We start from the raw sequence: 54319 nt of genomic DNA, 5'->3' as shown, positions 1-54319 counted from the left end.
CATGACCTGGGCGACGAGGGCGATGACCAGCAGCACTGCGATGGACCCGGTGACGACGACGAGCGTCAGCACGATCGGCCCGGTGTAGGAGCGGGGCGCTTCCTGCACGATCACGACCTTGTGCACGTCGGTGCCGGGCGGGAGCCGCCGGTAGACGTCAGCGGGGATGTGACCGGCGCGAAGCTGGTCCTCCGGGAGCTGCACGGTTCGGCCCTCCTCTCAGGGGTTGCAGCGGTGCGTACGGGCGGCCAGTTCAGCCGCGGAGCGGTCGCGGTGCTCGGTGGAGAAGCCGCACTCCGGGGCGGTGCAGGCGGCGGTGTGCCGGGTCTGGCCACGGCCGTTGTTGAACGTGCCGACCTGCACGGGTCCGATGCGGATGACGTCGTAGAAGCGGTTCGGGCGCATCAGGTCACCTCCTTTCAAGCGAGTTGGGCGACGATCGCGCCGGCGAGGTCTTCCGGGATGCCGAGGCGAGCGCGCAGGGTGGCGGTGTCGATGTCGGTCCCTGTGCGGGTGCGGTGCTCGGTGGCGACCTTGCGTGCGTGATCGACCAGAGCCGGGGGCACCACCGGCACCGAGGCCGGGGCCGGGGCTTCCGGCAGAGCCGGGACCGGATCGGCCGGGATGATCTCCGGTTCCTCGTCCGCCACGTCGGGGCGGTCGACGACCGGCGCGGGATCGGCAGCAGCCGCGGGCGCGGGCGCCGCTGTCGGTGTGGGTTCGGTGGGCTGGTGGACGAGGAGGGTGCCGCCGAGGAAGGCCAGCGCGGGCCAGCCAGCGACGAGGATGCGCAGCCAGGCAGGTACGTGGTCGAGGTCGAGGAGCCCGGCGGTCGCGACGTTCGCGCCGAGGGAGGCGACCAGGGCGATGACGAACCACGTCCAGGCCGAGCGGTCCCGGCGAGCGCCGCGCAGTCGACGCCAGGCCGCCACCAACAGCAGGTCGACGGAGACCGGGTAGGCCCACGCCTTCCAGCCGGACTGTCCGGCCGCCTCGGCCAGGTCGTGCAGGTGGGCGAAGGACAGGGCACCGGCGATCACGGCCTGAATGAGCACGGCATCGATGCGGATCGAGCGAAACACGTCCTCACCTCCCCTCAGTGGTCAGGACTGCGGGACGGACGGCGGTGTGGTGGGCATCGGCGGGACCGCCACGGGCGGGCGGAACGAGGCTAGGAACGGCAGGTCCGGGGTCAGGTGGGCGTACTCCCGGCAGACAGCCGCCGCTTGCGCCGGCGTGGTCTCCGGGGTGCGGATGCGTGACCAGCCACCGGAGGTGTCACCGGCCACCGCGACACCGGGACGGTCCACCCGGATCGAGGTCGCGGACACCACCGCCTCAGGCGCGATGTCACCCAGGCCCATCTCCGCCGTCTGCTTGTCGTTGACGCGGTGCACCACACGGCCGGTGAGCTGAGCCCGCAGCGCGGTCGCACCACGGCCGAGGTCGGAGCCGAAGCGCTGCCCGCACACCTCCAGGTAGATCCCGACCGCGCGGGCCATCTGCCCCAGCCGCACGAGCTGCATGACCGTCCGGTCCCGCGCCGCTTCCTCCTTCTTGGAGGTGACGAAGAACAGCTCCGCCACCTCGTCCACGAGGACGACCAGCGGCACCGGCCGCAGCTTCTCGGGCAGGTCCCACAGATCGGAGACCCCGTGCAGGGCGAGGAGATCGAACCGTTCGCTCATCTCCAGCACCAGCGCGTCTATCAGGCGGCCGGCCATGTCCGGATCGGTGGCCAGCGCCGACAGGCGCGGCAGGTACCGGCTGTGCTCGACACCGCGCTTGCAGTCGATCCCGACCAGGCCGACCGGGAGCTTTGCCAGGCCCATCACCAGGTTGCGCTGGTACATGGACTTGCCCGACGAGTTCGCCCCCAGGGTCAGGGCGTGCGGCATCTTGCGGTAGTCCCGCTCGAAGACCGTGCCGTCCTCCCGCAGCGCCACCGGAACCACCAGGTCACGCGGCCGGGCCTTACGCGGCAGACGCACCCGCCGCAGCACGTCATAGCCCGTCATCCGCAGCTCTACATAGCCCGGCTTGGTCTCCGCCACGGTCACCGACTGCACCCCGAAGGCGTGCCGCAGCCGCTCCGAGGACACCGCCACGTCGACCGGCTCCAGACCGGCCGGAAGCCGCAACGTCACCCGCAGGCCCGTCGAGGTCGGGCGGATGCGGCGGACCTTCGGCGCGACGGGCCGGACCTCACACCGGGCCAGGTTGCGGGTCATGAACGCCCGCAGCCCCGTCGGCTGCACCGTCAGCCCGCACACGTCCATCGTGGACCGGTAGGACCAGGCGAACCGGCCCCACGTCAGCGGCAGACCCACCGTCGACCAGTACACCCGCGGAGCCCGAGCCTTGGCGTAGCCGACACCGCCGGCCCCAGCCAACGCCCCCGTGGCCTCCAGCCACAACGTCCAGTCGCTCATGGTCAGGCCGCCGGGGTGATCGCGACCGCACGGAAGGAGATCCCGTGCCGCTTCTGGCCGTTGAACTCGTTCTCCCAGTCCCGCGCCCTGAGCCCGATGACCTTCACCGGCATGCCCGGCTGGAGACCCTCGGGGTAGCCCGTCTCGGGGATGGTCACCTGGTAGAGGTTCCCTTCCCCCTCGTCCGAGACCAGAAGGCCCACCGTCGACAGCGGAGCCCCGGTCTCCCGGTCCATCGCCCGCTCCCCGGTCTTGGCGTTCGCCAGCTTCGGCACCGGCGCGGTCGCTACGAACACCACAGCGGTTGAAGTGTCGATCTTGAAGGACGGCATCAGTTCTCCCAGCGTTGAAGACGAGGCAGCCCAAACCGGACTGCATGACGCTCGCTGTCCTAGGACTGCGAGCCGCTGATGGAGATAGTGCATCGCAGTCCTAGGACTGTCAACAGTCCTAGGACTATGTTTCACTAGACCTCGGTGAGAGGGGTTCGAGATGGCGTCCAAGTGGCGAGAGCTGGCGGACAAGCTGGCCGAGCAGATCAGAAGGGGTGAGTACGCCCCTGGCCAGCGTCTACCTCACATCCGAGAACTCGTCGACGCCGGTGAAGGCTCCAAGGCAACCGTGCACGCCGCCTACAAGGCGCTGGAGGCCGAGGGCCTGGTCACCTCCTCGCGAGGCCACGGCACTGTCGTGCGCCAGCAGGTTCCCCTCAAGCGTTTGGGCATTGCCCGCTACGACAAGGCCAAGTGGCGAGACGGCGACGAGGTCGCGTTCATCGCGGACCGCGTGGCATCGGGCCGCAGCTACCGCCGGAACGAGCAGACCCAGACCGTGAGCCGTGTCGTAGCGCCGCCGGAGGCCGCAGCCGCACACGGGCTGCCGGAAGGCGCGGAAGTCTACGCACGCGCCCGCCTGGTCAAGGAAGGCGACCGACCGACGCACACGCTGACCAGCTACTACCGGCCCGAGCACGTGGAAGGGACGCGACTGGTCGACCCCACTCCGGGCCCCGCCGGCCGAGGCGGCGGATTCCGCGTGCTGTACGACGCGGGATACGAGATCGACCACATGAAGGAGCAGCTGTTCGCTCGCGCCGCCACACCGGACGAGGTGAAGCAGCTTCAATTGCCGCCGGGCGAACCGGTGGTCGAGCTGCACCGGACGACGTACACGGCTGACGGCACCGTCGTGGAGTTCGCCATCGGGGTGCACGCGGCATCGCGCTTCGCGTGGGAGTACGACTTCAAGGTGCCCGACTCGGCGAGGGACGGAGAAGGACAGCAGTGATCTCGACGCAGGATTGGGCCGACGCCCGGCGCGTATGGGACTACCACCAGATGGGCCATGCACCCCAACCGTGCTCGGTGGCCATCGGACTGGGCAGTCACGACCTGGGGGTGGCTGACACCGCCGTGGACCTGTACAAGCGCGGCTTGGCCCCCCTGCTCGTGTTCACCGGAGCCACCAGCCCGACGACGCGGGAGCGCATGCCCCGCGGCGAAGCCGTCCACTACCGCGAGCGGGCATTGGCGCTGGGGGTCCCCAGCGAGGCCATCCTCGTGGAGCCGCACGCGCGGAACACCGGGGAGAACATCCGCTTCTCCCGGAAGGTGTTGGAGGAGAGTGGGGTGGAGGTCTCCTCGGTGCTGCTGATCAGCAAGCCGTACGAGGAGCGGCGCGCGTACGCCACGGCACGCAAGCTCTGGCCCGAGGTCGAAGTCATCAGCGCTTCCACACCCATGACCTTCGCCGAGTACGTCGACTCCATCGGCGACGCCCGCTTGGTGATCGACATGCTTGTCGGCGCCCTGCAACGGCTGATGATCTATCCGGATCAGGGATTCATGATCCGCCAGCCAGTACCCGGCGACGTGGCCGAGGCGTACGAGCGCCTGTGCCAAGCCGGGTACACGAGCCGACTCACGACCGCCGCGACATCTTCGACCTGACCAGCGAAACGAGAGCTGTTACAGGTTTCTCTACCTCATCAAGCCCCGGCTGCGCTCCGCTCCGCCGGGCGCGCTTCCCGGCTCCGCTCCGGGCGCCGCTCCTGCCTTCGGCCCGCTCCGCCCGCGCTGCGCCGACGCGCGCCCACTGGTGGGTTGGGCCGGAGGCCATGAGGCGAGCACCGCACAGAGCGGCCCGTGGTCACAGACGATGCCTCCGGCGGGGGATCGGCCGGCACCGGGATGGAGGGAGCGCCGTCGCCGACCGCGGGCCGGTAGTGGCATGAGCGTGGTGCTCCCATCCCGTCCACCATCGACCCAGGCAGAGCCGAGCAGACGCGGCCCAGGGCGTCCAGGTCGTTCGTACAGTGGCGCGCTCCACCTGGACGCCCTGAACCACGCCCGCTCCACGGTGTGTGGGTCGACGGCGGACGGGATGGGAGCTGGGGGAAGTGGTGGGTTGAGGTTCGGTGGTAGCCTGCTTGCGCGCCGGGCGACAGTTCCGCCCGAAGCCGACAAGCTAACCAGCTAAGCGTCTGGCCCAGTGGCCAGAAGCGCTGAGGGTGCAAGCACTTGCACCGGCTGGGACCCGAGGTAGTTGCCAGCAGTGGGTTTGCTGGCTCGGGCTGAAGCGCACAGCCCCGGACCGTCAGTTCCGGGAGTCTGTGCATGCTTCTCCCGGAAGAGGCCCAGGCTCTCGGAGGATCACCTCAGGAGCCCTTGTGGATCTTCTCCAGACCGTCGTCCAACTCGTCACCCTTGCCTCGGCGCTGCTCGAACTTGGGCGGAGGGTCGAAGCCTGGCGCCGTCGGCGCGGCGACAGAGAGGGCGAGGAGTAGGGAGCGTGCATTTGTCAAGGCCGCCAGTTAGGGCTGACACCAACGCCTGACACCAACAAGGGCGAACGGCGGCGGTCGGCCACGGATGGCAGCGAGCATCGGGTCAAGGTGCGCAGCGGGTTGATCGACCTCGCAGATGCTGCGTGATCGACCTGATAAGGATGAGGCCACAGGTTCAAATCCTGTTAGCCCCACAGCACGAGAACCCCCGGTCCACTCGGACCGGGGGTTTTGCCGTGCGTGTCCGGCACCGGCCGGTTTACGGTCGCCGGATGACTTCCGATCCCACGTCGCCCGCCGCCGACATCGGGGCGCTGCCCACGGCGGAGTTCGCCTTTCCCGGGCCGTTGCGCGACCGTCTGGTCGCGGCGATCCTCGACGGCTCCAAGACCGCCACGACGGGACTCGTCGCCGAGTACGAGCGCGAGGGGGAGCCCCTGCCAAAGGTCGGGGACCGTTCGGTGCTCGTCGACTCGGACGGCCGGCCGGTCGCGGTCCTCGAGGTGACCGGTGTGCGTGTCGTCCCGCTGGCGCAGGTGGATCCCGCTCACGCGGCGGACGAGGGGGAGGGATACGCCGGCGTGGCCGAGTGGCGCGCGGGTCACGAGCGGTTCTGGAGCAGCGCGGAGATGCGGGCGGCGCTGGACGACCCGGACTTCGCCGTGGACGACACGACGCCGGTCGTTCTGGAGCGCTTCCGCGTCGTCACCGGCCTGCGCGGCGCCGGCTGAGCCGCGTGGTCCGCCGAAACCCCTCGCGTCGCGTGGGGGCGGGCGGTACGGTCGCGGGCTTGTGGTTCCGATGGGAAGGTGGGGCTTCATGGCGAGTCGGATCAGTGAGCTGGTGCTGGAGTGCCGGGACCCGGAGCTGCTCGCGCGGTTCTGGTGCGAGGTGCTCGACTTCGTGGAGCTGGACCGTGACGGGGAGGACATCGAGATCGGCCCGCGGGAGGGGTTCGGCGGGGCGCAGCCGACGATCGTCCTGAGCAAGCAGGAGCGGCCGCAGCCGGACCGGACACGGCTGCACATCGACGTCAACGCCACCGACCGCGACCAGGAGGCCGAACTGGAGCGCCTGCTCAAGCTCGGGGCGCGGCCGGCCGACGTCGGGCAGACCGGCGAGGAGTCGTGGCATGTCCTTGCTGACCCCGAGGGCAACGTGTTCTGCCTGCTGAGGAGGCGTCTCGACCCGCTCTGAGGGCCTGTCGAGGGTCCTGAGGTGCACCAAGTACTACGTGAGCCTCGCAGCGGCTCACGCCGCCGTCTGCGGGCGCGCGGTTCGGGCATGACCCGGACCCCGGTCGGAGGACGACCGGGGTCTTCGTTCTCTCTGCTCGTGTCGTGCCGTTGTGCTGTACGCAAGTTCGCCAGGACTCCGGTGAAGCAGCGACGGCACGAGGAGGGTCGGGTCAGGAAGGCAGTGGGGCGCGGCGGCCTCAGCGCTGGAGCGGGATCCGGGCGGAGGCGGGTGCGGGCAGGGTGGTCGCCGTGTCCGGGGAGCAGTGCGCGGGGACCAGTTCTGACTCGGGGCGTTCGGAGGAACCGTCCTGTGCCGCTTCGGTGTCGGATTCCGAGGTCGTGTCCGAGAGGGGCCGGTGCCGGCAGCTGGGGGACTTGCCGTGCGCCTCGGCGTGGATGCGCTGCTTCATCGTGGGGGGCAGTGCCCTGATCAGTGACCAGGACCACAGGGGAGTCGTCGGCGCGGGCGCCTCCGTCTTCGCGGCGCTGTCGCTGTTGCGCGTCTTCTGGGTCTGGGGTACGGCCGCCGCGGCGGCCGTGGTGACGAGACCGAGCGCCGTGCACAGCGCGAGGAAGGCGGTGACAACGGTGTTCCACAGCTGCATGACCTTGTTCCTGGCCATGGCCCCTCACTTTCGGGTTGGGCGATTTGCGTACTTTCCTCATGATGTGTATGAGGGCCTCGAAGTGGTGGACCGACGCCCGTGCCGCGTGGATGTTCAGATGAACACCACTCGGATGGGCGCATGGAGGAAGAAAATCCCTGGTTACGGGAGGAAACGGAACGAAAACACCGTCCGTGGGGGTGTGATCACCCTCCGATCGGACCGTCCGCGCCGTGCCGATCCGGTTGCCGCCGACGGCAGTTGGAGGCGGCGACGTAGGTCACCGATCGGTATCGACCGGTGTGTATAGTCGGGCGCCAGAGGTCCCCTACGTCAAGGAAAGACGAGGTCGCGCGGTGAAGAAGCTTCTCCTGGTCGCACTGGCCGCCATCGGCGGGCTCCTCGTGTACCGCCAGATCCAGGCGGATCGCGCCGAGCAGGATCTGTGGACGGAGGCGACTGACTCCGTGCCCACGGGTTCGTGAGTACCGGTATACGACGCTGAACAGACCCCGGCCGCCTGTGCGGTCGGGGTTTTGTGTGGCCGGGACCTTGTGGCCGGGCCGCGTCCCCGGTGCAGGATGGGCGGCGGCACGGAGCGGGACCCGGTGGCGACGAGGGGGGGCGCGTGGGGGGACGGCACGGTACGGCGCTGCGGGCGACGGCACGCGGCCGGCGCGGCGTCGCGGGACGTCCGGTCCTGGCGGCCGCGCTCGGACTGGGGACCGTCCTCACCGCTCTCACCGCCCTTACGGCACAGCCCGCCCGGGCCGCCGGCCAGGACACCACGCACGACTACGCCTTCGCCGCCGACGCGCGCCGGATCGAGGGCGCCGGGAGCACCGCGGACGCCGGGCGGCTGGAGCCCGGCCGGACCTACCGCAGCACCCTCCCGCCCGACGGCAAGGTGTACTACCGCCTGGACCTGGACGACACCAGCACCGCCTACGTCTCCGCCACCGCCGTTCCGCCGACCGGATCCGGCGTCTCCGTCGCCGACGGCGTCAAGGTGACCCTGGAGGACTCCGACGGCCGCTCCTGCGACGTGGACACGGCGCCCTTCGGCGCACCGGCCAGTCCCCATCCGGTCGCCGCGTGGGCCATGCGGGAGATCTCCCCCAGACGAAGCCTCTGCGCCGAGGCCGGCACGTACTACGTGACCGTCGAGCGCGCCTCCCCCGACGCCCGCGGCGCCTCACCCGACCCCTGGGAGCTGGAGATCGGCACGGTGTCGGAGCCCGGGACGACGACACCGGACGGCACGGCGGCGCCCGAGGCCTGGGACTCGGCCACACCCGCCCCCGTTCAGGGAACCGCCCAACGCCGCGCGGGCGGTGCGGGGTTCGCCCAGGCTGCACCGCTCGGCGAGGGCGTGTGGCGGGACGACATACGGCCGGGCCAGACGCTGTTCTACGAGGTCCCCGTCGACTGGGGCCGCCGGCTCCACGTCACCGCCGAACTGGGCAGCTCCGGCACGGACGCGACCGGCTACGTCGCCTCCGCGCTCACCCTGGACCTCTACAACCCGGTGCGCGGCCTCGTCGAGGACCTGTCCGTCGGCTACGACGGCGGCCAGAAGTCCAAGGCGCTCAAGCCGTTGCCGCCGGTCGCGTACGAGAACCGGCACGCCTCCGGGCAGCAGGTCTCGGCGGTGCGGTTCGCCGGCTCCTACTACCTGGTCGCGCACCTCTCCCCGGAGGTCGCGGAGGACTTCGGTGACGGGCCGGTGCCGCTGACGCTGCGGGTGCGGCTGGGCGGGGCGGCGCAGGACCGGCCGGACTACGCGGGCGGGACGGTGCCGTCGGACGTCTTCACGGTCGACGGCGGTCCTGGCGGCCCGGCCACGGGCGGGGGCGGTACCGCGGGCGACGCGACCCTGTACCGGGTGCTCGCGGCGGGCGGTATCGGCACCGGGAGCGCCCTGGTGGTGGGGCTCGGGGTGTGGACGGCGGTGGCCCGGCGGCGGGGCGCGGCGCTTTCCGAGTGATCCGGTGTCGTCGTGACCCGGTGAGGCCGGTGAGCCGGTGACGCCGGTGGTGCCGATGACACCAGTGGTGCCGGCGGCGGCGGTGGTGCGGGCGGCGGCGGTGCCGGTCAGATGCGAGTGAGTGCCCAGAAACCCACGGCGTAGCACGCCAGCGCCAGCAGCAGCACGGGCACGGCGACCCGCGCCGGCGGACCGGGCCTGCGGGTGCCGCGTCGGCGGTGGGAGCGGGGGGCCGGCGCGTGCTGAGCGGTCACCGTGTCCGGAGGCGGAACCTGTGACGACCGGGCGGTGTATTCAGCAGTGGAGGGTTCGGGACGCACAGCCGGTGGCGGAAGGGGGGAGCGCAGCTGATGGGTCGCTTCGTGGGAGAAGGCCTCGGGCGCTTGCTGCTGGTGGCCGTACGGGGGGTGGGGCACGTACTGCGGGGAGTGTGGGGGATGCTCGGGGGAGCGCGGAGTGGGGATCGAAGAGGGCTGGGGCGGCGGCAGGGGGAAGCTGCCGGTGTCCGACAGGGCGGCGGACTGCGGCGTGGCGTCCGGCGGAGTGGCGGGGGAGTCGGTGGCGGTGCCGTGCCGTGGGTCGGGAGGGGGCGTGCTCCGGCCAGGGGGAGGCCCGGAGACCCCGCTGCCCCCGACGCTCTGCCCCGCCGTCCCGCCCCCGCTCCTGTCCTCACCCACCGGGTCTCCAGGCCCCGCAGGGAGTCCGGAGGCTCTCTTCTCCGGGCCGTCCTCGGCGAACCCGGGCGGGAGCGGGCCGAGTTGGTCGAAGATCTCGATCAGCTCGTCGTCGGGGCCGGGCTCCGGCAGCAGCTCCGCCGCCGCGGCGAGCGCCTTGCGCGCCCCCGTCGCCGTGCGGAAACGCGCCTCCGGATCGGGCTGGAGCAAGGTGGCCACCACCTGCCACAGCGGCTCGGGGATGCCCTGCGGCGCGCCCGGCGTCCCGTGGTCGGCGAAATACTGGATGAGGGCCTTGGCGTCCGGCTTCGCGCCCTCGAGCAGATACAGGGCGACCAGGCCCACGGCGAAGAGGTCGGCGGGGAAGTCCGGCTCGGCGCCCATCATCTGCTCCGGGGCCAGATACCCGGGGGTCCCGACGACCAGGTCGGTCTCGGTCAGCCGGGGTTCGCCCAGCCGCATGGCGATGCCGAAGTCCGACAGCCGCAGCTTCGGCCTGCCCCGGCCGGTGGCCTCCAGCAGTACGTTGGCGGGCTTGATGTCGCGGTGCACCACGTCCTCCGCGTGCACCGCCGCCAGCCCTGAGAGGAGCTGGTCGAGCAGGGTGCAGACGAACGCCGGCGGCAACGGACCGTAGTCGCCGACCAGGTGCACCAGGGAACCGCCGGCCACCAGGTCCATGGTGAACAGGACCTTGTCGTCGTCGGCGGCCCAGCTGGTGGGAGCGAGCACATGCGGGTGGTCGATCCGCAGCGCCTGCTCGCGCACGAAGCGCAGCAGTGAGTGGGCGTCGCTCTGGAGCAGTACTTTCGCCGCCACATAACGGCGACGGCGGTGGTCCCAGGCGCGCCAGACCGCGCCCACACCCCCGCGTCCGATCGGGTCGACCAGCTCGTACCGGCCGGCGAAGACCTCACCCATGGCTGTGCGTCGCTCCTCCCCCTGAGGTGTCCCCCTGTCTCTCCCCCACGACGAGCGCTACGACTCCCCCTGCGCCGCTGTCACCCCGGCCCCCGTGTCAGCTCCCTGTGCCGGGCCCCTGTGCCAGGCCGCTGCTCCGGACCCCCTGTGTCACCGGCGGCCGACCCCCTTCGGCCGCCGGGCGGTGCGTCAGCTCTGGTGTGCCTGGTAGTGCGTGACCGCGTCGGCCGTGCGGCCGGCACCGTAGACGCGGAGGAACTCCGCCAGCTCCGGGTGGGTAGGCGCGAGGGAGTCCGCGGCGTCGAGGATGTCGCCGGCGGCCGCCACCGAGCGCAGCAGGGACTGGATCTCACGGACCACGCGCTTGACCGTGGGAGCACCTGAACTGCTCGTGGTCTGCGTGGTGTTGCTGAGCACGGAACCCCCCTGGGACTTCTTGATCTCCTCCATGCGCTCCGTGGCCTCGGCCGCGCTGACGCTGCCGTCCGCGACCTGCCCCGCCAGGTCCTGGAGCAGCTGCACGCGCTGGACCACCGCCGGATTGCCGATCTTCGCCCGCTGGCCGCTCATCAGCTGCGACAGCATCGGTGCGGACAGTCCGAGCACCCCCGCCAGACGGGCCTGGTTGAGGCCCAGGTCGTCTATGAGCCTACGGAAGAGCGCCCCCAACGGCTCCCCGTACCAATTCCGCTGCAGTTCCCGCGCTCTGGCGGTGGCTTCCTGCTGTGCGGCGTCCATTGCGTCTCCCCATCGCTTCCCCTGAACCGTGGGTTCGCTAGAGCGAACCACGCCGAGCATCTTACGGAGAGTGGTTGGTCACGGGGACCCCCAATCTTTTTGCGGAATCACCGGGGGGACCCGGTACTCTGGTCCCGGACGCCTGCCGGGATCTGTTTGTCCCGGTGGACGCATTCCCTCCGGGGCCTTAGCTCAGTTGGTAGAGCGCTGTCTTTGCATGGCAGATGTCAGGGGTTCGACTCCCCTAGGCTCCACAGAAAAGACCCTCCACCTGCGGAAACGCGGTGTGAGGGGTCTTGTTTCACGTGAAACGACGCGGCGGGACAGAGGAGCAATTCCTCTGTCCCGCCGCGTCGTTGGCGCCGTTCCTCGTGGTGACTGTGCCGACCCTCAGTTTCTGCGGTCAGTCCTCGTCGCGCTTGGCGGCCTCTTCCTCGGCCTCCTTGGCCGCGACCTCGGGATCGAGGGTCCCCGCGTCGCTGCCGTCCACGGAGGTCAGGGTCGAGCCGGACACGTCCGTCGCGGCCGGCGGTTCCACCAGCCAGTCGGGGTTGGCCTGCTTGTCCCACCACTTCCAGGCGGCGTAGGCGCCTCCAGCCACGGCGCCCAGGATCAGCATGACCTTGGCCGCACGGCCGGCCGCGGCCCGCCGCTGCTGCTTGCGCACGAGCTTCTGGATCTGCCGGGCCGAGACCTGGCCCCGCAGGGCGGCGAGCACGGCCGCACTCCGCGCCGCGGCCTCCTCCCGTGCGGGTCCGGCGGCGGCCGCCGCCTGCTCGAGCACCGGCCGGGAGTACTCCGCGGCCTGGCGCGCGGCGAGGCGCGTACGGACGGCGGCCTGGTGGGCGGCCTTGTCGACCTTCGGCGGCACGTGGGTCCGGGCCTGTTCCAGGTACGGCTGCACACGGGCGTCGTACTGCACGCGAGCCTGTTCCGCGGCCACGCGCGCCTGCTCCGCGGCCTGCGACACCTTGGGCGCGAGCCGTACGCGGGCCTCCTTCGTGTAGTGCGCGGCCCTGACCTTGGCCGTGTCGGCGTAGGGCGCCACCACTTCCGCGGCGTGCAGCACGCTGTCCTTCGCCGAACCGGTCGCGGCGCGCACGCTGTCGATGCGGGTCACGAGTTCCTCCTCCTCGGTGGCGTACGGTATTTCGACTTTCCACCCTTTTCCGGATCATGCCTGCCAGGTCTGCGCGCGGCATGCGCGGACGGGCGAACGGGTGCCGTCCTGGGTGACCGACGGCGATATCGAGGGCAAGAGGGCGAATGCGGTGCAACGGGTCTGTGCCGCCGACGATGCCACGGATCGGGACGATGTGCCCCCGGCACGGACGGACTCGTGGGGGTTTTCCGCAAGGGGTACGGCTCAGGACACCCCTTGTGTACGGAGGCCGGGCGACTGAGCGGCCGGTCCGTGCGAGGATCAGGGAGTCACGGAAAGACAACGGAAGGCACATCGTGGCTACGCAGCTCTACGCCACCCTGAAGACCAATCACGGCGACATCCAGGTCCAGCTCTTCCCGGACCACGCGCCGCAGACGGTCAAGAACTTCGTCGAGCTCGCCAAGGGCGAGCGGCAGTGGACGCACCCCCAGACCGGGGAGAAGACCACGGACAAGCTCTACGACGGCACGGTCTTCCACCGGGTGATCAGCGGCTTCATGATCCAGGGCGGTGACCCGCTGGGCAACGGCACCGGCGGCCCCGGCTACCAGTTCGGGGACGAGTTCCACCCGGACCTGCGCTTCGACAAGCCCTACCTGCTGGCGATGGCCAACGCCGGTCCGGGCACCAACGGCTCGCAGTTCTTCATCACGGTCGCCCCGACGGCCTGGCTGAACCGCAAGCACACGATCTTCGGCGAGGTCAGCGACGCCGCCAGCCAGAAGGTCGTCGACACCATCGCCTCGATCCAGACCAACCCGCGCACCGACCGTCCGGTGAACGACGTGGTCATCGAGTCGGTCGAGATCCGCGAGGGCTGAGCCCTTCGCTCCCCGGGGCACGAAAGCCTCCAAGGGAACCAATCGCCCCGCTCATCCGTAAGGATGGGCGGGGCGGGGCTTTTCCAACGACCTAGGGGATCTCATGGACGACCAGGCCGCCGACGCCCGGCAGGACGCCCACCGCGTCCCGGGCTGTTATCGCCATCCGGACCGTGAGACCGGCGTCCGCTGCACCCGGTGCGAGCGGCCGATCTGTCCGGAGTGCATGGTCGAGGCGTCGGTCGGTTTCCAGTGCCCGGAGTGCGTCCGCGGCGGCGGGGGCTCGGGTCACGCGCCGTCCGCCTCCCGGCCCCGCACGCTGGCCGGCGGAAGCGTTGCCGCTGATCCCCGGTTGATCACCAAGATCCTCATCGGGATCAACGTCGCGGTCTTCCTCGCCGTGTGGGTCGAGAAGTCGCTGCTGGCCGATCTCTACCTGGTGGGCGCCTGGCCGCCGGCGCCGTTCGTGACCACCCAGGGTGTGGCGGACGGCGAGTGGTACCGCCTGGTGACCTCGATGTTCACGCACGAGGAGATCTGGCACATCGCCTTCAACATGCTCAGCCTGTGGCTGCTGGGCGGACCGCTGGAGCAGCATCTGGGCCGGGCGCGCTATCTCGCGCTGTATCTGATCTCCGGTCTCGCGGGCAGCGCCCTGACATATCTGCTGGCCGGGGGCGGCACGGCCTCGCTGGGCGCGTCGGGCGCGGTCTTCGGGCTGTTCGGGGCGACGGCCGTGCTGGTGCGCCGGCTCCGCTACGACATGCGGCCGATCATCGCCCTGCTGGTGATCAACCTCGTCATCACCTTCGGCTGGAGCGGAATCGCCTGGCAGGCCCACATCGGCGGGCTGGTCGCCGGTGTCGTCATCGGCTACGGGATGGTGCACGCCCCGCGTGAGCGGCGGGCGCTCGTGCAGTACGGCACGTGTGCCCTGGTGCTGGGCGCGGTTGTGCTGATCACGCTGGTGAGGACCGCGCAGCTCACCTGAGCCGGGGTTTGTCCACAGACGGTGCCGGATCTTGTGCACACCGTGCGAGATGCGCGCCGCTTTCGGTTACTGACCGCTGTTTCCGCAGCTCAGGGCGCATACGAACAAGCATTCGGTTGGTGGTGTTTCTGTCACACCGGCGTCAACCTCGAAGGGGGTTATCCACAGATCGGGTCTCCTATCCACATGTGGACAAGGGCTGTGGATAACTCAGGGGATAACCCTGCCCAGAGCTGCGGACCCCTCCGGGCAGGGCAGGGCTCAGCGGCCGGCCGGAGCCGTGCGCGGAGCCCGGTCCGGCGCTACTTCCACTGCGTGGAGACGCCGAACCCGGCGGCGATGAAGCCGAAGCCCACCACGATGTTCCAGTTGCCCAGCTTGTCGATGGGCAGCGAGCCGTCCGTGACGTAGAAGACGACGATCCAGGCCAGGCCGATGAGGAACAGCGCCAGCATCACCGGCGCGACCCAGGCGCGGTTGGTCAGCTTGATCGCCGCCGCCTGCTTGGCCGGAGGCGGCGTGTAGTCGGCCTTCTTGCGGATACGTGACTTCGGCACGAGGGTCTCTCCTGTCGATGCGCTGCGTGGCCGCGCAGGGTCTGGGTCGGGCTCGGGGCAGCGTACAAGGGGACTCTGAGTGCTCCCCCGGGCGTCCGTTAGCGTAGTGCTTCTACGGCGCCGAAGGAGATAAGGGTACGTTGAGCAATTCTGCCGACTCCCCGGGGACGGAATCCAGTCCCGCGGCCCGCCCACGCCGTCTGCGTCCGGTGCGGGTGCTCACCGTGGGCATCTTCGCCCTCGCGGGTCTCCTCTTCTTCGTCAGTTTCGACACGGCCAAGGGCACCAACATCCGCACGGACGCCTCCCTGCTGAAGCTGTCCGACCTGATCCACGAGCGCAGCCGCAAGAACGCCGAGCTGGACGAGTCCAACGGCGCGCTGCGCGAGGACGTCGAGGCCCTCGCCGAGCGGGACGACGGCAGCACCGAGGCCGAGGACGCCCGGCTCGCCGAGCTGGAGGAGCGCGCCGGAACGCAGAAGCTCAAGGGCGAGGCGATCACCGTCACCCTGAACGACGCCCCGCCGGACGCCACCGCCAAGCTCCCCGGCTATCCCGAGCCGCAGCCGGACTACCTGGTCATCCACCAGCAGGACCTCCAGGCCGTGGTGAACGCCATGTGGCAGGGCGGCGCCGAGGGCATCCAGGTGATGGACCAGCGGCTGATCTCCACCAGCGCGGTCCGCTGCGTGGGCAACACTCTGATCCTCCAGGGCCGCGTCTACTCCCCGCCGTACACGATCACCGCCGTCGGGGACCCGGAGAAGCTGAAGAAGGCGCTCGCCTCCTCACCGGCGATCCAGAACTACATGGTGTACGTCAACGTCTACGGCCTCGGCTGGAACGTCGAGGACGAGGGGACCACCACCCTGCCCGGCTACTCCGGCACGGTGGACCTGCACTACGCCGAACCCGTGGACTGACACCCGCCGTTCCCCCGCCCTGCCGGTTTCACGTGGAACATGCGCCGCTGATCGAGGCGATCGGCCTCGCGGCACGTACTGAAGGGTGCACACAGCAACCGGTCGGCTTGTCACACAGCCTGTGGAGGCCGGGAAACAGAGGGCGTTGCGCCGTTAGTCTGGTGGCGTACGGCGTGGGTCTGGTGCCGTGGTACGACGGAAGGGACGGCATGTACAGCTGGATCTGGCGGCATCTGCCGGGCAACGGATGGGTGAAGGCACTCATCTCACTCGTGCTGATCACCGCCGTGGTCTACGTCCTCTTCCAGTACGTCTTTCCGTGGGCCGAGCCGCTGCTGCCCTTCAACGATGTGACGGTGGACAACCAGTGAGCGCGCGCATTCTCGTCGTCGACAACTACGACAGCTTCGTCTTCAACCTGGTCCAGTACCTGTACCAGCTGGGCGCCGAGTGCGAGGTCCTGCGCAACGACGAGGTGTCCACGGCGCACGCCCAGGACGGATTCGACGGCGTGCTGCTGTCCCCGGGCCCCGGAACCCCCGAAGAGGCCGGCGTCTGCGTGGACATGGTGCGGCACTGCGCCGCCACCGGCGTGCCCGTCTTCGGCGTCTGCCTCGGCATGCAGTCGATGCAGGTGGCGTACGGCGGTGTGGTCGACCGCGCCCCCGAGCTGCTGCACGGCAAGACCTCCCCGGTGACGCACGAGGGCAAGGGCGTCTTCGCCGGGCTGCCCTCTCCGTTCACCGCCACCCGCTACCACTCGCTGGCCGCCGAGCCGGCCACGGTGCCGGCCGACCTGGAGGTCACGGCCCGCACCGAGGACGGCATCGTGATGGGGCTGAGGCACCGTGAACTCCCGGTGGAGGGAGTGCAGTTCCACCCCGAGTCGGTGCTGACCGAGCACGGCCACCGGATGCTGGCCAACTGGCTCGCGGAGTGCGGTGACCCGGACGCGGTGGCGAGATCCGCGGGGCTCGCCCCGGTGGTGGGCAGGTCCTCGGCGTGACGGCGCTGCGCCCCGAGCGCGAGTCCGGCGCCCACGGGTACGGCGCCGGCGACCAGGGAACCTCGTACGGCGGGCAGCCGTACGGGGTCCAGGGTGCGTACGGGGACGGCTGGTACGGCCAGGCGGCGCCGCCCGACCCCTACACGGGCGGCGCCGCCGACACCACCGCCTACGCCGGCGGCGCCGACGCCACCACGCAGCTGCCGCCGGTCGACGACGAGACCGTCGCGCTGCGCATCCCGGACCCGCCCCCGCGGACGTCCCGCGAGGAAGACCCGCCGACCGGAGGCAGAGCGGCCCGCAGGAAGGCCGCCAGGAAGCGCCACGGGCGCCGTGGAGGCTCTCACAAGGCTGCGGACGGGTCCACGACCGGAAGAGCGGCTGACAGCGCCTCTGAGGAGGCGTCACGGGCTCCGCTGTCCCGCGTCGAGGCGCGCCGCCAGGCGCGGGCGCGCAAGGCCAGTCCGGCGGTCGTGGCGAGCCGCGCCATCGGCGAGGTGTTCATCACCGCCGGCGTGCTGATGCTGCTGTTCGTCACCTATCAGCTGTGGTGGACGAACGTGCGCGCGCAGGCGCAGGCCGGCAAGGAGGCCAGCGACCTCCAGCAGGACTGGGCGAACGGTGAGCGCAAGCCCGGCGTGTTCGAGCCCGGGCAGGGCTTCGCGCTGCTGCACATACCCAAGCTGGACGTGGTGGTGCCGATCGCCGAGGGCATCAGCAGCAAGAAGGTCCTCGACCGGGGCATGGTCGGCCACTACGCGGAGGGCGCGCTGAAGACGGCGATGCCGGACGCCAAGACCGGCAACTTCGGTCTGGCGGGTCACCGCAACACGCACGGGGAGCCGTTCCGGTACATCAACCGGCTGGAGCCGGGCGATCCGATCGTCGTGGAGACGCAGGACGAGTACTTCGTCTACAAGACGGCGTCGATGCTGCCGGTGACGCCGCCGAGCAACGTCAGCGTCCTCGACCCGGTGCCCAAGGGTTCGGGCTTCACCGGACCGGGCCGCTACATCACGCTGACCACGTGCACACCTGAGTTCACCAGCAAATACCGCTTGATCGTCTGGGGCCAGATGGTCGAGGAACGGCCGCGCAGCAAGGGCAAGCCGGATGCGCTCGTCAGTTAAGGGCAGAGGAAACGTGGCAGCGACCGCCGACGACACCGCACAGCACACCCACGCGTCCCCGCCGCACCGGGGGCGCCGCCGTCTGGGGCCGGTGGCCATGGTGATCAGCTTCTTCGGGGAGATGCTCATCACCGCGGGCGTGCTGCTCGGCCTGTTCGTCGTCTACTCGCTGTGGTGGACGAACGTCGTCGCGGACCGCGCCGCGGACCGCCAGGCGGACAAGGTCCGCGACTCCTGGGCGCACGAGTCCGACGGCGGCGAACGCGACGCGCCCGCCGCCTACGACAGCAAGAACGGCATCGGCTTCCTGCACGTGCCCACGATGAGCGACGACGACATCCTCGTGGAGAAGGGCACGTCGATGAAGGTCCTCAACGACGGCGTGGCCGGCTACTACACGGACCCCGTGAAGGCGACGCTGCCGACGTCCGGCAAGAAGGGCAACTTCGCCCTCGCCGCGCACCGGGACGGCCACGGCGCCAAGTTCCACGGCATCCACCAGATCGAGAAGGGCGACCCGATCGTCTTCGAGACGAAGGACACGTGGTTCGTCTACAAGGTCTTCGGCATCCTCCCGGAGACCTCGAAGTTCAACGTCGGCGTCCTCGCCAAGGTCCCCGAGGAGTCCGGCCGCGAGAAGGCCGGCCACTACATCACGCTGACGACCTGCACGCCGATCTACACCAGCAAGTACCGCTACATCGTCTGGGGCGAACTGGTCCGCACGGAGAAGGTGGACGACGACCGCACCCCGCCGGAGGAGCTGCGCTGAGCGCCTCCCGCCACACGGGGAGCAGCAAGGAGCCCCGGCCCCCTCCGAAGAGGGAGCCGGGGCTCTTGTCGTACGCCGGACCCGGGGGTCAGCCGAAGATGCCGCCGTCTCCGCCGCCACCGCCGCCGATCGTGAACAGGGTCACTCCCGTGCCCTTGTCCACCGGGGTGTCCTGGGGCGGGTTGGCGCCGATCACCCGGGCGTTGGGGTCGTTGGGACCCTGCACACCGGCGACGGAGAGTCCCGCCTCCTGGAGCATGCGCTGGGCGTCCTCGAGCCGCTGGCCGTTGACCTTGGGCACGGCCACCTGCTCGGGAGCCTTCGCCTTGCCGATGAAGATCTGCACCGTGGTGTTCTTGGACACCTGGGTGTTCGGTCCGGGCGAGGTGCGGATGACCTTGTCGACCAGGTTCGGGTCGTCGGTCTCCTCCTGGACGCAGGTGCCGGTGAGGTTGTTGGCCGTCATCTGGGCCGTGGCCTCGTCACACGTCTTGCCCGTGACGTCCGGCACCGTGGCCTTCTCCTCGGCCTTGGCGACCGTGAGGGTGACGGTGGTGCCCTTCTCCACCTCTTCGCCCAGGTCCGGGTTCTGCTCGATGACCGTGCCCGGTTCCTCGCCGCTGATCTCTTCCTCGACCTCGACGACGAACCCGTACTTCTCGCCCTCGAGTTCGGCCTTGGCGTCCTCGATGCTGTCGCCGATCACGCTCGGCACCGCGACCTTCGGCGCACCGGTGGACACCACCAGGTTGATGGTGTCCCCCTTCTCCACCTTGGTCCCGGCCGCCGGATCCTGGTCGCAGATGTTGCCCTTGACCTGGTCCTCGCAGGGCTTCTCCGTGAAGCCCAGCTCCAAGTCGCTGTTCGCGGCGAGTTTCTGGGCGTCCGCCTTGGTCTCGCCGACGAAGTTGGGGGCCGCGACGGTGCTGTTGTCCACGCCGTCGCCGCTGATCGCCCAGCGGCCGATCAGAACGGCGCCGATCAGGACCAGAACACCGGCCACGACCAGCAATATCGTGCTGGTGTTGTTCTTCTTCTGCGGGCGGCGCCGGCTCTGACGTTCGTCGTAGCCGTAACCGCCGTCGTCCGGGTTCATGGGCGGCAGCATCGAGGTGGCGCCCGCACCCGGGCCGGCGTCCGCGCGCAGCGCCGTCGTCGGCTGGTCGTCCGGGTAGCCGCCGTAGCCGACGGCGCCCATGGCGGCGGTCGCCGCGACCGGCTGGCCGTCGAGGCAGGCCTCGATGTCGGCGCGCATCTCGTCGGCCGACTGGTAGCGGTAGTCGGGGTCCTTGACCAGCGCCTTCAGGACGATCGCGTCCATCTCGGGCGTGATCTCGGGGTCGAAGACGCTCGGCGGCTGCGGCTCCTCCCGTACGTGCTGGTAGGCGACCGCGACCGGGGAGTCGCCGACGAACGGCGGCCGGACGGTGAGCAGTTCGTACAGCAAGCAGCCGGTGGAGTACAGGTCGGACCGCGCGTCCACCTGCTCGCCCTTGGCCTGCTCCGGGGAGAGGTACTGGGCGGTGCCGATGACGGCGGCGGTCTGGGTCATCGTCATGCCGGAGTCGCCCATGGCGCGGGCGATGCCGAAGTCCATGACCTTGACCTGGCCGTTGCGCGTCAGCATGACGTTCGCGGGCTTGATGTCGCGGTGGACGATGCCGGCCCGGTGCGAGTACTCGAGGGCCTGGAGGATGCCGATCGTCATCTCCAGCGTCCGCTCGGGCAGCAGCTTGCGACCGCTGTGCAGCAGCTCACGGAGCGTGGAGCCGTCGACGTACTCCATGACGATGTACGGGATGGAGACCCCGTCGATGTAGTCCTCGCCCGTGTCGTAGACCGCGACGATCGCGGGATGGTTGAGCGAGGCGGCCGACTGGGCCTCCCGGCGGAACCGGGCCTGGAAGGACGGGTCACGCGCGAGATCGGCGCGCAGCGTCTTCACTGCCACGGTGCGGCCGAGACGGGTGTCGTGCGCGAGGTAGACCTCCGCCATTCCACCGCGACCGAGCACCTGGCCCAGTTCGTACCGGCCGCCGAGGCGACGCGGCTCTTCCATAGCTACCTACCAGCCCTCTCCGTCGGTCCCGACCGGCACCCTTGTGCGATCGGAGGCTGCGTTCCGGGCCTACCGTACCCGGCTCTTTTTCTGTGCCCTGGCAAAGTGCGTCAGCCGATACAGGACCGGTACCGCAACGTGCACCGATGTGAAGCGGACGTGACCGGGGTCACTGCTTGCTCTTGAGGACCGCCTCCATCACGCTCTTGGCGATCGGAGCCGCGAGGCCGCCACCGGAGATGTCGTCCCGCACCGCGTCCTCGTCCTCGACGACGACCGCCACGGCGACGGGCGCGCTGCCGTCGTCGGTCTTGGCGTAGGAGATGAACCAGGCGTACGGGTTCTTGCTGTTGTTCTCACCGTGCTGGGCGGTACCGGTCTTGCCGCCGACCGTGACGCCGTCGATCTGCGCGTTGGTGCCGGTGCCGTCGGTGACGACGGTCTCCATCATCGACTGGAGGATCTGGGCGTTCTCCGGCGACAGCGGCCGGCTCATCTCCTCCGGGTCCGTCTTCTCGACGGTGTCGAGACCGGGCGTCTGGAGCTCGTCGACCATGTACGGCTTCATCAGCGTGCCGTTGTTGGCGACCGCGGAGGCGACCATGGCCATCTGGAGCGGGGTCGCGGCGGTGTTGAACTGGCCGATGGAGGACAGCGCGACCTGCGACGGCTCCATGTCCTTGTCGAACAGGGAGGCGCTGGAGCGGACCGGGGTGAAGTGCTCCTCGCCGAAGCCGAACTTCTTGGCCGTCTCCAGCATCTTCTCGTTGCCGAGGTCGGTGCCGAGCTTGCCGAAGACGGTGTTGCAGGACACGCGCAGCGCCTCGCGGAGGGTGGCGTCCTCGCAGGGCAGGTCGCCCTCGTTCTTCAGCTCGGTCGTGGTGCCCTTCATGATGTAGGGCAGCGGCGTGTCGGTCTTCTGGTCCGCGTCCTCGACCATGCCGTGCTCCAGCGCGGCGGCCGCCGTGACGACCTTGAAGGTCGAGCCGGGCGGGTACACCTCGCGCAGCGCCCGGTTGAGCATCGGGTCGTCGGGGTTGTTCTTCTTCTGGAGCTTCTGCCAGGCCTTGGCGTCCGTCTCGAGGCTGTTGCCCGCGATCGTGGACGGGTCGTACGACGGGTACGAGGCCAGCGCGAGGATCTTGCCGGTCGACGGCTCCAGGGCGACGACGGAACCCTTGCCGCCCTGCTTCTTAAGGCCCTCGTAGGCGGCCTTCTGGGCGGCGCCGCTGAGCGTGGTGACGACGTTGCCGCCCTGCTTCTTCTTGCCGGTCAGCATGTCGAGCGTGTTGCGGAAGAAGAGCCGGTCGTCGTTGCCGGTGAGGATGCCGTCCTCGATGGACTCCAGCTGGTTGGCGCCGAAGGCCTGGGAGACGTAGCCGGTGACCGGCGCCCACATGGCGCCGTTCTTGTACGTGCGCTTGTACTGGAAGTCGCCGCCGGTCGCCTTGTGGCCGGTGATGGGCTCGCCGTCGACGATGATGTCGCCGCGCGGGGTGGCGTACCGCTCGATCGCCACCCGGCGGTTCTTCTCGTCCGTCCGCAGCGTGTCGGCCTGGACGTACTGGATCCAGTTGTTCCGGACGAGGAGGGCGAGGATGAGCAGGCCGCAGAAGATGGCGACCCGGCGCAGGGGCTTGTTCACGGGCGGACCACCTGGGTCATCTCGGCGTCGGGGTTGGAGACGGGTGCGGGCGCCGGACGGCGTGCGGTGTCGCTGATCCTGAGCAGAATGCCGATCAGCGCCCAGTTGGCGATCACGGAGGAACCTCCGTAGGCCAGGAACGGCATCGTCATACCGGTCAGCGGGATGAGGCCCATGACGCCGCCGGCCACCACGAAAACCTGGAGCGCGAAGGCGCCGGAGAGGCCGATGGCGAGCAGCTTGCCGAACGGGTCGCGGGCGGCGAGAGCGGTCCGCACGCCCCGCTCCACGATCAGCGCGTAGAGCAGCAGCAGCGCCATGACGCCGGCCAGGCCCAGCTCCTCGCCGAAGGTGGCGAGGATGAAGTCGGAGTTGGCGGCGAAGCCGATGAGGTCGGAGTGGCCCTGGCCCCAGCCGGAGCCGAGGGTGCCGCCGGAGCCGAAGGCCCACAGCGCCTGCATGGCCTGCTCGGAGTGGACGATGCCGTCCTGGACGCCGGCGCGGCTCAGCTCGAACTCGCGCATCGGGTCCAGCCAGGCCTGCACACGCGTCTGGATGTGCGGCTCGAAGCTGGCCACGCCGACGGCGCCGGCCGCGGACATCAGCAGACCGAACACGATCCAGCTGGTCCGCTCGGTGGCGACGTACAGCATGATCACGAACATGCCGAAGAACAGCAGCGAGGTACCGAGGTCGGTCTCGAAGACCAGGATCAGGATGGAGATGATCCAGACCACGATGATCGGGCCGAGGTCACGGCCGCGGGGCAGGTAGAGGCCCATGAAGCGGCGGCTGGCGAGGGCCAGCGCGTCGCGCTTCACCATCAGGTAGCCCGCGAAGAAGACCGCGAGGACGATCTTGGCGAACTCACCGGGCTGGAGCGTGCCGAGGCCGGGGATCTTGATCCAGATCCGCGCGCCGAAGACGTTGTGGCCGATGCCCGGGACCAGCGGCAGGAGCAGCAGCACCAGCGCGCCCGCCATCGAGATGTAGGTGTAGCGCTGGAGGACGCGGTGGTCCTTGAGGAAGAACAGCACGGCCACGAACAGGGCCACGCCGATCGCCGAGTACATCAGCTGGCGCGGCGCGGCCTCCACGAAGGTCCGGCTCGCCTGGAGGCGCTCGGACTGGTCCAGGCGCCAGATGGCGACCAGCCCGATGCCGTTCAGCAGGGTCGCCAGCGGCAGCAGCAGCGGGTCCGCGTACGGCGCGAACTTGCGTACGGCGAGGTGGCCGAGGCCCGCCATCAGACCGAGTCCCAGGCCGTAGCTCAGCAGCCCGGCGGGCACCTGGTCGTCGAGGGCGAGGCCCACGTTGGCGTAGGCGAAGACCGGGATGACGACGGCGAACACCAGCAGCGCCAGCTCGGTGTTGCGGCGGCTGGGCGCGCCGATGGCGCCGATCGTGGACGTGTGCTGCGTCGACGGGTTGGTAGTACTGCTCATCGTGTGACAGGGCCTCTCACGGCTTGCCTACTGCTTACCGCACAGCGAGACGACCTTCTGCTCTTCCTCCGAGAGGCTGGGGCCGGGGCTGGTAGTGGGTGCGGTCGTGGACGGGGTCGTGGACCGCTCCGGGTCCGGGGCCTTCGCCGAGCCGGAAGGGTTCGGCGACGGCGATGCCTTGGACGCGAAGGAGGCGGGAGTGGTTCCCGTGGTGCCTCCGGCCTCGCCCTCGCCGGTGCGCGCGTTGCTCTCGCTGTCGGCGGCGCGCCGCTCGGCCTGCTTCTTGCACGCGGAGGCCTGGACGGCCAGTTCCTCGATCTTCTCCCGCGCGCCGTAGAGGTCGCCCTCGACGATGGTCGCCTCGACCTGCTTGCGCTGGTAGGGCGGCAGGTACTTGAGTTCGATCTCGGGGTGGTCCTTCTCGATCTTCGAGAGGGACACCCAGGCCAGGTCCTGGTTGATGCCCCGGTACAGCGCGACGTGCTCGCCCTTGGTGCCGACGTAGTACTGCGTCTGCGTCCAGCGCCATCCGCCGTACAGGCCGGCGCCGATGACGGCCAGCGTGAGCAGGCTGTACACGGACCTCTTGAGCCACCGGCGGTTCTTGGGGGGCTTGACGAAGTCGTCGTCGCCGTAGCCGAAGCCGTCGGTCTGGATGAAACCGGTCACGTCGCCGCTGCCGGGCGGGCCGAACTCGCCGCCCCCGCCGCCGCGCCGCCGCCCGAGCCCTGAGGCGCGGCCCGCGGGCGTCTGCATGATGCCGTTGTCGTGCAGCTGGTTCTGGTTCTCCGCGACGGCGCCGACCACGACCGGGGTGTCGGACAGCTGCCCGGCCAGGGTGTCCCCGGTGTCCAGGTCCAGGACGTCGGCGACGATCACGGTGATGTTGTCGGGCCCGCCGCCGCGCAGCGCCAGCTCGATCAGGTTCTGGACGGTCTCCTCGGGGCCCTGGTAGCTGGCCAGCGCCTCTTCGAGGGTCTGGTGGGAGACCACGCCGGACAGGCCGTCGGAGCAGATCAGGTACCGGTCGCCGGCCCGGACCTCGCGGATGGAGAGGTCGGGTTCGACGTGCTCGCCGCTGCCCAGGGCCCGCATCAGCAGCGACCGCTGCGGGTGGGTGGTGGCCTCCTCCTCGGTGATCCGGCCCTCGTCCACCAGACGCTGCACCCAGGTGTGGTCCTGGGTGATCTGGGTGAGGACGCCGTCGCGCAGGAGGTAGGCGCGGGAGTCGCCGACGTGCACCATGCCCAGGCGCTGACCGGTCCACAGCAGCGCGGTCAGGGTGGTGCCCATGCCTTCGAGCTGGGGATCCTCCTCGACCATCATGCGCAGCTGGTCGTTGGCCCGCTGGACGGCCGTGCCGAGGGAGGTGAGCAGGTCGGAGCCGGGCACGTCGTCGTCGAGGGCGACGATGGTGGAGATCGCCTCGGAGGAGGCGACCTCGCCGGCGGCGGCGCCGCCCATGCCGTCGGCGATGGCGAGCAGGCGGGGACCGGCGTAACCGGAGTCCTCGTTGCCTTCCCGGATCATGCCCTTGTGCGATCCGGCGGCGAAGCGCAGGGACAGACTCATGCGCACCTCGCCCGTCGGCTCCGGGTACAGCCGGTCGTGTCGAGCCACACTGCCCACCCTCCGGTCGGGAGCGCGCCGGGACCCTGGGTGAGGACCCCCACTGCGTGCTCGCTCCGCTCGCTCATTCTCGTACTACTTCCGCAGCTCGATGACGGTCTTGCCGATGCGGATCGGTGCGCCCAGCGAAATCGGTGTGGGGGTCGTCAGCCGGGTCCGGTCCAGGTAGGTGCCGTTGGTGGAGCCCAGGTCCTCGACGATCCACTGACCGTCGCGGTCCGGGTAGATCCTGGCATGGCGGCTGGAGGCGTAGTCGTCGTCCAGCACGATCGTGCTGTCGTGCGCCCGGCCCAGGGTGATGGTCTGGCCCTGGAGCGCGACGGTGGTGCCGGTCAGCGTGCCCTCGGTCACGACCAGCTTGGTGGGGGTGTTGCGGCCGCCGCGGCGGCCGCCGGACTGCTGGCGCTGCTGGGGCGGCGCCTGGCGGGAGGCCTGCTGCCGGCCGGCGGCCTCGCGCCGGGCTCCGCGCTGGGTGACGCGAGTGCCGAACAGGTCACTCCGGATGACCTGCACGGCCACGATCACGAACAGCCACAGAACGGCCAGGAAACCCAGCCGCATGACCGTGAGGGTCAGCTCTGACATTGCCCCCGCTTCACCCTTCGGCTTGCCTATAGATAACGGTGGTGCTGCCCACGACGATCCGCGAGCCGTCGCGGAGCGTAGCGCGGGTGGTGTGCTGCCCGTCCACCACGATGCCGTTGGTGGAGCCGAGGTCCTGGATCGTCGAGGGCGTTCCGGTCCGGATCTCGCAGTGCCGGCGGGAGACGCCGGGGTCGTCGATCCGCACGTCGGCCTCGGTGCTGCGGCCCATCACCAGGGTGGGGCGGGAGATCTGGTGGCGGGTGCCGTTGATCTCGATCCAGTAGCGGGTGCGTCCGCCCGGCACCGGGCCGGGTGCCGCGGCCGGCGGGTAGCCGTAGCCGCCGGGGCGGCCGGGCGGCGGCGCGGCGGGCATGGGCGGGACGCCCGCGGGGGCGGCCGGCGGGTAGCCGTAGCCTCCGGGACGGCCGGCGGGAGGGGCGGGAGCCGCCGCGCCGGGGGCCGCCGCCTGGCTGGCGGAGGAGGCGAGCGTGCGGCTGCGCACCCGGTACAGGCCGGTGTCGAGATCCTCGGCCTTCTCCAGGTGCACCTTGATCGGGCCCATGAACGTGTAGCGCTGCTGCTTGGCGTAGTCCCGGACCATGCCGGCCAGCTCGTCGCCGAGCTGCCCGGAGTACGGGCTGAGCCGCTCGAAGTCCGGGGTGCTCAGCTCGACGATGAAGTCGTTGGGCACGACGGTGCGGTCGCGGTTCCAGATGGTGGCGTTGTTGTCGCACTCCCGCTGGAGCGCACCGGCGATCTCCACGGGCTGGACCTCGGACTTGAACACCTTGGCGAAGGTGCCGTTGACCAGACCTTCGAGACGCTGCTCGAACTTCTTCAGGACTCCCATGGGGCACCTCCTCCGTCGCTGCCGTCCTGTGTACTGCCCCGTGCACCGTTGCGTGCACCGCTTACCTGGTACTGCTTACTGATCGTATCCACGCGCCGCCCGATCGGCTGGTTCCCCCTGTCCGCCCGGCCGCCGGGTGTCGACGCCTGACGAAGTTCCCTCCGAGGCTCCTCTTCGAACTCCGTCGGCCGTGGCGGTGCCCGTCGTTCTGCCATGGATCGTAGAGGGGGCCACGAACCAGTGTCCCGCACCCGGCGGTGGACTCCGTCCGCCTCCTGGGGAGACGGGTGGTACCGGTACGAGGTTGATACGTGGGGCGGTCATGGCCGCGACATGGGCGGGCGGTCGGGGGCGGCTTCGTGAGCGGGGCCGGCGGGGGGCTCACGTGGTGACGTGCGGGGTGGGGTGGGACCCGGGACCGGGGTGGACGGACGCCCGTGCGGGCCCCGTGGGGGCGGTCGGGGCGTCGTCGCCGGTCGGGGGCGGTCCGCCGGGAAGGGATGTGAATCCACCCCGGCCAGCGTGCTAATGTTCTCGATGTCGGAAGGCGCCAGGCCCCACGGGGCAAGGACCGGAAGACACACCCAATGCGCGGGTGGCGGAATAGGCAGACGCGCTGGATTCAGGTTCCAGTGCCCGAAAGGGCGTGGGGGTTCAACTCCCCCCTCGCGCACATCGTCGAACGGGCGGCATCCCTCGGATGCCGCCCGTTTCGCATGTCCGGAGATGTGTACGGCGGGTGGGCGTGTGAGGAACATCTCATGATCCAATGAGGGGCGCAGGGGCGGCAAGAGGGGTGAACTCCGGTCGTAACGGACCGGGGGGATCCACAGGGTGTGCGGTGGCCTGTGCGGCGTCGTGCGCAGCGTCGGGCGTGCGGTGCCGTGTGCGTTGTCCACAGGGCTGCCGCCCGCGAGGCCGGCGGCTGTACGGTCTGCTCGATCGATGTCGACACGTGTGCATCGCACGCACGCTTGTGCAAGGGGGAGGCGGTCGTGATGAGCGATGCCGGAGCCGGAGTGGCCGCGGGGGACGCTGCCGTGGGGGACGCCGGGGTGTCCGAGGCCCCGTCAGACGGCGGGACCGGGACCGGGGCCGCGCGGCGGCTGCCGCAGGTGCCGGGATTCCGCTCGCTCGGGTTCGCCGCGGGCGCGCCCAAGCAGGAGGGCAAGGCGCTGCGCGCACGGGTCCCCCGCGACGCCCACGCCGCCCTGGACCTGGACGCGGCCCGGCCCGACGCCGTGACCGCCGTCGAGGAGTCCGGCCGCGGCCGGCTGCCCGAGCTGACGCCCCTGCGCGTCGGCCGGATGGCGGCCACCCCGTTCGCCTTCCTGCGCGGCTCGGCGGGCCTCATGGCGTACGACCTGGCCCGCACGCCGGTCACCGGGATCGGCGCCCAGATCTGCGGCGACGCCCACGCGGCCAACTTCGGCCTCTACGGCGACGCCCGCGGGGGCCTCGTCATCGACCTCAACGACTTCGACGAGACCGTGCACGGCCCCTGGGAGTGGGACCTCAAGCGGCTCGCCGCCTCCCTCGTGCTCGCCGGGCGGGAGGCCGGCGCGGACGAGGACGTGTGCCGAGCGGCCGCCCAGGACGCGGTGGGCGCCTACCGTCGCACCATGCGGCTGCTGGCCAAGCTGCCGACGCTGGACGCGTGGAACGCCATCGCGGACGAGGAACTCGTCTCCCACACCGACGCGCACGACCTCGTCGGCACCCTGGAGCGGGTCGCCGAGAAGGCCCGCGCCAACACCAGCGGCCGCTTCGCCGCCCGGTCCACCGAGCGCACCGAGGACGGCGGACGCCGCTTCGTCGACGCCCCGCCCGTGCTGCGCCGCGTCCCGGACGCCGAGGCGGCGGCCGTCGCCTCCTCCCTCGAGGGATACCTCTCCACGCTCCCGGCCGACCGGCACCCCCTGCTCGCCCGCTACGCGGTGCACGACGTGGCGTTCCGCGTCGTCGGCACCGGCAGCGTCGGCACCCGTTCCTACGTCGTGCTGCTGCTCGACCACCGGGGCGAGCCGCTCGTCCTCCAGGTGAAGGAGGCCCGCCCCTCGGCGCTGGTGCCGCACCTCCCGGCCGCCGGCTTCGACGCCCCGGAGGCGGAGCACGAGGGCCGCCGCGTGGTCGAGGGCCAGAAGCGGATGCAGGTGATAAGCGACAGCCTGCTCGGCTGGACCAGCGTCGACGGCCGGCCGTACCAGGTACGCCAGTTCCGCAACCGCAAGGGCAGCGTGGACCCGGCCGCGCTGGCCGCCGACCAGGTGGACGACTACGCCCGCATGACCGGCGCCCTGCTGGCCCGCGCCCACAGCCACAGCGCCGACCCCCGCCTGGTCGCCGGGTACTGCGGCAAGAACGACGAGCTGGACGAGGCGGTCGCCGCGTTCGCCGTCGCCTACGCCGACCGCACCGAGGCGGACCACGCGGACCTGGTGGCGGCGGTGCGCGCGGGCCGGATCGCCGCGGAGACGGGCGTCTGAAGCGGGCCGAGGCGGGCCGGGGCGGGCCTGGGCGATCCCACGACGGTCCGGGGCGGTCCGCGGCGGGGCGTCCAGCCGCCCCAGCGGCACGACTGCCCGCAGGCGGCAGGCGCCTTCAGGGGCGCGGGGAACTGCGCGACCGGCCATGATGCGGTCGCACCCGGCGTGCAACAGACCCCGGCACCCCGGTGGCCGTACGGGAGTCCGCTCGCCCTGGTGACAGGGCGTGCCGTCCCGGCGGGTGGCCTACGCTGTCCGGGTGACGACCTCGGAAGGTGACCAGGGTGAAGGCGCCGGCGCGCAGCGTACGCCCGCCGGCGGTGGCGCGACGCGGCCCGAGGAGCGGCTGGAACAGGCCGTGCGGGCGGCGGAGAAGGCGCTGATCGAGTTCGAGATCGCCGTGGAGACGTTCCGCGTCGAGGTCGAGAACTTCTCCCGGCTGCACGAACAGAAGCTGGGCCCCATGTACGCCCGCCTCGAGGAACTGGACGCCCGGATCCTCGAGATCAAGGCGGCCCGCAGCGACGACCCCGAGGACCGGCGGCTGGCCGACGAGGCGCGCGCCCGGCTGATGCCGATCCCCGGCGTCGAAGAGCTGATGAACGGCTGGATGGACGGGGACGGTCTGTTCCCCGAGGCCACCGCCATGCTCACGGACCAGCCCGTGCGGCCCCCGCAGCGGGTGCGTCCCAGCGAGGAGGCCCGCAAGCTCTACCGCGAGCTCGCCCGCAAGGCGCACCCCGACCTGGCGCAGGAGGACAAGGAGCGCGCCCGCCGTGAGGAGTTCATCACGCGCGTCAACGCCGCCTACGCCCGCGGCAGCGCGGAGGAGCTGCGTGAGCTCGCCGAGGAGTGGGCGGCCGGCCCGGAGCTGAAGCGCACGCCCAGCCCGGCGGAGGAGCTCTACGCCCGCCTCGAATGGCTCTCCCAGCGCAAGGAACTGCTCACGCTGGTCGCCCGGAACCTGGAGGAGAGCGCCATCGGCTCCATGCTGCGGCTGGCGCCCGACGACCCCGACGGGCTCCTCGAGGACATCGCCGCGCAGCTGCGGACCCAGGTGGCCGAGCGCGAGGCGGAGCTGGCGGCGCTGTCGGACTGAACCGGCGGCCGCCCGTCGTGGACGGCGGACGGCGACGGTGCCGGGTCCGGTAGCGTCGGGTGCATGAGTTTTGGAGCTGGTGTGCCCACGGTCCAGGTCGGTGACCTCAAGGACGGCGACTTCCTGCTGGACGTCCGTGAGGACGACGAATGGAAGGCCGGTCACGCCGACGGCGCGCTGCACATCCCGATCAGCGAGTTCGTCGCCCGCTACGGCGAGCTGGCCGAGGCCGCCCCGCAGGACGGCCGGATCCATGTGATCTGCCGCTCCGGCGGACGGTCGGCCCAGGTCACCATGTATCTGGCGCAGCAGGGGATCGACGCCGTGAACGTGGACGGCGGGATGCAGCTGTGGGAGGCCGCGGGGCGCCCCGTCGTCACGGACGACGGGACACCGGGCCACGTGCTCTGAGGGCGGCCACGCGCGCCCCGTACGGGAGGCTTCGGCCGCGTCAGCGGTCGAAGTCCAGCTCGACCTTCTCCGTCACCGGGTGCGACTGGCAGGCCAGGACGTACCCCGCCTCCGTCTCCTCCGACTCCAGCGCGAAGTTGCGGTCCATGCGCACCTCGCCGGAGACCAGGAACGCGCGGCAGGTGCCGCACACGCCGCCCTTGCAGGCGTAGGGCGCGTCGGGGCGGTTGCGCAGGACCGTGTCCAGCAGGGACTCGCCGGACTGCACGGGCCAGGTGCCGCCGCGTCCGTCGAGCCGTGCCGTGACCGTGCTGTGCGCGGGGGCGGCCGAGGCTTCGGCGGTGGCCGCCGGTCCGGAGTCCACGTGGAAGATCTCCTGGTGGATACGGGAGCGGGAGACGCCCAGTCCGCGCAGCGCCCGGTCGGCGCCCGCCACCAGTCCGTACGGTCCGCACAGGAACCAGCCGTCGACCTGGCCCACCGGCAGCAGTGCCGGGAGCAGTGAGGTCAGCCGCTCCCGGTCGAGCCGCCCGGACGGCAGTCCGGCCTGCTGTTCCTCCCGGGAGAGCGCCGTGACCAGCTGGAACCGGTCGGGGTGGCGGTCCTTCAGGTCGGCGACCTCCTCCAGGAACATCGTCGAGGCGGTCGTCCGGTCGCTGCGTATCAGGCAGAACCGGGCCCCCGGCTCGCGGGCCAGGAGCGTCGAGGCGATCGACAGCACCGGGGTGATGCCGCTGCCGCCGACCACGGCCGCGTACAGGCCGGGGGCCGGGGGCAGCGTGAAGCGGCCGGCGGGGGTCATGACCTCCAGCTCGTCGCCGAGGTCGATCTCCTTGAGCGCGTACGTGGAGAACGCTCCGCCCTCCACGAGCCGCACCCCGACCCGCAGGGTGGCGGGCGCCTCGCCGTCGGGGACGGGGGAGCAGATCGAGTAGGTGCGGCGGATCTCCTCGCCGTCGGCGACGCGGCGCAGCGTGAGGTGCTGCCCGGGCTCGTGGCGGTACTCCTCGCGCAGCTCCGGGGGGACGGCGAGGGTGAGGGCGACGGAGTCGTCGGTGAGCCGGTCGACCGCGGCCACCCGGAGCCGGTGGAAGCGGGCCATCACAACTCCTTGAAGTGGTCGAACGGTTCACGGCAGGCCAGGCAGCGGCGCAGCGCCTTGCACGCGGTGGAGGAGAACCGGCTGAGCAGCTCGGTCTCGGGGGAGCCGCAGTGCGGGCAGCGGACGGGCTCCGGCTCGTCGGCGGGGCCGCCCCCGCGGGTCCTCGTGGGGCCCAGCTCGACGCGGACGGGCCCTGCGGCGGTGCCCGTACGCGGCGGGGCGATGCCGAACTCCCGTAGTTTGCGGCGGCCTTCGTCGGTGATGTCGTCGGTCGACCAGGCGGGGGCGAGGACCCTGCGCACCGTGACCTCGCGCACGCCGTGCTCGCGCAGCACGCGCTCTATGTCGAGGCTCATCACCTCGACGGCCGGGCAGCCGGTGTAGGTCGGGGTCAGGTCGACCTCGACGCTGTCCGTGCCGTGCGCCCGCACCGCGCGGACCACGCCCAGCTCACGCAGGGTCAGCACGGGCAGCTCCGGGTCGGGCACCGAACCGGCGAGCTCCAGCAGCTGCTCCTCCAGGGGCGTGGTGGTCACCATGTCGCCCCCGGGTGGCTGCGGTGCAGGTGCTGCATCTCGGCCAGCATCCGGCCGAACGGCTCGGTGTGCAGGCCCTGGCGGCCGGCGCCGGCCCGCCACGCTCCGGTGCGGGGGCCTTCGGGCAGCGTCAGCGTGGCGCGGCCCAGCACGTCCTCGATCACGTCCCGCCAGGTGCTCTCCAGGCCGGGCCAGTCGATGCCGTCGATCCCCTCGACGGGCTGGAACATCTCGCCGGTGTAGCGCCACAGCGCGTCCACGGCGGCCTGCATGCGTGCATGGCTCTCGTCCGTGCCGTCGCCGAGGCGCAGGGTCCACTGCTCGGCGTGGTCGCGGTGGTAGGCGGCCTCCTTGACGGCCTTGCCGGCCAGCGGGGCGAAGGGGCCGTCGCCGGAGGCCAGCCGGTCGTGCAGGAGGTGCTGGTATACGGAGAAGTACAGCTGGCGGGCGATGGTGTGGGCGAAGTCGCCGTTGGGCTGTTCGACCAGCTGGAGGTTGCGGAAGGCGCGCTCCTCGCGCAGGAAGGCCAGCTCGTCCTCGTCGCCGGCCATCGACAGCAGGACCCGGGCCTGGCCGAGCAGGTCGAGCGCGATGTTGGCGAGGGCGACCTCCTCCTCGAGCACCGGGGCGTGCCCGGCCCACTCGCCGAGGCGGTGGGAGAGCACCAGGGCGTCGTCGCCGAGGGCGAGCGCGGCGGCCGTGAGGGCTGTGTCCGTGGCGGGTGTCGTGGTCACAGGTGCTGCACCCCCTCGGGGATCTCGTAGAAGGTGGGGTGCCGGTAGGGCTTGTCGGCGGCCGGCTCGAAGAAGGGGTCCTTCTCGTCGGGCGAGGAGGCCGTGATGGAGGAGGACGGCACGACCCAGATGGAGACGCCCTCGCCGCGGCGGGTGTACAGGTCGCGCGCGTTGCGCAGGGCGAGCTCCGCGTCCGGGGCGTGCAGGCTGCCGGCGTGGGTGTGGGACAGGCCCCGGCGCGAGCGCACGAAGACCTCCCACAGCGGCCAGTCGGTGTGGGTCATGCGCGCGTCGCTCCCGTCGTGTCGTTCCTGTGCTTGGCCGCGTGGGCCGCTGCCGCCTCCCGGACCCAGGCGCCCTCCTCGTGGGCCTGCCTGCGCCGGGACAGGCGCTGTTCGTTGCACGGGCCGTTGCCCTTGAGGACGTCCCAGAACTCCGACCAGTCGATGGCGCCGAAGTCGTGGTGCCCGCGCTCCTCGTTCCACCGCAGGTCCGGGTCGGGCAGGGTCAGGCCGAGGGACTCCGCCTGCGGGACGCAGATGTCGACGAAACGCTGGCGCAGCTCGTCGTTGGAGTGCCGCTTGATCTTCCAGGCCATCGACTGCGCGGAGTGCTGCGACTCGTCGTCGGGCGGGCCGAACATCATCAGCGACGGCCACCACCAGCGGTCCACCGCGTCCTGCGCCATCGCGTGCTGCTCCGGGGTGCCCTTGCTGAGGGCCAGCAGCAGCTCGTACCCCTGGCGCTGGTGGAAGGACTCCTCCTTGCAGATACGGACCATCGCGCGGGCGTACGGGCCGTAGGAGCAGCGGCACAGGGGGACCTGGTTGGTGATCGCGGCGCCGTCCACCAGCCAGCCGATGGCGCCGACGTCGGCCCAGGTCAGCGTCGGGTAGTTGAAGATCGAGGAGTACTTCTGGCGGCCGGCGTGCAGCTTGTCGAGCAGCTCGTCGCGGCTCACGCCGAGGGTCTCGGCGGCGCTGTACAGATACAGCCCGTGCCCGGCCTCGTCCTGGACCTTGGCCATGAGGATGGCCTTGCGGCGCAGGGAGGGGGCGCGGGTGATCCAGTTGGCCTCCGGCTGCATGCCGATGATCTCGGAGTGCGCGTGCTGGGCGATCTGGCGCACGAGCGTGGCGCGGTAGGCGTCCGGCATCCAGTCGCGTGGCTCGATCCGCTCGTCGGCGGCGACGGCCGTGTCGAAGGCGTGCTGGAACGCGGCGGTGTCGCCGGGGCCCGCCGGTGCGTCGTACGCCGTCGGACTGCCGGCCGTATCGCGGGCGGCTGCTGTCGCCATGGGGTCCCCCTCGACCTGGATGCTTCCCGGAGCACGCTCCCGACCGATCGTTCGGTTCGTGCGGTTCCATGGTGAGACGGGGGCCGCGAGGTGTCAACCGCTGTGGATAACCTGCCGGTGCCGCCGGTGCCGCCGGTGCCGCCGGTGCCGCCGGTGCCGCCGGTGCCGTCGGTGCCGTCGGACGAGCGCAGCGCCGCCGGGTCGTGCGGGTGTGGTGACCGCCACGGGACGGAGCGCCGACGGGACTGTGCCCGGGCGGCCGGGGCTGAGTACCGTTCCGTGCGACGCGGCGGAGCGGCCGTGGCCCCGCGCGGCGAGGGCCTCGGGGCCTAAGCGGACGCGGCAAGGGACCGGGGACTCGGGGATCGGGGCGGAATGGACGCGCAGGACAAGGGCTCGGACGCCCGGCACGGGCCCGCGGAGCCGGGCGTGCCGGGACCGCGCGCCCCGCTGCCCGGACCCGCGGCGCCCTCCGACGAGACGGACGGGACGGACGGGCCCGCCGTACCAACGGACGAGCCCGCCGTACCAGCGGCCGTTCAGAGGCCCCCCGGCGGCGCGGAACAGCCGCCCGAGGTGCCTTCCGACGCACCGCGCACCGGCATCGCCGCCCTCTCCCTGCCCTACCGGATCGGCGCCGCGCTCGCCCTCGCGGCCGTCGCCGTCGCGGTCTGCGTGCACCTCGGGATGGCGTTCCTGCACGTCGCGCCGCCGAACACGGTGAGCAAGAAGCACAGCGAGACCATCGCCGACTGGATCTACCCGGAGTTCGAGCAGAACTGGAAGCTGTTCGCGCCGAACCCGCTCCAGCAGAACGTGTCCGTGCAGGTCAGGGTTGAGATCCGCTGGCCGGACGGCTCGAGCCGCACCACCGGCTGGTACGACCTGTCGGCGCAGGACGGACGGGACATCGACGGTAACCCGGCGCCCAGCCACACCCAGCAGAACGAGCTGCGCCGCGCCTGGGACTTCTACGTCTCCACGCACGACGACGACAACCGCCCGGTGGGCCTGCGCGGGGCGCTGTCCGAGTCGTATCTGCGCCGGATCATGGTCCTGCGCCTGGACCGGGCGGACGCGGCCGGGCCGCACGGCGAGGTCGCGCGCGTCCAGGTCCGCTCGCGCACCACGCAGGTACCGCCGCCGGAGTGGAGCGGGGAGAAGGCGTCGGACGAGGCCGAGTACCGCGAGCTGCCCTGGTGGCCGCTGCCGGCGGGCGAGGCCCGGGGAGGCGTCGGATGAACCGCTTGTCAGCGGCGGTCTCCCAGGCGGTCGCCCGGGTCACCGACTCCGCGCTCGGCCCCTACCAGACCGCCGTGCTGCGCATCGGCGTCGCCCTCACCTGGCTGTTGTTCCTGCTGCGGGAGTACCCGCACCGGCAGGAGCTCTACGGCCCCGACGGCCCCTGGTCCTGGGACCTCGCCGCCCAGCTGGTCGGGGCGAACGACGCCTTCACGGTGCTGCTCTGGTCGGACAGCCAGGTCTGGTTCGAGGCGGTCTACGCGCTGGCGGTGCTGTTCAGCCTGTCGCTGCTGCTCGGCTGGCGGACCCGCACCATGTCGGCGCTGTTCATGGTGGGTGTCCTCTCGCTGCAGAACCGCAGCGTCTTCATGGGCGACGGCGGCGACAACGTCCTGCACCTCATGGCGATCTACCTGATGTTCACCCGCTGCGGCCAGGTCTGGTCCCTGGACGCCCGGCGGGCGCGCCGGGCCGCGCGGGCACGCGCGCGGGGAGAGCGGACGCGCGACGGAGTGGGCCCCGCGCTGTGGGCGGTGCTCGGCTTCGTGCTGCTCCTGGCCTCGCTGGCGGGCCGGACGGACGGCGACTGGTTCATACCCGCGCTGCTGTGGGCGGTGTGGCTCGGGCAGGCGGTGCGGTGGCTGACCGGACGTCTGGCGCGGACGGACCAGCCGCGGATCCTGCTGGACGTGGTGGGGAACGCCGTGCACAACGGCGCGCTGCTGGTGATCATGGCGGAGGCGTGCCTGATCTACGCCACGGCGGGCTGGTACAAGGTGCAGGGCTCCCGCTGGCAGGACGGCACCGCCGTGCACTACCCGCTGCACCTGGAGTACTTCTCCCCCTGGCCGTCGCTGGCGGGGCTGCTCACCGCGAGCGGCACCCTGGTGATGCTGGTGACCTATGTGACCGTCGTGGTGCAGGTCGCCTTCCCGTTCACGCTGTTCAACCGGCGCGTCAAGAACGTCCTGCTGGGCTTCATGATCCTGGAGCACGCGGTGATCGCCGTGGTGCTCGGACTGCCGTTCTTCTCCCTGGCGATGATCGCGGCCGACGCGGTCTTCCTCCCCACGTCCTTCCTGCGCCGGGCCGGCCGCCTGGCGGCACGCGCGCGGGGTCGGCTGCGGTCGCGCGGGGACGCGGCCCCGGTCCCGCCGCCGCGGCGTCCGGACGGCCCGCCCGGCCGTCCGTCCGCCGTGGCTCCGGCGAAGGCCGCCCCGGTGACCGACGGGGTGCCCGGCCCGCGCACGTAGGCTGCTCGGCATGACCGACCCCGCCCACGACCCGTCCGCCGCGTCCCCGGCGGACCCGGTGGCCGCATGGCGCCGGGCCGCCCCGGACGCGGTGCTGCTCGACGGCTTCCACGCCCTCAAGCACGCCGTGCGCTTCGGCGCCGAGGTGCTCGTCGCGGTCACCGCCGACCGGGCCGCCGCCCTGGCGCTCGCCGACGAGCTGGCCCGGGACGTGCGGGACACGCTGGCGGCGTTGCTCACTCAGGTGCCGCACGAGACGTACGCCGCGCTGGTGCCGCGGCCGCACCCCACGGCCGTCGCGGCGCTCGCCGTACGGCCCGGCCGGGCGGGCAACCTGGCGAAGCTGGCGCGCGCGCCGCGCACCGCGCCGGTGGTGGTCCTGGACCAGCCACGCAACCTGGGCAACGCGGGGGCCGTGGTGCGGCTGGCCGCCGGCTTCGGGGCGACCGGCGTCGTCACCACCGGGACGCTGGACCCCTGGCACCCCACCGTGGTGCGCGGCGGGGCGGGGCTGCACTTCGCCACCGCCGTGGAACGCCTGACCGTGGACGAGCTGCCGCCCGGGCCGGTCTTCGCGCTGGACCCCGAGGGCGAGGACATCCGCTCGCTGAAGCTCCCGGACGAGGCGCTGCTCGCCTTCGGCTCCGAGCGCACCGGCCTCACGGCCGAGCTGCGGGCGCGGGCCGACCATCTGGTGGCGCTGCCGATGCGCCCCCAGGTCTCCAGCTACAACCTCGCGACCAGTGTGGCCATGACGCTGTACCACTGGAGCGCCACCGGGGGTGCACCCTCCTGAAACGGCGTCCTACGCCTCCCGGCGCACCTCGATCACCCGGAAGCGGCCCGCGACGAAGGCGCCGTCGCACAGGGCGGCGTTGGCCGCCGGGTTGCCGCCGGAGCCGTGGAAGTCGGAGAAGGCGGCCGTCTGGTTGACGTAGACCCCGCCGGTGAGGTTCAGGGAGAGCTGCGCGGCCTCCTCCAGGCAGACCTCCTGCACGGCCTCCTCGACCTCCGGGGAGGTCGTGTACGCGCCGACGGTCATCGCGCCCTTCTCGCGGATCGTGCGCCGCAGCAGCTCCGTCGCGTCGGCGGCCGAGTCGACGGCGACCAGGAAGGAGACCGGGCCGAAGCACTCGCTCATGTAGGCGGCCTCGGCGTCCGGCTTGGCGCCGTCCAGCTTCACGACGACCGGCGTGCGCACCACCGCGCCCGGGAAGTCCGGGTGGGTGATCTCACGGGAGGCGAGCGCGACCTCGCCGAGACCGGCGGCGGCCTCGAGGCGGGCCTTGACGTCCGGGTTGACGATCGCGCCCAGCAGGGCGTTGGCACGGGCGTCGTCGCCGAGCAGGCCGTCGACGGCCTTGGCCAGGTCGGCGGCGACCTCGTCGAAGGACTTGGGGCCCTGGTCGGTGCTGATGCCGTCGCGGGGGACCAGCAGGTTCTGCGGGGTGGTGCACATCTGGCCGCTGTACAGGGACAGGGAGAACGCCAGGTTGGACAGCATCCCCTTGTAGTCGTCGGTCGACTCCACGATCACCGTGTTGACGCCGGCCTTCTCCGTGTACACCTTCGCCTGGCGGGCGTTGCTCTCCAGCCAGTCGCCGAACTCCGTCGAGCCCGTGTAGTCGATGATCCGGATCTCCGGACGCGTGGCGAGCGTCTTGGCGATGCCCTCGCCGGGCCGCTCGGCGGCCAGCGCCACCAGGTTCGGGTCGAAGCCGGCCTCGGCGAGCACCTGGCGGGCGACCTGGACGGTGAGCGCGAGCGGCAGCACCGCGCGCGGGTGCGGCTTGACCAGGACCGCGTTGCCCGTGGCCAGGGAGGCGAACAGGCCCGGGTAGCCGTTCCACGTCGGGAAGGTGTTGCAGCCGATGACCAGGCCGATGCCGCGCGGCACCGGCACGAACCGCTTGGTGAGGGCGAGCGGGTCGCGCTTGCCCTGCGGCTTGGTCCACTCCGCGGTGTCGGGCGTGCGCACCTGCTCCACGTACGCGTAGGCGACGGCCTCCATGCCGCGGTCCTGCGCGTGCGGGCCGCCGGCCTGGAAGGCCATCATGAACGCCTGCCCTGAGGTGTGCATGACCGCCTGGGCGAACTCCATGGTGCGGTCGCTGATCCGCTTGAGGATCTCCAGGCAGACCACCGCGCGGGTCTCCGCGCCCGCGTCCCGCCAGGCGCGCATCCCGGCCTTCATCGCGGGCAGCAGCACGTCCAGGTCCGCGTGCGGGTAGCTCACGCCCAGGTCGACGCCGTACGGGGAGGTCTCGCCGTCCACCCAGCCGTCGGTGCCCGGCTGGTCCAGGTCGAGGCGGGCGCCGAGCAGGGCGTCGAAGGCGGCCTTGCCCGCGGCCATGTCCAGGCTGCCGTTCTCCCCGTACGCCTTCGGGTGCTCGGGGTGGGGGGACCAGTACGCGCGCGTACGGATCGCGTCCAGGGCCTGGTCCAGGGTGGGACGGTGGCGGGCGATCAGCTCGTGCGCGGTGAGTTCGGCGGCCATGCGGGACCAACTCCTCGTCTCAGGAACTCTTCGTCGAGCTCTTGGACCTGTGCGGAAACGTAGTCAGGAACGGGCGGTCAGGGTTAGAGTAACCGAACGATCGGTCGGGACAAGGGGGTCCGCCGCATCTGTGGAAAACACCGTGCGGGAGGATCGCGCACATGACAGCACTCGACCTCAGCAGTCCCGTGGCCGTGGTCGGCACCGGCACCATGGGGCAGGGAATCGCCCAGGTCGCGCTGGTCGCGGGCCACCCCGTGCGGCTCTACGACGCCGCCCCGGGCCAGGCCCGCAAGGCCGCCGACGCGATCGGCTCCCGGCTCGACCGGCTGGTGGAGAAGGAGCGCCTCTCCGCGGACGAGCGGGACGCGGCCCGCGCCCGGCTCACTCCCGTCGACGAACTCGCCGGGCTGGCCGGCTGCTCCCTCGTCGTCGAGGCGGTCGTGGAGCGTCTCGACGTCAAGCGGGAGCTGTTCCGCGCGCTGGAGGACGTCGTCGCCGACGACTGCCTCCTCGCCACCAACACCTCGTCCCTGTCGGTCACCGCGATCGGCGGCGCCCTGCGCGTCCCCGGCCGCTTCGTGGGACTGCACTTCTTCAACCCGGCGCCGCTGCTGCCGCTCGTCGAGGTGGTCTCCGGCTTCGCCACCGACGTCACCTCCGCCACGCGCGCGTACGAGACGGCCCGCGCGTGGGGGAAGACCCCGGTCGCCTGCGCCGACACCCCCGGCTTCATCGTCAACCGCGTCGCCCGGCCCTTCTACGCCGAGGCCTTCGCGGTGTACGAGTCGCAGGGCGCGGACCCGGCCACCATCGACGCGGTGCTGCGCGAGTCCGGCGGGTTCCGGATGGGCGCCTTCGAGCTGACCGACCTCATCGGGCAGGACGTCAACGAGTCCGTGACGCACTCGGTGTGGCAGGCGTTCTTCCAGGACGTGCGCTTCCGGCCGTCGCTCGCGCAGCGCCGGCTGGTCGAGTCCGGCCGCCTCGGCCGCAAGACCGGGCACGGCTGGTACGACCACGGCCCCGGCGCCGAGCGTCCCGAGCCGCACACGGCCGAGCCCGCGCAGCCGCCCGCGTACGTCGTCGCCGAGGGCGGCCTGGGGCCCGCCTCCGAGCTGCTCGCCCTGATCCGCGAGGCCGGGATCGAGGTGCGCGAGGAGGCCGAGGACGAGGGCACCCGCCTGGTGCTGCCCGGCGGCGGACAGCTGGTGCTCGCCGACGGCCAGGCCTCCGTGGAGTTCAGCGACGTCGTCTACTTCGACCTCGCCCTCGACTACCGCGCGGCCACCCGCGTCGCCCTGTCCCACTGCAAGGACACCTCCGCGCGGACCGTCGCCGAGGCCACCGGGCTGTTCCAGGCGCTCGGCAAGAAGGTCAGCGTCATCGGGGACGTCCCCGGGATGATCGTCGCGCGGACGGTGGCCCGGATCATCGACCTCGCGGTCGAGGCCGTCGCCCAGGGCGTCGCCACCGAGGAGGACGTCGACATCGCGATGCGGCTGGGTGTGAACTACCCCCTCGGGCCCTTCGAGTGGAGCCGCCGCCTCGGCCGCGGCTGGGCCGGCGCCCTGCTGGACGAGATGCACGAGATCGATCCGTCCGGCCGCTACGCGCCCTCCCTCGCGCTCCACCAGTACGCGTGCGCGACCCGCGAGAGGGAGGACACCCCATGACCACCGCCAAGCGGGACACCTACACCCCGGAGACGCTGCTGTCCGTGGCGGTCCAGGTGTTCAACGAACGCGGCTACGACGGCACGTCCATGGAGCACCTCTCCAGGGCCGCCGGCATCTCCAAGTCGTCGATCTACCACCACGTGGCCGGCAAGGAGGAGCTGCTGCGCCGCGCGGTGAGCCGTGCGCTCGACGGCCTCTTCGGGATCCTCGACGAGGACGACGCGCGCGTGGGAAGGCCCGCCGCGCGCCTGGAGTACGTCGTACGGCGCATGGTCGAGGTGCTGATAGCGGAGCTGCCGTACGTGACCCTGCTGCTGCGGGTGCGCGGCAACACGGACACCGAGCGCTGGGCGCTGGAGCGGCGGCGCGAGTTCGACCACCGGGTGGCCGAGCTGCTGAAGGCCGCGGCGGCCGACGGGGACGTGCGCGAGGACATAGAGGTGCGGCTGGTGACCCGGCTGGTCTTCGGCATGATCAACTCCATCGTGGAGTGGTACCGGCCGGACGGACGCGGCATGAACGAGCGCGAGGTGGCCGACGCGGTGGCACAGCTGGCCTTCTCGGGACTGCGCAAGGCGGGCGACGGACGCGGCTGAGCACCCTGCCGGGGGTGCACGCGGTGGTGGAGAGCGCGCTCGGGATCGACGACGGCTTCCGGGGCGCGACGGCGCGGGGCGCCACCTTCCAGGGCTTCGAACTCGTCACCCTGGGCCGGCACCGCCGGTCCGGGACGAAGGTGCTGCGCCGGGGCGGCGACGCCCTGATGGACGCCGAACTGTGCGACGGGGAACCGATCTGGCGCTGGGGCGTGGACAGCTGGGGCAGGCCCGGGGCACGGGCGGCCCGTCCTGAAGCCTGACGACCGGGGCGGTCCCGCGGCGCCCGAGCCTCCGGATCACCACTGCGGTTCCAGGTCCTCCTCCTCGAACACCAGCAGCGTGCGGGTGCTGAGCACCTCGGGGATGGCCTGGAGGCGCGTGAGCACCAGTTCGCGCAGCGCCCGGTTGTCCGGCGTGTGCACCAGCAGCAGCACGTCGAAGTCACCGCCCACCAGGGCGATGTGCGAGGCGCCGGGGAGCTGCCTGAGCTGCTCGCGCACCGTGCGCCAGGTGTTCTGCACGATCTTCAGCGTGATGTACGCCGACGTGCCGTGACCGGCGCGTTCGTGGTCGACGCGGGCGCCGAAGCCGCGGATGACGCCGTCCTCGACGAGCCGGTTGATCCGCGCGTAGGCGTTCGCCCGCGAGACGTGCACCCGTTCGGCGACCGACCGTATCGACGCGCGGCCGTCCGCCTGGAGCATGCGCAGGATGTCCTGGTCGATCGCGTCGAGGGGCCGTGCCGGCGGCAGCGGCCCCGTCCCCTCCTGGCCCTCGGCCATTTGTTCAGATGCCACCCGCCCCCACCTCTCAGCCGTGGACGTCCTGCCTCTATCCCAAGCTGTGGAGAACCGTTTGTCCACAGCCTGATGCCACCCGTAGCCAAAATGTGCCGGCGACCGAACAATCGGTTGGTGAGGCGCGTCACAGACGCCGCGCCTCCGTCAGCCGTCCCACGAGGAGGTGCCGTCATGACGGTCATGGAGCAGCGGGGGGCCTACCGGCCGACCCCGCCGCCCGCCTGGCAGCCCCGTACCGATCCCGCCCCCCTGCTGCCCGACGCGGAGCCGTACCGCGTGCTCGGCACGGAGGCGGCGGCGAAGGCCGACCCCGGCCTGCTGCGCCGGCTGTACGCGGAGCTGGTGAAGGGCCGCCGCTACAACGCGCAGGCCACCGCGCTCACCAAGCAGGGCCGTCTCGCGGTGTACCCCTCCAGCACCGGCCAGGAGGCGTGCGAGGTCGCCGCCGCGCTCGTCCTCCAGGAGCAGGACTGGCTGTTCCCCAGCTACCGCGACACCCTCGCGGTCGTGGCGCGCGGCGTGGACCCGGTCGAGGCGCTCACCCTGCTGCGCGGCGACTGGCACACCGGCTACGACCCCCACGAGCACCGGGTGGCCCCGCTGAGCACGCCGCTCGCCACCCAGCTGCCGCACGCGGTGGGGCTGGCCCACGCCGCCCGCCTCAAGGGCGACGACGTGGTCGCGCTCGCCATGGTCGGCGACGGCGGCACCAGCGAGGGCGACTTCCACGAGGCGCTGAACTTCGCGGCCGTCTGGCAGGCCCCGGTCGTCTTCCTCGTGCAGAACAACGGCTTCGCGATCTCCGTCCCGCTCGCCAAGCAGACCGCGGCCCCGTCGCTGGCCCACAAGGCCGTCGGCTACGGGATGCCCGGCCGCCTGGTCGACGGCAACGACGCGGCCGCCGTGCACGAGGTCCTCGCCGACGCGGTGCGCCGCGCCCGCGCGGGCGGCGGCCCGACCCTGGTCGAGGCGATCACCTACCGCGTGGACGCCCACACCAACGCCGACGACGCGACCCGCTACCGCGGCGACTCCGAGGTCGAGACCTGGCGGGCGCACGACCCGATCGCCCTGCTGGAGCGGGAGCTGACCGGACGCGGCCTGCTGGACGAGGCCGGCGTCGAGAGCGCCCGGCAGGACGCCGAGACCATGGCCGCCGGTCTGCGCGCCCGCATGAACCAGGACGCGGAGCTCGACCCCATGGACCTGTTCACGCACGTCTACGCCGAGCCCACGCCCCAGCTGCTGGAGCAGCGGGAACAGCTGCGGGCCGAGCTGGCGGCCGAGGCCGAGTCGGAAGGAGCGCGGCCATGACCACCGTCGCCGTGAAGCCCGCCACCATGGCGCAGGCCCTCACGCGCGCGCTGCGCGACGCCATGACCGACGACCCGTCCGTGCACGTCATGGGCGAGGACGTCGGCACGCTCGGCGGCGTCTTCCGCATCACGGACGGCCTGGCCAAGGAGTTCGGCGAGGACCGCTGCACGGACACGCCGCTGGCCGAGGCGGGCATCCTCGGCACGGCCGTCGGTATGGCCATGTACGGGCTGCGGCCGGTCGTGGAGATGCAGTTCGACGCCTTCGCCTACCCCGCGTTCGAGCAGCTCGTCTCGCACGTGGCGAAGATGCGCAACCGCACCCGCGGAAAGATGCCCCTCCCCCTCACCATCCGCATCCCCTACGGCGGCGGCATCGGCGGCGTCGAGCACCACAGCGACGCGTCCGAGGCGTACTACATGGCGACTCCGGGGCTCCATGTCGTCACGCCCGCGACCGTCGCCGACGCCTACGGCCTGCTGCGGGCCTCCATCGCCTCGGACGACCCGGTGGTCTTCCTGGAGCCCAAGCGGCTCTACTGGTCCAAGGACGCCTGGAACCCGGAGCAGCCGACGGCCGTCGAGCCGATAGGCCGCGCGGTGGTGCGGCGCTCCGGGCGGAGCGCCACCCTCATCACCTACGGGCCGTCCCTCCCCGTCTGCATGGAGGCGGCCGAGGCGGCCCAGGCCGAGGGCTGGGACCTGGAGGTCGTCGACCTGCGCTCGCTGGTGCCGTTCGACGACGAGACGGTGTGCGCCTCGGTGCGGCGGACGGGACGCGCGGTCGTCGTCCACGAGTCGGGCGGCTTCGGCGGCCCGGGCGGGGAGATCGCGGCCCGCGTCACGGAGCGCTGCTTCCACCACCTGGAGGCGCCGGTGCTGCGCGTGGCCGGGTTCGACCTGCCGTACCCGCCGCCGATGCTGGAGCGTCACCACCTGCCCGGTGTGGACCGGATCCTGGACGCCGTGGGGCGTCTGCAGTGGGAGGCCGAGAGCTGATGGCACAGGTGCTGGAGTTCAAGCTGCCCGACCTCGGTGAAGGGCTCACCGAGGCGGAGATCGTGCGCTGGCTGGTCGAGGTCGGTGACGTGGTCGCCGTGGACCAGCCGGTCGTCGAGGTCGAGACGGCCAAGGCGATGGTGGAGGTGCCCTGCCCCTACGGCGGCGTGGTCACCGCCCGGTTCGGCGCCGAGGGCACCGAACTGCCGGTCGGCGCGCCGCTGCTGACGGTGGCGGTCGGCGAGGCGGCGGACGGCGCCCGCCCGTCCGGCGGCGCGGGCGGCACGGACACCGCGCGCACCGACAACGCCGGGGACGGCGCGAGCGGCCGGGAGCCGGCCGCCGAGGGCTCCGGCAACGTGCTGGTGGGCTATGGGACTTCGCAGGCCCCGGCCCGGCGTCGCCGGGTCCGCTCCGCCGCCCCTGCGGTGAACGGGCGGCCGAGGCCGCCGGAGCCCGTGCGGGAGACCCGGCCGGCGGGCAGCCCGCAAGGCGCTTCGGGTGCGGCAACCGGCCGCACGGCGTCGGCGGACGGGCCGGTGCCGGTGATCTCCCCGCTGGTGCGCAGGCTGGCCCGGCAGAACGGCCTGGACCTGCGCGAGCTGACCGGATCGGGGCCCGACGGACTGATCCTGCGCGCGGACGTGGAGCACGCGCTGGCGCTCCAGTCCGCCACGGCACAGGACCGCACGGACACGGCGACGGGCACGACCGCCCAGGCCACCGCCGTGCCGTCCCCCGCCCCGGCCGCGTCCCCCGGACGCGCCGCCTCGGTCACCCGTGTCCCCCTCAAGGGCATCCGGGGCGCCGTCGCCGACAAGCTCTCCCGCAGCCGTACCGAGATACCGGACGCGACCTGCTGGGTGGACGCCGACGCGACGGAGCTGATGCGGACCAGGTCCGCGATGAACGCGGCGGGCGGGCCCAAGATCTCCGTGCTGGCGCTGCTGGCCCGGATCTGCACGGCCGCGCTGGCCCGCTTCCCGGAGCTCAACGCCTCGGTGGACACCGGGGCCAGGGAGATCGTCCAGTACGCGGACGTGCACCTCGGGTTCGCGGCGCAGACCGAGCGCGGGCTGGTCGTCCCCGTGGTCCGCGACGCGCACACGCGGGACGCGGAGTCGCTGACGGCGGAGTTCGCGCGGCTGACCGAGGCGGCGCGGGCGGGGACGCTGACGCCCGCGGAGCTCACCGGAGGCACGTTCACCCTGAACAACTACGGGGTGTTCGGCGTCGACGGGTCCACGCCGATCATCAACCACCCCGAGGCCGCCATGCTGGGCGTCGGCCGCATCGTCCCCAAGCCGTGGGTGCACGAGGGCGAGCTGGCGGTCCGGCAGGTCGTGCAGCTCTCGCTCACCTTCGACCACCGGGTGTGCGACGGCGGTACGGCGGGCGGGTTCCTGCGGTACGTGGCCGACTGCGTGGAACAGCCGGCGGTGCTGCTGCGGACGCTCTGAGTCACCGTCCGCCCTGGCCCGCCCGCCGGCGGCTCGTCCCTTTCCGCGTGCCCCTGCGTTCCCTGTGATCGCGGGGGCACGCATACTCGGGGGGTGACCGAGTTCGAGCCACCCGCCGCCGCGCCCGGCACCCCGCATGCCGCCGCGCCCGGCGCCCAACCCTCCGCCGCGTACGACGCCGTCGTGCTCGCCGGCGGTGCGGCCCGGCGGCTGGGCGGCGCCGACAAGCCGGCCGTGCGGGTCGGGGGACGGCCCCTGCTCGACCGGGTGCTCGCGGCCTGCGCCGACGCCCGCACCACGGTGGTCGTCGCCGGCCCCCGCCCCACGGCGCGCCCCGTGACGTGGGCCCGCGAGGACCCCGCGGGCGGCGGTCCCGCCGCCGCGCTCGACGCCGGACTGCGGCACGTCTCCGCCGAGCACGTCGTGCTGCTCTCCGCCGACCTGCCCTTCCTCGACGGCCGCACCGTCGGCGCGCTGCTGGACGCCCTGCGCCGAGGCGCGGCCGACGGCGTGCTGCTGACCGACGCCGACGGCCGCGACCAGCCGCTCGTGGCCGCGTACCGTACGCCGTCCCTGCGCCGCGAGCTGGCCGCGCTCTCCGCCCGTCACGGCGGTACGGCCGGGCTCCCCCTGCGCCGGCTCACCGGTGCCCTCGACCTTCTCCGCATCTCCGACCCGGTGGCGTCCTTCGACTGCGACACCTGGGACGACATCGCCACTGCCAGGGCACGCATCAGGGAGCATGGACACGTGTTGGACGAATGGATCTCCGCAGTCAAGGACGAGCTGGGCATCGACCTGGACGTCGACACCGGCGTGCTGCTCGACCTCGCCCGTGACGCCGCCCACGGCGTGGCACGGCCGGCCGCCCCGCTGACCACCTTCCTCGTCGGCTTCGCGGCCGCGCGGGCGGGCGGTGACGCCGACGCCGTGGCCGAGGCCGCCCGCAAGGCCGTCGCGCTGGCCCGGCGCTGGGCCGAGGAGGACACCGACGACGCGGCGCCCGACACCCCCTCCGGCGGCGCGGAACCCGATACCCGCACGGACGCCGGATGACCCCGCGCACGCCCCGGGCCGGTGAGGACGCCGACGACCTCGACGTCGAGGAGGCACTCGCCCTCGTGAACGACGCCGCCCGCGCCCACGGCGACCACGCCCCCGGTGACCGTACGCACGGCGACCGCCCGCACGGCGCCCCCGCCCCCGGCGCCCCCGCGCACCGCGACGGCGTCGACTGGGCGGAGGCCCGCGCGATCGCCGAGCGCGCCCCCCGCCGGGGTGGCGGCCACCGCACCGGGTACCTCACGCCCGTGTCCCTCCCGCTGTCCTCCGCGCTCGGCCTCACCCTGGCCGCCCCGCTGATCGCGCTGACGGACCTGCCGTCGTTCGACACCTCCGCGATGGACGGCTGGGCGGTCTCCGGTCCCGGCCCCTGGGACGTGCGGGAGGAGGGCGTCCTCGCCGGGCACACCGCGCACGCGCCGCTGACCGACGGGGAGGCCGTCCGGATCGCCACCGGCGCGCGTATCCCGCCGGACACCACGGCCGTCCTGCGCAGTGAGCACGGCCGTACGGACGACAAGGGCCGGCTGCACGCCACCGCCGCCACCCGGGCGCCGCACACCGTCTCGCACGGCCAGGACATCCGCCCTCGCGGCCAGGAGTGCCGCAGCGGCGACCAGTTGCTGCCCGTCGGCACGCTGGTGACCCCGCCGGTGCTCGGCATGGCCGCGGCGGCCGGGTACGACACGCTCACCGTCGTGCCCCGGCCCCGCGCCGCCGTGTTCGTGCTCGGTGACGAGCTGCTCGGCGAGGGGCTGCCGCACGACGGGCTGATCCGGGACGCGTTGGGTCCGCTGTTGCCGCCGTGGCTGCGCGCGCTCGGCGCCGACGTCGTCGACGTACGGCGGGTCGGGGACGACGAGACTGCCCTGCACCAGGCGCTGACGCAGTGTGAGGCCGATGTCGTGGTCACCACCGGCGGCACCGCCGCGGGTCCGGTCGACCATGTCCGTCCCACGCTACGGCGTCTCGGCGCCGAGCTGCTGGTGGACGGGGTCGCGGTGCGTCCCGGTCACCCGATGCTGCTGGCCCGGATCTCGGAGAAGCAGTACCTCGTCGGGCTGCCGGGCAATCCGCTCGCCGCCGTGTCCGGCCTGGTCACGCTGGCCGAGCCGCTGCTGCGGACCCTGGCGGCCCGCCCCGCCCCGGAGGGGTACACGCTGCCGCTGCGGGACGCGGTGCAGGGGCACCCGTACGACACCCGGCTGGTCCCGGTCGCCCTGCGCGGCGACCGGGCGCTGCCGTTGCTCTACAACGGGCCGGCCATGCTGCGCGGGATCGCCGCGGCGGACGCGCTGGCCGTCGTACCGCCCGGAGGTGCGAAGCCCGGGCACGAGGCGGAACTGCTGGACCTGCCCTGGGCGTCCGGGGGAATCGGGGTGTGTTTCACGTGAAACTTCCGGGCCAGGATGCCATTGCCCGTCAGGCGGACGAACATCTGGTCACGTCCAGGGTCAAGCTGCCGCACAAGATGGTGGAGCACCCGATCCGCCAGGTAGCCAAGCGGCTGTCGACGGCGCTGCTGGTGCTCGTCGTGACGGCGTTCGTCGTGTACGCCGACCGGGACGGGTACACCGACAACTCGGACGGTCCCGTCGACCTCCTGGACGCGTTCTACTACGCGACCGTCACGCTCTCCACCACGGGCTACGGCGACATCACGCCGGTGTCGGACGGGGCCCGGCTCACCAACATCTTCGTCATCACACCGCTGCGGGTGATGTTCCTGATCATTCTGGTCGGCACCACCCTCGAGGCGCTCACCGAACGCACCCGGGAGGAATGGCGACTGAACCGCTGGAGGTCCACGTTGCGCGATCACACCGTCGTCGTCGGGTTCGGGACCAAGGGACGGTCCGCGATCAAGACGGTCTGTGCGACAGGGCTCCGCAAGGAGCAGGTCGTGGTCGTCGATCCCAGCGCGAAGGCGATCGACGCGGCCACGGCGGACGGCTACGCGGGCGTCATAGGGGACGCCACGCGCAGTGAGGTGCTGAAGCGGGCCGAGCTTCAGCGGGCCCGCCAGGTGATCATCGCGACGCAGCGCGACGACACGGCGGTCCTGGTGACGCTGACGGCGCGCCAGCTCAACCGGAACGCGAAGATCGTCGCCGCGGTCCGCGAGGAGGAGAACGCGCCGCTGCTCAAGCAGTCGGGCGCCGACGCGGTCATCACCAGCGCCAGCGCGGCCGGGCGGCTGCTGGGTCTCTCCGTGCTGAGCCCGGCCGCGGGCATGGTCATGGAGGACCTCATCCAGCAGGGCACCGGGCTGGACGTCGTGGAACGGCCGGTCATAAAGGCCGAGGTGGGGAAGACCCTGCGGGAGCTGGACGACCTGGTGGTGAGCGTGGTGCGCGGGCACCGCGTGCTCGGCTACGACGACCAGGCGGTCGGGACACTGGAGTTGACGGACCGGCTGATCACGATCATCCGGGCCACTCCGGGCAGCCAGGTGGCCCCGGACGTCCGGCCGCTGCGTAGCTGAGCACCGCTTCCGCAGGTGAACAAGACGCGGCCCCGAGGATCCGATCCTCGGGGCCGTCGCCGTGTCGGGCTGTGCGGTCCGCCTACTTGCGGTTGTAGAGCCGCATCGTCACCGGTCCGAAGACCACGACGAACAGGGCCGACCAGCCCAGCGTCCACATGACGTCCGCGGCCGGCCACTCCCCGGCCATCAGCCCGCGGACCGCCGACGCCAGGTGGGTCACCGGGCTGTTGTTGACGAAGGCCTGAAGCCAGCCGGGCATGGTGCGCGGGTCGACGAAGACGTTGGACAGGAAGGTGAGCGGGAAGATCACCATCATGCTGACGCTCATCACCGACTTCTCGGTGCGCAGCAGCAGCCCGAACATCGTCCAGATCCACGAGAAGGCGAACGAGAACACCAGCAGCAGCGCGATCCCGGCGACCACGCCCATGAAGCCGCCGTCGGCGCGGTAGCCGAGCAGCAGGCCCATGCACAGCATGATCACGGACGCGATGGTGTAGCGCAGGGCGTCGCCGAGGAGATAGCCGACCATCGCCGAGGGCCGCCAGATCGGCAGCGAGCGGAAGCGGTCGAAGACGCCCTTCTCGATGTCGATGTTCACCGAGACGCCGGTGTACATGGTGATCATGACGACCGACATCACGAGGATGCCCGGCAGGACGAACTGGATGTAGTCCGTCGGCGACCCCGCCAGCGCGCCTCCGAAGAGGTACGTGAACATCAGCAGGTTCATGATCGGGAAGGCCGTGACGTCGAACAGCTGCTCAGGCACGTGCTTGATCTTCAGCACGGCGCGCCAGCCGAACGTCAGGGAGGTGGACAGCGAGCTGGGCCGCGGCGGGCGCTCCTTGGCGATCAGCAGCGCCGCCAGCGACTCGGTGCTGACCGGCGCCAGTTCCCTGGTCTCCGTGCTCGTGGCCGTGCTCATGCCGCCACCTCGTCCTTCGTGTCGTTGCCGGTGCCGTCCGCGGCGCCGGTGTCGTGGCCGGTCAGCGCGAGGAAGACCTCGTCGAGGCTCGGCTGGCCGAGGGAGAAGTTGTCGACGGTGACGCCGGCGCGGGACAGCTCGGTGAGGGCGCGTGCCGCCTGGTCGGCGGCGCTGTCGCTGGTCGCGGCGTTGAGCCGGGCGGTGAGCGCCACGGGGTCGGGTTCCAGCTGCACCTCCGCGAGCAGCAGGTCGCGCAGCAGCCGCTCGGCGTCGGCGCGCCGCTCGGGGTCGCGCAGCCGCACATGGACGGAACCGGCGCCCACGGACGCCTTGAGCTCGCCCTTGGTGCCCTCGGCGATCACCCGGCCCTTGTCGATCACGGCGATCCGGGACGCGAGCTGGTCGGCCTCGTCCAGGTACTGCGTGGTCAGCAGGACGGTGGTGCCCTGGGCGACGACGGCGCGCACGATGTCCCACACCTGGTTGCGGCTGCGCGGGTCGAGGCCGGTGGTGGGCTCGTCGAGGAACAGCAGGTCCGGGGTGTTGAGGATGGACGCGGCGATGTCGATGCGGCGCCGCATGCCGCCCGAGTACTGCTTGACCTGCTTGCCGGCCGCCTCGCTGAGACCGAACGCCTCCAGCAGCTGGGCGGCGCGCTCGCGGGCGGCGGGCTTGCGGTGTCCGAGCAGCCGGCCCAGCAGGACGAGGTTCTCCGTGCCGGTGAGGTCCTCGTCCACCGACGCGTACTGGCCGGTGAGGCTCACCCGGGAGCGGACCGCGTCGGCGTCGCGCACGACGTCGTGGCCGAAGACCTTCGCGACACCGCCGTCCGGGCGGAGCAGGGTGGCGAGCATCTTCACGGTGGTGGTCTTGCCGGCGCCGTTCGGTCCGAGGACGCCGTAGACCGTGCCGGTGGGCACCGCGAGGTCCACGCCGTCGACGGCCCGTGTCTCACCGAAGGTCTTGACCAGGCCGGCGGTCTCGATCGCCAGGCCGGACGTCTGGGTGCTCATGCTTCGGGTCCTTCCGCGTGCGTGGGCTACGCATGGGGAGACTTTCACCGTCGCGCAAACTCATCGGTCGCGCACGCGGATTTCCGAGCCCGCCCCGGCCGCCCCCGGGCGGGGACGCACCCACCGGGGGCGCGCGGCGGGCGCGGCCTGCCGGAGTACCGTCCCCTTCATGCATGCGATCACGATTCCCGAACCCGGTGGGCCCGAGGCATTGGTGTGGGACGAGGTGCCCGACCCGGTGCCCGGCGAGGGCGAGGTCCTCGTCGACGTGACGGCCACGGCCGTCAACCGGGCCGACCTGCTGCAACGCCAGGGCTTCTACGACCCGCCGCCCGGCTCGTCCCGCTTCCCCGGCCTGGAGTGCTCCGGCCGGATCGCGGCGGTCGGACCCGGGGTGAGCGGCTGGGCCGTCGGCGACGAGGTGTGCGCGCTGCTCTCGGGCGGCGGCTACGCCGAGAAGGTGGCCGTCCCGGCCGGGCAGCTCCTGCCCGTCCCCGAGGGGCTCACCGTCGACCGGGCCGCCGCGCTGCCCGAGGTGGTCTGCACGGTCTGGTCGAACGTCTTCATGATCGCCCACCTGCGCCCCGGTGAGACGTTCCTCGTGCACGGCGGCTCCAGCGGCATCGGCACCATGGCCATCCAGCTCGCCAAGGCCGTCGGGGCGAAGGTCGCCGTCACCGCGGGCACGGCGGAGAAGCTGGAGCGCTGCGCCGAGCTGGGCGCGGACATCCTGATCAACTACCGCGAGCAGGACTTCGTGGCCGAGCTGAGGGAGGCCACGGACGGCAAGGGCGCGGACGTCATCCTCGACAACATGGGCGCGAAGTACCTGGACCGCAACGTCCAGGCCCTGGCCGTGAACGGCCGGCTCGCGATCATCGGCATGCAGGGCGGGGTCAAGGGCGAGCTGAACATCGGCGCCCTGCTCGCCAAGCGCGCCGCGATCAGCGCGACCACGCTGCGCGCCCGGCCGCTGGAGGAGAAGGCCGCGATCGTGGCGGCCGTACGGGAGCACGTGTGGCCGCTGGTGTCCGGCGGTCACGTCCGTCCGGTGGTCCACCGGGAGATCCCCATGCCGGACGCCGCCGAGGCCCACCGGATCGTGGAGGACAGCTCCCACATCGGCAAGGTCCTGCTGGTCACGCCCAGCTGAGCCGTGGCGCGGTCGTGCCTGCCGGCGGTCAGCGTGCCCCGCGTTCCTGACGCATCCGCAGTCCGAGGAAGGCGAGGGCGAATCCGAGGCCGATGAGGACCAGGCCGCTGCCCAGCGGCAGGATGCGCAGCACCGGCTCCACGGCGGTGCCCGCGACGGTGTCCGGCCGCGCGGCCGGGGACGACGTGGCGGGCGCCGGAGCGGCCGCCGAGGAGCCGGGCCCCGTCGGCGCCACCTCACCGGAGTCACCGGCCGGGGACTGCTCCGCCGTGTCGTCCCGCGTGTCGTCCTCCGCCGGGGTGGACACGTCACGCGGGGCGTCCGGCCGCCGCACCTCGTCGCCGTCCGGGCGTCCGGGGGCCTCGCGGGGGCCCGTGCCCTCCTGCTCGGCGTGGCCGCGCCGGGGCGGTGCGGTTGCGGTGTCGCGGGACTCCTCCCGCGCCGTCTCGTCCCGCCCGGGCCGGTCCCGTCCCTCGCCCGGTCCGCTCCCCGGCCGGGACGCGGAGGGCGAGGCCGAGCGCGAGGGTGAGGCGGAGGGGGAGCGGGACACCGCGCGGGTCCGGTCGCTCTTCTCGGCGCCCGGCGGCGTCCGCTCCGCCCCGTACGCCACGCCGGCCGCACCCGGCGGACCGGTGAGCGGGCCGAGCGGCAGCAGCACGGCCCCCGCCCCCAGTACGAGCGTCGCCCCCAGTGTGCGCAGCCATGGAGTCACGACCGTGACCTCCCACGCCGGCCGGTGCGGGGCCGCACGGTCGGCAAGTTGGGCCGGATGGACGCCCAACAGCCTCGCACCGGGGGCCGCGCCCGGCATGCCGGACAGGTCCGTCCGGAGGACGCGCGGCCGGGACCACGCCCACGCCCGCTTCCCGGGCCGCGCCCGAGACTGCTCCTACGCCCGCTTTGGGGCCGCGCCCAGGACTGCTTTCGCGCCTGCTTCCCGAGGCGCGCCCGAGACCCGCTCCCGCGCCCGTAGCCACGCCCGCTCCAGCCCCACCCCGCGTCCGCTCCGGCCCCCACCCCCATCCCCGCTCCCGCTCCCGCCCTCCCGAGACCCCGCCCCGGGGCGCGCCCGAGGCGACCCCGGCCCCGCTTCCGGGGCCGCGCCCCGGCGTGAACGTGGTGTGCGCGACAATGGGCGAATGGAGATGCCGAGGAACGAACGGTCGCCGGAGAATCCGCAGATCCTGGTCGTCGGCCAGGACGGTAT

56 protein-coding genes and 2 tRNA genes (2 of these 58 cut by a window edge) are annotated in these 54319 nt (G+C 72.0%); 32 read left to right on the top strand and 26 right to left on the bottom strand.

Going from position 1 to position 54319, the window contains the following annotated elements:
- The 5 genes in view from ACFOSY_RS33015 to ACFOSY_RS32995 are tightly spaced (at most 21 nt apart) and all read right to left on the bottom strand, a layout consistent with a single transcriptional unit that may run on beyond the window.
- Positions 1-204 carry the 5' portion of a hypothetical protein gene (locus tag ACFOSY_RS33015; RefSeq protein WP_394314127.1) on the bottom strand. The gene continues 87 nt to the left of window position 1, outside the view, so the window shows 204 of its 291 coding nt (coding positions 1-204); the start codon lies at positions 202-204; its stop codon lies off the left edge, out of view.
- Positions 205-219: 15 nt separating this feature from the next.
- Positions 220-405, bottom strand: coding sequence for a mobile element transfer protein (locus ACFOSY_RS33010; RefSeq protein ID WP_019527436.1), 186 nt, complete (start codon positions 403-405; stop codon positions 220-222).
- A 14-nt stretch (positions 406-419) separates the two neighbouring features.
- Positions 420-1082, bottom strand: a complete 663-nt coding sequence (locus ACFOSY_RS33005) for a DUF2637 domain-containing protein (RefSeq protein ID WP_394314123.1) — start codon at positions 1080-1082, stop codon at positions 420-422.
- A gap of 21 nt (positions 1083-1103) precedes the next feature.
- A complete protein-coding gene (locus ACFOSY_RS33000; RefSeq protein ID WP_394314121.1) occupies positions 1104-2432 on the bottom strand; it encodes an FtsK/SpoIIIE domain-containing protein in 1329 nt (442 codons plus the stop codon).
- 2 nt (positions 2433-2434) lie between these two features.
- Entirely contained in the window at positions 2435-2764 is a 330-nt protein-coding gene (locus ACFOSY_RS32995; protein WP_394314119.1) for an SCO3933 family regulatory protein, read from the bottom strand.
- Between the two features lie 160 nt (positions 2765-2924).
- Between ACFOSY_RS32995 and ACFOSY_RS32990 the strand changes: the two genes are divergently transcribed.
- The 4 genes from ACFOSY_RS32990 to ACFOSY_RS32975 all read left to right on the top strand — a co-directional run bounded on the left by ACFOSY_RS32990 (position 2925) and on the right by ACFOSY_RS32975 (position 6414).
- Positions 2925-3719, top strand: a complete 795-nt coding sequence (locus ACFOSY_RS32990) for a GntR family transcriptional regulator (RefSeq protein ID WP_394314117.1) — start codon at positions 2925-2927, stop codon at positions 3717-3719.
- Positions 3716-4381: a YdcF family protein gene (locus tag ACFOSY_RS32985; protein ID WP_394314114.1), complete on the top strand. Its 666-nt coding sequence runs from the start codon at positions 3716-3718 to the stop codon at positions 4379-4381. Before ACFOSY_RS32990 ends, ACFOSY_RS32985 begins: the two co-directional genes overlap by 4 nt.
- A gap of 1108 nt (positions 4382-5489) precedes the next feature.
- Positions 5490-5948 (top strand): ASCH domain-containing protein, encoded by a 459-nt coding sequence (locus ACFOSY_RS32980; protein WP_394314112.1) that lies wholly within the window; start codon positions 5490-5492, stop codon positions 5946-5948.
- Positions 5949-6036: 88 nt separating this feature from the next.
- Complete coding sequence (locus ACFOSY_RS32975; protein WP_394314110.1) at positions 6037-6414, top strand: VOC family protein; 378 nt, start codon at positions 6037-6039, stop codon at positions 6412-6414.
- Positions 6415-6652: 238 nt separating this feature from the next.
- On the opposite strand, the gene ACFOSY_RS32970 is transcribed toward ACFOSY_RS32975, so the two are convergent.
- Complete coding sequence (locus tag ACFOSY_RS32970) at positions 6653-7078, bottom strand: DUF6344 domain-containing protein (protein ID WP_394314108.1); 426 nt, start codon at positions 7076-7078, stop codon at positions 6653-6655.
- 338 nt (positions 7079-7416) lie between these two features.
- Here ACFOSY_RS32970 and ACFOSY_RS32965 point away from each other — a divergent pair, with 338 nt between their 5' ends.
- Together ACFOSY_RS32965 and ACFOSY_RS32960 are read left to right on the top strand one after the other, a co-directional pair.
- Positions 7417-7545, top strand: coding sequence for a DLW-39 family protein (locus ACFOSY_RS32965; protein WP_003999697.1), 129 nt, complete (start codon positions 7417-7419; stop codon positions 7543-7545).
- Between the two features lie 143 nt (positions 7546-7688).
- Positions 7689-9047 carry a hypothetical protein gene (locus ACFOSY_RS32960; RefSeq protein WP_394314105.1) on the top strand — a complete coding sequence of 453 codons (1359 nt, stop codon included), beginning with the start codon at positions 7689-7691 and terminating at the stop codon, positions 9045-9047.
- A 107-nt stretch (positions 9048-9154) separates the two neighbouring features.
- Here ACFOSY_RS32960 and ACFOSY_RS32955 read toward each other — a convergent pair whose 3' ends face one another.
- Both ACFOSY_RS32955 and ACFOSY_RS32950 read right to left on the bottom strand, forming a co-directional pair.
- Complete coding sequence (locus ACFOSY_RS32955) at positions 9155-10642, bottom strand: serine/threonine-protein kinase (RefSeq protein ID WP_394314103.1); 1488 nt, start codon at positions 10640-10642, stop codon at positions 9155-9157.
- A 189-nt stretch (positions 10643-10831) separates the two neighbouring features.
- Complete coding sequence (locus ACFOSY_RS32950) at positions 10832-11380, bottom strand: helix-turn-helix domain-containing protein (protein WP_394314100.1); 549 nt, start codon at positions 11378-11380, stop codon at positions 10832-10834.
- A gap of 181 nt (positions 11381-11561) precedes the next feature.
- On the opposite strand from ACFOSY_RS32950, the gene ACFOSY_RS32945 reads away from it, so the two are divergent.
- A tRNA-Ala gene (locus tag ACFOSY_RS32945) sits at positions 11562-11634 on the top strand.
- A 149-nt stretch (positions 11635-11783) separates the two neighbouring features.
- Here ACFOSY_RS32945 and ACFOSY_RS32940 read toward each other — a convergent pair.
- Positions 11784-12500 carry a DUF5324 family protein gene (locus ACFOSY_RS32940; RefSeq protein ID WP_394314098.1) on the bottom strand — a complete coding sequence of 239 codons (717 nt, stop codon included), beginning with the start codon at positions 12498-12500 and terminating at the stop codon, positions 11784-11786.
- Between the two features lie 338 nt (positions 12501-12838).
- Between ACFOSY_RS32940 and ACFOSY_RS32935 the strand changes: the two genes are divergently transcribed.
- Both ACFOSY_RS32935 and ACFOSY_RS32930 read left to right on the top strand, forming a co-directional pair.
- Complete coding sequence (locus ACFOSY_RS32935; RefSeq protein ID WP_006134091.1) at positions 12839-13366, top strand: peptidylprolyl isomerase; 528 nt, start codon at positions 12839-12841, stop codon at positions 13364-13366.
- 103 nt (positions 13367-13469) lie between these two features.
- On the top strand, positions 13470-14357 hold the full coding sequence (locus tag ACFOSY_RS32930; RefSeq protein ID WP_394314094.1) for a rhomboid family intramembrane serine protease: 888 nt from the start codon (positions 13470-13472) through the stop codon (positions 14355-14357).
- A 302-nt stretch (positions 14358-14659) separates the two neighbouring features.
- On the opposite strand, the gene crgA is transcribed toward ACFOSY_RS32930, so the two are convergent.
- A complete protein-coding gene (gene crgA / locus ACFOSY_RS32925) occupies positions 14660-14914 on the bottom strand; it encodes a cell division protein CrgA (protein WP_394314092.1) in 255 nt (84 codons plus the stop codon).
- A gap of 140 nt (positions 14915-15054) precedes the next feature.
- Between crgA and ACFOSY_RS32920 the strand changes: the two genes are divergently transcribed.
- The 5 genes from ACFOSY_RS32920 (at position 15055) to ACFOSY_RS32900 (ending at position 18745) form a co-directional block, all read left to right on the top strand.
- Positions 15055-15837 carry a DUF881 domain-containing protein gene (locus ACFOSY_RS32920; RefSeq protein ID WP_394314090.1) on the top strand — a complete coding sequence of 261 codons (783 nt, stop codon included), beginning with the start codon at positions 15055-15057 and terminating at the stop codon, positions 15835-15837.
- A gap of 209 nt (positions 15838-16046) precedes the next feature.
- Positions 16047-16208, top strand: a complete 162-nt coding sequence (locus ACFOSY_RS32915) for a hypothetical protein (protein WP_394314088.1) — start codon at positions 16047-16049, stop codon at positions 16206-16208.
- Positions 16205-16843: an aminodeoxychorismate/anthranilate synthase component II gene (locus tag ACFOSY_RS32910; protein WP_394314085.1), complete on the top strand. Its 639-nt coding sequence runs from the start codon at positions 16205-16207 to the stop codon at positions 16841-16843. Before ACFOSY_RS32915 ends, ACFOSY_RS32910 begins: the two co-directional genes overlap by 4 nt.
- Positions 16840-17973 carry a class E sortase gene (locus ACFOSY_RS32905; RefSeq protein ID WP_394314083.1) on the top strand — a complete coding sequence of 378 codons (1134 nt, stop codon included), beginning with the start codon at positions 16840-16842 and terminating at the stop codon, positions 17971-17973. Before ACFOSY_RS32910 ends, ACFOSY_RS32905 begins: the two co-directional genes overlap by 4 nt.
- 13 nt (positions 17974-17986) lie before the next feature.
- Positions 17987-18745, top strand: coding sequence for a class E sortase (locus ACFOSY_RS32900; RefSeq protein WP_394314081.1), 759 nt, complete (start codon positions 17987-17989; stop codon positions 18743-18745).
- Between the two features lie 88 nt (positions 18746-18833).
- Here ACFOSY_RS32900 and pknB read toward each other — a convergent pair whose 3' ends face one another.
- The 6 genes from pknB to ACFOSY_RS32870 all read right to left on the bottom strand — a co-directional run bounded on the left by pknB (position 18834) and on the right by ACFOSY_RS32870 (position 26958).
- Positions 18834-20804 (bottom strand): Stk1 family PASTA domain-containing Ser/Thr kinase, encoded by a 1971-nt coding sequence (gene pknB, locus ACFOSY_RS32895; RefSeq protein ID WP_394314079.1) that lies wholly within the window; start codon positions 20802-20804, stop codon positions 18834-18836.
- Positions 20805-20973: 169 nt separating this feature from the next.
- Positions 20974-22449 carry a peptidoglycan D,D-transpeptidase FtsI family protein gene (locus tag ACFOSY_RS32890; protein ID WP_394314077.1) on the bottom strand — a complete coding sequence of 492 codons (1476 nt, stop codon included), beginning with the start codon at positions 22447-22449 and terminating at the stop codon, positions 20974-20976.
- Entirely contained in the window at positions 22446-23894 is a 1449-nt protein-coding gene (locus tag ACFOSY_RS32885; protein ID WP_394314075.1) for an FtsW/RodA/SpoVE family cell cycle protein, read from the bottom strand. The genes ACFOSY_RS32890 and ACFOSY_RS32885 overlap by 4 nt, the downstream gene beginning before the upstream one ends.
- Positions 23895-23921: 27 nt before the next feature.
- Complete coding sequence (locus ACFOSY_RS32880) at positions 23922-25466, bottom strand: Stp1/IreP family PP2C-type Ser/Thr phosphatase (RefSeq protein WP_394314493.1); 1545 nt, start codon at positions 25464-25466, stop codon at positions 23922-23924.
- A gap of 132 nt (positions 25467-25598) precedes the next feature.
- Entirely contained in the window at positions 25599-26108 is a 510-nt protein-coding gene (locus ACFOSY_RS32875) for an FHA domain-containing protein FhaB/FipA (RefSeq protein ID WP_006134103.1), read from the bottom strand.
- 10 nt (positions 26109-26118) lie between these two features.
- Positions 26119-26958, bottom strand: coding sequence for an FhaA domain-containing protein (locus ACFOSY_RS32870; protein ID WP_225684618.1), 840 nt, complete (start codon positions 26956-26958; stop codon positions 26119-26121).
- A gap of 589 nt (positions 26959-27547) precedes the next feature.
- Here ACFOSY_RS32870 and ACFOSY_RS32865 point away from each other — a divergent pair.
- The 4 genes from ACFOSY_RS32865 (at position 27548) to ACFOSY_RS32850 (ending at position 30954) form a co-directional block, all read left to right on the top strand.
- Positions 27548-27631 (top strand) — tRNA-Leu (locus ACFOSY_RS32865).
- A 325-nt stretch (positions 27632-27956) separates the two neighbouring features.
- Positions 27957-29444, top strand: coding sequence for a DUF2252 domain-containing protein (locus ACFOSY_RS32860; protein ID WP_394314072.1), 1488 nt, complete (start codon positions 27957-27959; stop codon positions 29442-29444).
- A 259-nt stretch (positions 29445-29703) separates the two neighbouring features.
- On the top strand, positions 29704-30543 hold the full coding sequence (locus ACFOSY_RS32855) for a J domain-containing protein (protein ID WP_394314070.1): 840 nt from the start codon (positions 29704-29706) through the stop codon (positions 30541-30543).
- Between the two features lie 81 nt (positions 30544-30624).
- Positions 30625-30954, top strand: a complete 330-nt coding sequence (locus ACFOSY_RS32850; protein WP_394314490.1) for a rhodanese-like domain-containing protein — start codon at positions 30625-30627, stop codon at positions 30952-30954.
- A 40-nt stretch (positions 30955-30994) separates the two neighbouring features.
- Here the strand turns inward: ACFOSY_RS32850 and paaE are convergent, their stop codons facing one another.
- Genes paaE through paaA form a run of 5 tightly spaced genes read right to left on the bottom strand, consistent with a single transcriptional unit; the run spans position 30995 to position 34623 of the window.
- The gene (gene paaE, locus ACFOSY_RS32845) at positions 30995-32056 is read right to left on the bottom strand and encodes a 1,2-phenylacetyl-CoA epoxidase subunit PaaE (protein ID WP_394314067.1); all 1062 of its coding nucleotides are present in this window, start codon (positions 32054-32056) and stop codon (positions 30995-30997) included.
- Positions 32056-32595 carry a 1,2-phenylacetyl-CoA epoxidase subunit PaaD gene (gene paaD, locus ACFOSY_RS32840; RefSeq protein WP_394314065.1) on the bottom strand — a complete coding sequence of 180 codons (540 nt, stop codon included), beginning with the start codon at positions 32593-32595 and terminating at the stop codon, positions 32056-32058. Before paaD ends, paaE begins: the two co-directional genes overlap by 1 nt.
- On the bottom strand, positions 32589-33326 hold the full coding sequence (gene paaC / locus ACFOSY_RS32835) for a 1,2-phenylacetyl-CoA epoxidase subunit PaaC (protein WP_394314063.1): 738 nt from the start codon (positions 33324-33326) through the stop codon (positions 32589-32591). Before paaC ends, paaD begins: the two co-directional genes overlap by 7 nt.
- Positions 33323-33610, bottom strand: a complete 288-nt coding sequence (gene paaB, locus ACFOSY_RS32830; RefSeq protein ID WP_031018095.1) for a 1,2-phenylacetyl-CoA epoxidase subunit PaaB — start codon at positions 33608-33610, stop codon at positions 33323-33325. The genes paaC and paaB overlap by 4 nt, the downstream gene beginning before the upstream one ends.
- A complete protein-coding gene (gene paaA / locus ACFOSY_RS32825) occupies positions 33607-34623 on the bottom strand; it encodes a 1,2-phenylacetyl-CoA epoxidase subunit PaaA (protein WP_394314060.1) in 1017 nt (338 codons plus the stop codon). Before paaA ends, paaB begins: the two co-directional genes overlap by 4 nt.
- Positions 34624-34998: 375 nt before the next feature.
- Here paaA and ACFOSY_RS32820 point away from each other — a divergent pair, with 375 nt between their 5' ends.
- From ACFOSY_RS32820 to ACFOSY_RS32810, 3 genes are read left to right on the top strand one after another with little or no spacing between them, the layout of a single operon-like run.
- A complete protein-coding gene (locus tag ACFOSY_RS32820) occupies positions 34999-35865 on the top strand; it encodes a DUF5819 family protein (RefSeq protein ID WP_394314058.1) in 867 nt (288 codons plus the stop codon).
- On the top strand, positions 35862-37118 hold the full coding sequence (locus ACFOSY_RS32815) for an HTTM domain-containing protein (protein ID WP_394314056.1): 1257 nt from the start codon (positions 35862-35864) through the stop codon (positions 37116-37118). Before ACFOSY_RS32820 ends, ACFOSY_RS32815 begins: the two co-directional genes overlap by 4 nt.
- Positions 37119-37128: 10 nt before the next feature.
- Positions 37129-37914 (top strand): TrmH family RNA methyltransferase, encoded by a 786-nt coding sequence (locus ACFOSY_RS32810; protein WP_394314053.1) that lies wholly within the window; start codon positions 37129-37131, stop codon positions 37912-37914.
- Between the two features lie 9 nt (positions 37915-37923).
- Here the strand turns inward: ACFOSY_RS32810 and paaN are convergent, their stop codons facing one another.
- On the bottom strand, positions 37924-39615 hold the full coding sequence (gene paaN / locus ACFOSY_RS32805) for a phenylacetic acid degradation protein PaaN (RefSeq protein ID WP_394314051.1): 1692 nt from the start codon (positions 39613-39615) through the stop codon (positions 37924-37926).
- A gap of 161 nt (positions 39616-39776) precedes the next feature.
- Here paaN and ACFOSY_RS32800 point away from each other — a divergent pair, with 161 nt between their 5' ends.
- From ACFOSY_RS32800 to ACFOSY_RS32790, 3 genes are read left to right on the top strand one after another with little or no spacing between them, the layout of a single operon-like run.
- On the top strand, positions 39777-41291 hold the full coding sequence (locus tag ACFOSY_RS32800) for a 3-hydroxyacyl-CoA dehydrogenase (RefSeq protein WP_394314049.1): 1515 nt from the start codon (positions 39777-39779) through the stop codon (positions 41289-41291).
- Positions 41288-41890, top strand: a complete 603-nt coding sequence (locus ACFOSY_RS32795) for a TetR/AcrR family transcriptional regulator (protein WP_394314046.1) — start codon at positions 41288-41290, stop codon at positions 41888-41890. Before ACFOSY_RS32800 ends, ACFOSY_RS32795 begins: the two co-directional genes overlap by 4 nt.
- 14 nt (positions 41891-41904) lie before the next feature.
- Positions 41905-42153, top strand: coding sequence for a hypothetical protein (locus ACFOSY_RS32790; RefSeq protein WP_394314044.1), 249 nt, complete (start codon positions 41905-41907; stop codon positions 42151-42153).
- 36 nt (positions 42154-42189) lie between these two features.
- Here ACFOSY_RS32790 and ACFOSY_RS32785 read toward each other — a convergent pair whose 3' ends face one another.
- Positions 42190-42675 (bottom strand): Lrp/AsnC family transcriptional regulator, encoded by a 486-nt coding sequence (locus ACFOSY_RS32785; protein ID WP_019525931.1) that lies wholly within the window; start codon positions 42673-42675, stop codon positions 42190-42192.
- Positions 42676-42864: 189 nt separating this feature from the next.
- Here ACFOSY_RS32785 and pdhA point away from each other — a divergent pair, with 189 nt between their 5' ends.
- The 6 genes from pdhA (at position 42865) to ACFOSY_RS32755 (ending at position 50015) form a co-directional block, all read left to right on the top strand.
- Complete coding sequence (pdhA, locus tag ACFOSY_RS32780; protein WP_394314042.1) at positions 42865-44007, top strand: pyruvate dehydrogenase (acetyl-transferring) E1 component subunit alpha; 1143 nt, start codon at positions 42865-42867, stop codon at positions 44005-44007.
- Positions 44004-45008 (top strand): alpha-ketoacid dehydrogenase subunit beta, encoded by a 1005-nt coding sequence (locus ACFOSY_RS32775; RefSeq protein WP_394314040.1) that lies wholly within the window; start codon positions 44004-44006, stop codon positions 45006-45008. Before pdhA ends, ACFOSY_RS32775 begins: the two co-directional genes overlap by 4 nt.
- Entirely contained in the window at positions 45008-46468 is a 1461-nt protein-coding gene (locus ACFOSY_RS32770) for a dihydrolipoamide acetyltransferase family protein (protein ID WP_394314037.1), read from the top strand. Before ACFOSY_RS32775 ends, ACFOSY_RS32770 begins: the two co-directional genes overlap by 1 nt.
- A 93-nt stretch (positions 46469-46561) precedes the next feature.
- Positions 46562-47524 carry an NTP transferase domain-containing protein gene (locus tag ACFOSY_RS32765; RefSeq protein ID WP_394314035.1) on the top strand — a complete coding sequence of 321 codons (963 nt, stop codon included), beginning with the start codon at positions 46562-46564 and terminating at the stop codon, positions 47522-47524.
- Positions 47521-48924: a molybdopterin molybdotransferase MoeA gene (locus ACFOSY_RS32760; RefSeq protein WP_394314034.1), complete on the top strand. Its 1404-nt coding sequence runs from the start codon at positions 47521-47523 to the stop codon at positions 48922-48924. The genes ACFOSY_RS32765 and ACFOSY_RS32760 overlap by 4 nt, the downstream gene beginning before the upstream one ends.
- Entirely contained in the window at positions 48921-50015 is a 1095-nt protein-coding gene (locus ACFOSY_RS32755) for a potassium channel family protein (protein ID WP_394314032.1), read from the top strand. The genes ACFOSY_RS32760 and ACFOSY_RS32755 overlap by 4 nt, the downstream gene beginning before the upstream one ends.
- 82 nt (positions 50016-50097) lie before the next feature.
- Here ACFOSY_RS32755 and ACFOSY_RS32750 read toward each other — a convergent pair whose 3' ends face one another.
- Both ACFOSY_RS32750 and ACFOSY_RS32745 read right to left on the bottom strand, forming a co-directional pair.
- A complete protein-coding gene (locus ACFOSY_RS32750) occupies positions 50098-50946 on the bottom strand; it encodes an ABC transporter permease (protein WP_394314030.1) in 849 nt (282 codons plus the stop codon).
- Positions 50943-51959, bottom strand: coding sequence for an ATP-binding cassette domain-containing protein (locus ACFOSY_RS32745; protein WP_394314028.1), 1017 nt, complete (start codon positions 51957-51959; stop codon positions 50943-50945). The genes ACFOSY_RS32750 and ACFOSY_RS32745 overlap by 4 nt, the downstream gene beginning before the upstream one ends.
- A 169-nt stretch (positions 51960-52128) precedes the next feature.
- Here ACFOSY_RS32745 and ACFOSY_RS32740 point away from each other — a divergent pair, with 169 nt between their 5' ends.
- Positions 52129-53112 (top strand): NAD(P)H-quinone oxidoreductase, encoded by a 984-nt coding sequence (locus ACFOSY_RS32740; RefSeq protein WP_394314025.1) that lies wholly within the window; start codon positions 52129-52131, stop codon positions 53110-53112.
- A gap of 28 nt (positions 53113-53140) precedes the next feature.
- On the opposite strand, the gene ACFOSY_RS32735 is transcribed toward ACFOSY_RS32740, so the two are convergent.
- Positions 53141-53824 carry a hypothetical protein gene (locus ACFOSY_RS32735; protein ID WP_394314023.1) on the bottom strand — a complete coding sequence of 228 codons (684 nt, stop codon included), beginning with the start codon at positions 53822-53824 and terminating at the stop codon, positions 53141-53143.
- Between the two features lie 427 nt (positions 53825-54251).
- Between ACFOSY_RS32735 and ACFOSY_RS32730 the strand changes: the two genes are divergently transcribed.
- Positions 54252-54319 carry the 5' end (the start) of a bacterial proteasome activator family protein gene (locus tag ACFOSY_RS32730; protein ID WP_394314021.1) on the top strand. The gene runs 472 nt beyond the window's last position, so 68 of the gene's 540 nt are visible here — the first part of the coding sequence; it begins with the start codon at positions 54252-54254; the stop codon falls past the right edge of the window.

This window comes from Streptomyces lusitanus (assembly GCF_042647945.1).
GTDB lineage: Bacteria > Actinomycetota > Actinomycetes > Streptomycetales > Streptomycetaceae > Streptomyces > Streptomyces pseudogriseolus.
This window is presented reverse-complemented; position numbering and strand designations above follow the sequence as displayed.

What these genes read in the sequence shown, in the direction of transcription:
- pknB (WP_394314079.1), bottom strand. Translation starts at nt 20,804, where the DNA reads ATGGAAGAGCCGCGTCGCCTCGGCGGCCGGTACGAACTGGGCCAGGTG.
- ACFOSY_RS32950 (WP_394314100.1), bottom strand. Translation starts at nt 11,380, where the DNA reads ATGGACGCCGCACAGCAGGAAGCCACCGCCAGAGCGCGGGAACTGCAG.
- ACFOSY_RS32860 (WP_394314072.1), top strand. Translation starts at nt 27,957, where the DNA reads ATGAGCGATGCCGGAGCCGGAGTGGCCGCGGGGGACGCTGCCGTGGGG.
- ACFOSY_RS32800 (WP_394314049.1), top strand. Translation starts at nt 39,777, where the DNA reads ATGACAGCACTCGACCTCAGCAGTCCCGTGGCCGTGGTCGGCACCGGC.
- paaD (WP_394314065.1), bottom strand. Translation starts at nt 32,595, where the DNA reads ATGGTGACCACCACGCCCCTGGAGGAGCAGCTGCTGGAGCTCGCCGGT.
- ACFOSY_RS32815 (WP_394314056.1), top strand. Translation starts at nt 35,862, where the DNA reads ATGAACCGCTTGTCAGCGGCGGTCTCCCAGGCGGTCGCCCGGGTCACC.
- ACFOSY_RS32770 (WP_394314037.1), top strand. Translation starts at nt 45,008, where the DNA reads ATGGCACAGGTGCTGGAGTTCAAGCTGCCCGACCTCGGTGAAGGGCTC.
- ACFOSY_RS32930 (WP_394314094.1), top strand. Translation starts at nt 13,470, where the DNA reads ATGGACGACCAGGCCGCCGACGCCCGGCAGGACGCCCACCGCGTCCCG.
- ACFOSY_RS32875 (WP_006134103.1), bottom strand. Translation starts at nt 26,108, where the DNA reads ATGTCAGAGCTGACCCTCACGGTCATGCGGCTGGGTTTCCTGGCCGTT.
- ACFOSY_RS32880 (WP_394314493.1), bottom strand. Translation starts at nt 25,466, where the DNA reads ATGAGTCTGTCCCTGCGCTTCGCCGCCGGATCGCACAAGGGCATGATC.
- paaA (WP_394314060.1), bottom strand. Translation starts at nt 34,623, where the DNA reads ATGGCGACAGCAGCCGCCCGCGATACGGCCGGCAGTCCGACGGCGTAC.
- ACFOSY_RS32955 (WP_394314103.1), bottom strand. Translation starts at nt 10,642, where the DNA reads ATGGGTGAGGTCTTCGCCGGCCGGTACGAGCTGGTCGACCCGATCGGA.
- ACFOSY_RS32915 (WP_394314088.1), top strand. Translation starts at nt 16,047, where the DNA reads ATGTACAGCTGGATCTGGCGGCATCTGCCGGGCAACGGATGGGTGAAG.
- ACFOSY_RS33010 (WP_019527436.1), bottom strand. Translation starts at nt 405, where the DNA reads ATGCGCCCGAACCGCTTCTACGACGTCATCCGCATCGGACCCGTGCAG.
- paaB (WP_031018095.1), bottom strand. Translation starts at nt 33,610, where the DNA reads ATGACCCACACCGACTGGCCGCTGTGGGAGGTCTTCGTGCGCTCGCGC.
- ACFOSY_RS32980 (WP_394314112.1), top strand. Translation starts at nt 5,490, where the DNA reads ATGACTTCCGATCCCACGTCGCCCGCCGCCGACATCGGGGCGCTGCCC.
- ACFOSY_RS32785 (WP_019525931.1), bottom strand. Translation starts at nt 42,675, where the DNA reads ATGGCCGAGGGCCAGGAGGGGACGGGGCCGCTGCCGCCGGCACGGCCC.
- ACFOSY_RS32970 (WP_394314108.1), bottom strand. Translation starts at nt 7,078, where the DNA reads ATGGCCAGGAACAAGGTCATGCAGCTGTGGAACACCGTTGTCACCGCC.
- ACFOSY_RS32740 (WP_394314025.1), top strand. Translation starts at nt 52,129, where the DNA reads ATGCATGCGATCACGATTCCCGAACCCGGTGGGCCCGAGGCATTGGTG.
- ACFOSY_RS32995 (WP_394314119.1), bottom strand. Translation starts at nt 2,764, where the DNA reads ATGCCGTCCTTCAAGATCGACACTTCAACCGCTGTGGTGTTCGTAGCG.
- ACFOSY_RS32885 (WP_394314075.1), bottom strand. Translation starts at nt 23,894, where the DNA reads ATGAGCAGTACTACCAACCCGTCGACGCAGCACACGTCCACGATCGGC.
- ACFOSY_RS32750 (WP_394314030.1), bottom strand. Translation starts at nt 50,946, where the DNA reads ATGAGCACGGCCACGAGCACGGAGACCAGGGAACTGGCGCCGGTCAGC.
- ACFOSY_RS32775 (WP_394314040.1), top strand. Translation starts at nt 44,004, where the DNA reads ATGACCACCGTCGCCGTGAAGCCCGCCACCATGGCGCAGGCCCTCACG.
- paaE (WP_394314067.1), bottom strand. Translation starts at nt 32,056, where the DNA reads ATGGCCCGCTTCCACCGGCTCCGGGTGGCCGCGGTCGACCGGCTCACC.
- paaN (WP_394314051.1), bottom strand. Translation starts at nt 39,615, where the DNA reads ATGGCCGCCGAACTCACCGCGCACGAGCTGATCGCCCGCCACCGTCCC.
- ACFOSY_RS33000 (WP_394314121.1), bottom strand. Translation starts at nt 2,432, where the DNA reads ATGAGCGACTGGACGTTGTGGCTGGAGGCCACGGGGGCGTTGGCTGGG.
- ACFOSY_RS32745 (WP_394314028.1), bottom strand. Translation starts at nt 51,959, where the DNA reads ATGAGCACCCAGACGTCCGGCCTGGCGATCGAGACCGCCGGCCTGGTC.
- ACFOSY_RS32760 (WP_394314034.1), top strand. Translation starts at nt 47,521, where the DNA reads ATGACCCCGCGCACGCCCCGGGCCGGTGAGGACGCCGACGACCTCGAC.
- pdhA (WP_394314042.1), top strand. Translation starts at nt 42,865, where the DNA reads ATGACGGTCATGGAGCAGCGGGGGGCCTACCGGCCGACCCCGCCGCCC.
- ACFOSY_RS32820 (WP_394314058.1), top strand. Translation starts at nt 34,999, where the DNA reads ATGGACGCGCAGGACAAGGGCTCGGACGCCCGGCACGGGCCCGCGGAG.
- ACFOSY_RS32795 (WP_394314046.1), top strand. Translation starts at nt 41,288, where the DNA reads ATGACCACCGCCAAGCGGGACACCTACACCCCGGAGACGCTGCTGTCC.
- ACFOSY_RS32870 (WP_225684618.1), bottom strand. Translation starts at nt 26,958, where the DNA reads ATGGGAGTCCTGAAGAAGTTCGAGCAGCGTCTCGAAGGTCTGGTCAAC.
- ACFOSY_RS32810 (WP_394314053.1), top strand. Translation starts at nt 37,129, where the DNA reads ATGACCGACCCCGCCCACGACCCGTCCGCCGCGTCCCCGGCGGACCCG.
- ACFOSY_RS32990 (WP_394314117.1), top strand. Translation starts at nt 2,925, where the DNA reads ATGGCGTCCAAGTGGCGAGAGCTGGCGGACAAGCTGGCCGAGCAGATC.
- ACFOSY_RS32975 (WP_394314110.1), top strand. Translation starts at nt 6,037, where the DNA reads ATGGCGAGTCGGATCAGTGAGCTGGTGCTGGAGTGCCGGGACCCGGAG.